General features: G+C 58.2%; 35 protein-coding genes. 12 read left to right on the top strand and 23 right to left on the bottom strand.

Translation table 11 applies throughout. The features are described from left to right. Positions 1–272: HNH endonuclease signature motif containing protein (locus RDV48_23865; GenBank protein MDQ7825860.1), on the top strand; the 272-nt coding region annotated here is incomplete at its 5' end. A 154-nt stretch (positions 273–426) separates the two neighbouring features. Here the strand turns inward: RDV48_23865 and RDV48_23860 are convergent. The 5 genes from RDV48_23860 to RDV48_23840 form a co-directional block, all read right to left on the bottom strand. Then, positions 427–657 carry a hypothetical protein gene (locus tag RDV48_23860; protein MDQ7825859.1) on the bottom strand — a complete coding sequence of 77 codons (231 nt, stop codon included), beginning with the start codon at positions 655–657 and terminating at the stop codon, positions 427–429. A gap of 123 nt (positions 658–780) precedes the next feature. Then, positions 781–975, bottom strand: a complete 195-nt coding sequence (locus RDV48_23855; GenBank protein ID MDQ7825858.1) for a hypothetical protein — start codon at positions 973–975, stop codon at positions 781–783. Positions 976–1,179: 204 nt separating this feature from the next. Further along, entirely contained in the window at positions 1,180–3,048 is a 1,869-nt protein-coding gene (locus tag RDV48_23850; protein MDQ7825857.1) for an ankyrin repeat domain-containing protein, read from the bottom strand. Positions 3,049–3,138: 90 nt separating this feature from the next. Continuing rightward, entirely contained in the window at positions 3,139–4,671 is a 1,533-nt protein-coding gene (locus tag RDV48_23845) for a hypothetical protein (protein ID MDQ7825856.1), read from the bottom strand. Between the two features lie 272 nt (positions 4,672–4,943). Beyond that, the gene (locus tag RDV48_23840; GenBank protein MDQ7825855.1) at positions 4,944–5,894 is read right to left on the bottom strand and encodes a thermonuclease family protein; all 951 of its coding nucleotides are present in this window, start codon (positions 5,892–5,894) and stop codon (positions 4,944–4,946) included. A gap of 541 nt (positions 5,895–6,435) precedes the next feature. On the opposite strand from RDV48_23840, the gene RDV48_23835 reads away from it, so the two are divergent. Then, positions 6,436–7,659, top strand: coding sequence for a tetratricopeptide repeat protein (locus RDV48_23835; protein MDQ7825854.1), 1,224 nt, complete (start codon positions 6,436–6,438; stop codon positions 7,657–7,659). Between the two features lie 59 nt (positions 7,660–7,718). After that, positions 7,719–8,588, top strand: a complete 870-nt coding sequence (locus RDV48_23830; protein ID MDQ7825853.1) for a hypothetical protein — start codon at positions 7,719–7,721, stop codon at positions 8,586–8,588. On the opposite strand, the gene RDV48_23825 is transcribed toward RDV48_23830, so the two are convergent. The 4 genes from RDV48_23825 to RDV48_23810 all read right to left on the bottom strand — a co-directional run bounded on the left by RDV48_23825 (position 8,567) and on the right by RDV48_23810 (position 12,689). Continuing rightward, positions 8,567–9,622, bottom strand: coding sequence for a hypothetical protein (locus RDV48_23825; GenBank protein MDQ7825852.1), 1,056 nt, complete (start codon positions 9,620–9,622; stop codon positions 8,567–8,569). The genes RDV48_23830 and RDV48_23825 overlap by 22 nt on opposite strands. 306 nt (positions 9,623–9,928) lie before the next feature. Next, positions 9,929–10,627: a hypothetical protein gene (locus tag RDV48_23820; protein MDQ7825851.1), complete on the bottom strand. Its 699-nt coding sequence runs from the start codon at positions 10,625–10,627 to the stop codon at positions 9,929–9,931. A gap of 33 nt (positions 10,628–10,660) precedes the next feature. Further along, positions 10,661–11,614 carry a cyclic nucleotide-binding domain-containing protein gene (locus RDV48_23815; protein ID MDQ7825850.1) on the bottom strand — a complete coding sequence of 318 codons (954 nt, stop codon included), beginning with the start codon at positions 11,612–11,614 and terminating at the stop codon, positions 10,661–10,663. Between the two features lie 7 nt (positions 11,615–11,621). Continuing rightward, the gene (locus tag RDV48_23810) at positions 11,622–12,689 is read right to left on the bottom strand and encodes a type IV pilus twitching motility protein PilT (protein ID MDQ7825849.1); all 1,068 of its coding nucleotides are present in this window, start codon (positions 12,687–12,689) and stop codon (positions 11,622–11,624) included. Positions 12,690–12,973: 284 nt separating this feature from the next. Between RDV48_23810 and RDV48_23805 the strand changes: the two genes are divergently transcribed. Both RDV48_23805 and RDV48_23800 read left to right on the top strand, forming a co-directional pair. Further along, a complete protein-coding gene (locus RDV48_23805) occupies positions 12,974–13,831 on the top strand; it encodes an SPFH domain-containing protein (protein MDQ7825848.1) in 858 nt (285 codons plus the stop codon). 56 nt (positions 13,832–13,887) lie between these two features. Further along, positions 13,888–14,358, top strand: a complete 471-nt coding sequence (locus RDV48_23800; GenBank protein MDQ7825847.1) for a hypothetical protein — start codon at positions 13,888–13,890, stop codon at positions 14,356–14,358. A 9-nt stretch (positions 14,359–14,367) separates the two neighbouring features. On the opposite strand, the gene RDV48_23795 is transcribed toward RDV48_23800, so the two are convergent. Continuing rightward, positions 14,368–14,997 (bottom strand): hypothetical protein, encoded by a 630-nt coding sequence (locus RDV48_23795; protein MDQ7825846.1) that lies wholly within the window; start codon positions 14,995–14,997, stop codon positions 14,368–14,370. Between the two features lie 76 nt (positions 14,998–15,073). Beyond that, positions 15,074–16,744: a DUF2330 domain-containing protein gene (locus tag RDV48_23790; GenBank protein ID MDQ7825845.1), complete on the bottom strand. Its 1,671-nt coding sequence runs from the start codon at positions 16,742–16,744 to the stop codon at positions 15,074–15,076. Between the two features lie 187 nt (positions 16,745–16,931). On the opposite strand from RDV48_23790, the gene RDV48_23785 reads away from it, so the two are divergent. Beyond that, positions 16,932–17,591, top strand: coding sequence for a hypothetical protein (locus RDV48_23785; GenBank protein ID MDQ7825844.1), 660 nt, complete (start codon positions 16,932–16,934; stop codon positions 17,589–17,591). 21 nt (positions 17,592–17,612) lie between these two features. Here RDV48_23785 and RDV48_23780 read toward each other — a convergent pair whose 3' ends face one another. Together RDV48_23780 and RDV48_23775 are read right to left on the bottom strand one after the other, a co-directional pair. Beyond that, positions 17,613–18,377, bottom strand: coding sequence for a TatD family hydrolase (locus RDV48_23780; GenBank protein MDQ7825843.1), 765 nt, complete (start codon positions 18,375–18,377; stop codon positions 17,613–17,615). Positions 18,378–18,389: 12 nt separating this feature from the next. After that, positions 18,390–19,130: a hypothetical protein gene (locus tag RDV48_23775; protein MDQ7825842.1), complete on the bottom strand. Its 741-nt coding sequence runs from the start codon at positions 19,128–19,130 to the stop codon at positions 18,390–18,392. 147 nt (positions 19,131–19,277) lie between these two features. On the opposite strand from RDV48_23775, the gene RDV48_23770 reads away from it, so the two are divergent. Both RDV48_23770 and glgX read left to right on the top strand, forming a co-directional pair. Continuing rightward, positions 19,278–19,529, top strand: coding sequence for a hypothetical protein (locus tag RDV48_23770; protein MDQ7825841.1), 252 nt, complete (start codon positions 19,278–19,280; stop codon positions 19,527–19,529). 70 nt (positions 19,530–19,599) lie between these two features. After that, positions 19,600–21,750 carry a glycogen debranching protein GlgX gene (glgX, locus tag RDV48_23765; GenBank protein MDQ7825840.1) on the top strand — a complete coding sequence of 717 codons (2,151 nt, stop codon included), beginning with the start codon at positions 19,600–19,602 and terminating at the stop codon, positions 21,748–21,750. Here glgX and RDV48_23760 read toward each other — a convergent pair. The 8 genes from RDV48_23760 to RDV48_23725 form a co-directional block, all read right to left on the bottom strand. Next, positions 21,747–23,288, bottom strand: coding sequence for a GAF domain-containing protein (locus RDV48_23760; protein MDQ7825839.1), 1,542 nt, complete (start codon positions 23,286–23,288; stop codon positions 21,747–21,749). The two genes, glgX and RDV48_23760, sit on opposite strands and share 4 nt — an antisense overlap. A 202-nt stretch (positions 23,289–23,490) precedes the next feature. After that, the gene (locus RDV48_23755; protein ID MDQ7825838.1) at positions 23,491–23,712 is read right to left on the bottom strand and encodes a hypothetical protein; all 222 of its coding nucleotides are present in this window, start codon (positions 23,710–23,712) and stop codon (positions 23,491–23,493) included. 15 nt (positions 23,713–23,727) lie between these two features. Further along, a complete protein-coding gene (locus RDV48_23750; protein ID MDQ7825837.1) occupies positions 23,728–23,943 on the bottom strand; it encodes a hypothetical protein in 216 nt (71 codons plus the stop codon). Positions 23,944–24,055: 112 nt separating this feature from the next. Continuing rightward, the gene (locus RDV48_23745; protein ID MDQ7825836.1) at positions 24,056–25,186 is read right to left on the bottom strand and encodes a heavy metal-binding domain-containing protein; all 1,131 of its coding nucleotides are present in this window, start codon (positions 25,184–25,186) and stop codon (positions 24,056–24,058) included. Between the two features lie 38 nt (positions 25,187–25,224). Continuing rightward, positions 25,225–26,739 (bottom strand): ankyrin repeat domain-containing protein, encoded by a 1,515-nt coding sequence (locus tag RDV48_23740; GenBank protein ID MDQ7825835.1) that lies wholly within the window; start codon positions 26,737–26,739, stop codon positions 25,225–25,227. Further along, complete coding sequence (locus RDV48_23735; protein ID MDQ7825834.1) at positions 26,736–27,074, bottom strand: hypothetical protein; 339 nt, start codon at positions 27,072–27,074, stop codon at positions 26,736–26,738. Before RDV48_23735 ends, RDV48_23740 begins: the two co-directional genes overlap by 4 nt. 136 nt (positions 27,075–27,210) lie before the next feature. After that, entirely contained in the window at positions 27,211–28,680 is a 1,470-nt protein-coding gene (locus tag RDV48_23730) for a S8 family peptidase (protein MDQ7825833.1), read from the bottom strand. 99 nt (positions 28,681–28,779) lie between these two features. Then, positions 28,780–31,167 (bottom strand): HNH endonuclease, encoded by a 2,388-nt coding sequence (locus tag RDV48_23725; GenBank protein MDQ7825832.1) that lies wholly within the window; start codon positions 31,165–31,167, stop codon positions 28,780–28,782. Between the two features lie 485 nt (positions 31,168–31,652). Between RDV48_23725 and RDV48_23720 the strand changes: the two genes are divergently transcribed. Beyond that, on the top strand, positions 31,653–32,177 hold the full coding sequence (locus RDV48_23720) for a phospholipase D-like domain-containing protein (protein MDQ7825831.1): 525 nt from the start codon (positions 31,653–31,655) through the stop codon (positions 32,175–32,177). 77 nt (positions 32,178–32,254) lie between these two features. Further along, positions 32,255–32,893 carry a hypothetical protein gene (locus RDV48_23715; protein MDQ7825830.1) on the top strand — a complete coding sequence of 213 codons (639 nt, stop codon included), beginning with the start codon at positions 32,255–32,257 and terminating at the stop codon, positions 32,891–32,893. A 5-nt stretch (positions 32,894–32,898) separates the two neighbouring features. On the opposite strand, the gene RDV48_23710 is transcribed toward RDV48_23715, so the two are convergent. Both RDV48_23710 and RDV48_23705 read right to left on the bottom strand, forming a co-directional pair. Further along, on the bottom strand, positions 32,899–33,909 hold the full coding sequence (locus tag RDV48_23710; protein MDQ7825829.1) for an HAD family hydrolase: 1,011 nt from the start codon (positions 33,907–33,909) through the stop codon (positions 32,899–32,901). A gap of 202 nt (positions 33,910–34,111) precedes the next feature. After that, a complete protein-coding gene (locus RDV48_23705; protein ID MDQ7825828.1) occupies positions 34,112–34,606 on the bottom strand; it encodes a hypothetical protein in 495 nt (164 codons plus the stop codon). Between the two features lie 199 nt (positions 34,607–34,805). On the opposite strand from RDV48_23705, the gene RDV48_23700 reads away from it, so the two are divergent. Together RDV48_23700 and RDV48_23695 are read left to right on the top strand one after the other, a co-directional pair. Next, positions 34,806–36,494, top strand: coding sequence for a ShlB/FhaC/HecB family hemolysin secretion/activation protein (locus tag RDV48_23700; GenBank protein ID MDQ7825827.1), 1,689 nt, complete (start codon positions 34,806–34,808; stop codon positions 36,492–36,494). A 255-nt stretch (positions 36,495–36,749) separates the two neighbouring features. Further along, positions 36,750–56,919 (top strand): hypothetical protein (locus RDV48_23695; GenBank protein MDQ7825826.1); only part of this gene is annotated, 20,170 nt, incomplete at its 3' end.

The following is a 56,919-nucleotide window of genomic DNA, read 5'->3' as shown; positions in this document are numbered from 1 at the left end:
TGAAGCGCGACCGGTTCCGCTGCCAGACTCCGGGCTGCCGCTGCCGCAGAAACCTCCACGTCCACCACATCATCAGGCGCTCCCAGGGCGGCACCGACGACCCCTGGAACCTTATCGTGCTCTGCGAGGCCTGCCACCTCCACCTCCTCCACGGGCTCCGGACCCTCACCGTGAGCGGCAGGGCGCCTTACGATCTCACCTTCATCTTCGGCTCCTCTGAAGACGGGGAGCCTTTTCTGGTTGACGGGAACGGCTCAAAAAAGCGGCTCTGAGCAAAAAAGCATACCATTTGTCAGGTTAATATTGACATATAGCGTGCAAGGAGTGCGCAGAAATTGCTGCCGGGTGGATTTCTTTTTCTGAGGGAAGGCCGGGCTGCCTCAGCTGGATGATAGCGGCGCAGGAAACCTCTTCCGCGCCCCAGACTCAGCGGAGCAGGCCGCTCTCGGTGAGCCTGAGCCCTTCCTCCAGCAACTGCTCCATCAGTGACAAGGTATCTCTTTCCACAAGGGTACAGGGAGGCACGCCGTCCTCCACTTCCTCGCTCGTCGTCGGCTCGATCAATGCGGGAACTATCCGCGTGACCGCCACCGACAGCCAGGGAAACAGGGCGCAGACAGGAGCAGGCTCGGAAGGGGGAGGAACCAGACCAGCCATACTGGGGCCAGGCAGTTTCCCTTCAAACCGGTGAAGCCCGGCCCGGATAGTAAGAGAGGATGAGGTGAGGAAATATCCAGGGATCCTTCAGCGATATCCGGGTCCCCGTAAAAGCAACAGTATCTATCTCTGGGCGATGCTGCGTTCTTCGCGGCAGGCAGGCCTGCTGACGGATGCCGTTATCTCACTTTCACACTCTTTGCCGGCAGGGCATTCCTGGAAGGTATACAACTTCAGGTCTTTCCCCCCGATGATGAGCATGGGGAGCCTCTGTTTCTTTTTTTCCTTCAGAAAACGGTTTTTTTCTTCACTCTCCATTATCGTTTCCCCCTTATGAATCCACCTCTTCTTTTTTCATGGCACTCATGCGCAGGAAAATTTCATTTACAGGGATTAAGCGCCATAGGAAGCTGAAACGTGGCAGGAGCTGTGGCCTGGGAGTGTAGTGTTATTCTTTGGAAAAGTTCTCTTCCTTTCTCCTATTATACCCTATCCTGGAAATAATTGCACCAGGGTGGATTGTTACCCCGCGCCGTACTTGCGCAGGATCGCCACATTCTCCCTTCTCCCCGCCGCAATGGCCTTCTGGAGGGGAGTTGTGCCTCGCTGGTCCTTGGCATTCACCTCTGCGCCGTGGGAAAGGAGGAACGACACCATGGAAAAGTCTGTCTGGGAGGCCCAGTGGAGAGGCGTCTGCCCCTTGCCATCCTTGGCATTGACCTCAGCACCCTTGGCGATAAGGAGATCGGCCACGATGCCATAGCTCTGCTGGGCCAGTATATGGAGCGCCGCCTGCCCCAGGCTGTTCTTGATATTGACATCGGCCCCGCCCAGGATGAGAAGCTTCATGATCTCGTGATCGTCGTTGGCTGCCGCGAGATGAAGGGCATTGGAGCCGCTCTTGTCCAGGCAGTTCATATCGGCGCCATTGGCGACAAGGATCTTCACCATGTGTACCCGCTTTTTTATCACGGCATAGATAAGAGGCGTCACTCCATATTTATCGGCGCTGTTAAGGTCTGCCCTTTCCCCCACAAGATACCGGAGGAACTCCTCGTGGCCCCAGTGGACAGCCCTGTGGAGGGGCGTGACCCCCTCCTCATTCATTGCATTGATATTTGCTCCATTGGCGAGAAGTATCTTCGCAATAACCACGTCACCGGTAATGGCAGTCAGGTGGAGGGAGGTCCAGCCCACCTTGCCGGTGTGATTGATATCGCAGCCGCCTTTCAACAGCAGCTCCACGGCCTCGGGGATTCCTTTCTCCGTGGCGAAATGGAGAGGGGTGAGGCCCCGGTAGGAGAGGGCGTTCATATCGCCGCCCCCGTTGATATATTTTTTAATGGTGGCCATATCCCTGTACCTTATGGCATTGAGGACATCTGCAAGGGGAGGGGGAGGCTCCACGGGCTCCCGGGCCATAACCCTCGCCGGAGGCGCGGAAGGCGCTGCAGAAGCGGCAGGCGGGGCAGGAGCGGCAGGCGGGGCAAGGGTGTCATTAAGCCTCTTTATAATGGCCGCCGCAGAAGGCGGGCGCTTTTCACATTCATATTCCATCATCTCGCCTATGATCTCTTCGAGGTAGGCAGGAACGGCAGCGTTGAGGGCTCTCACCTTTTCACAGGCATGGGGGGCCTTGGTGGGGTCCCCCCCGGGATCCAGCCCGGTGAGGAGTGAATACAGGACAGTCCCCAGGGCGTAAAGGTCGCTCCTGGGCTCAGCGAATCCTTTGTACTGCTCGGGCGCCGCGAATCCTGGCGTGCCCGCCTGAGTCCCCCCTCCCTTTTCCGGGACAAAAAGGCGGGCTATTCCAAAGTCCACGAGGAATATCCTCTTCTCGGAGAGCATGATATTCGAGAGCTTCATATCCCGGTATACAATGGGAGGGCACTGGGTATGAAGGTAGTTGAGAATCGAGAGAATCTGCCTGAAGTAATCCAGCACCTCCTCGACAGGAAAGGGGGCCTGCCCTCTTTCGGCCCTCAGGGCCTCCAGGTCTTTCCCCTCGATGAAGGTCATCACAAGGTATCTCGCGGGCCTTGCCGTAGAGGGATCTTTCCCGCAGAAGAAATCAATGACTTTCGGCAGGCCGCCATGGTGAAGCGTCGAGAGGAGCCGTGCCTCCTCCCAGAAGCGCCCCTCCGCATAGGCGTCGTCATCCTCGGAAGTGAAGGCGCTCTTCATCTGCTTGACTGCCACCACGTTGTTAAGCCTTATATCGCGGGCCTTGTAGAGGCACCCCATCCCGCCTGACTTGACGGTGGCAAGAATCTCGTAGCGGTTGTCCAGAAGAAGGGAAGCAGACTCTGCCGCGAGCCTCTCGCCGCATTGCATGCAGAACCTCGCCTTATCTTCAACAGCACTGCCGCATTGGGGGCAAAACTTTGGCATATCGGAGAACTCTCCGTTTCTCTCTCGGTTACAACCAAAAAGGCAGCACCCACGGGGATACTGCCCTTGGTTTCAGCAGGTTACCACCCTCTAAGCCTCGGGCTGCCTGCCGAGGACATTGCTTATGCACCTGATGGCTCCGCGCCATGAGGTGAGCGCCGGGAGCACCAGGGGGATGACCTGGAATCCCTGGGATTCATAGACTTCCGTCGCCTTCCTGTCAAGTGCCGGGAGGCCGAAGGTGGGAAGGAACACGCGCCTCACCTCGGTGCCGTCCTCCCTTGTGAAAGTCTCCTGGATGCAGTTGTTGTAGGTGACCCATGGCAGTCCCGGAGGGCCCTGGAGATAGGGCAGGCGCTTCACGTCGTAGCCCTTTTTCTCGGCATGCTGCGCGTTGTAGTCAAACTGGTGCTGGAGGCCGGGATCGTCCTTGGTGTTGGCGTCAACAAGCTGCTGAAGGTAATCGGTTTTCTCCCCGAATACCTCGCTGAGCTTCTGGTTGTAAGCATCATACTCTTCCTTGGGCAGATTCTTTATGATATCGATGGCGACGCTGGGATCACCCACGAGGATAGTCTTGTCATCAATGGGAGTAAAGCCCATGTCGATATGGAACGTGGCAGGCACCTCCTGCTCGGTAGTGGCAGGATCATCGGCACCGATAATGGTGACGGGCTTGCCGTACTTGTCCTCGAAGACCTTCTTGGCCTTGTCCATCCAGAGGGCCTCGTCAAAATTTCCCCTCTTTGCCTTTGCATTCTTCTCGTAGTGAAAATCAGGGACATGATACTGCTCGGCGCCCTCGGGATACTCCATCACCAGGTTTTTCTTGAAAGGCGAGGTTTCCAGTCTTGCGATCCCCATGGGGGCATGCTCGCGCTCGAAAAGGTTCTTGGCGGTAAGGTAAAGGGAGTTGTACCCCAGGAAAGTCTCCCTGCTGTTTGAGACCTCGTCGCCGCCGTCGGTGACAAGCCTCTTGTCGGCATCCAGGATGATCCCCTCGTTGGCGGCAACAAGCCTGGGCGGGACCTTCGGATCATCGCCATGGGGCCGCATGGTGGTCTGGTTCAGGATCGCCGTGTCATCGGTGGGGGTGAAGAGGCCCAGCATCTGGTCGCGGGCCCACATGGTGATGTTGATGTCATCACACATTACGAAATTGAAGCGCTCGGGGTTGGGTATGTTATTATCCTTGATGAGGCCCTCGATCTCTTTTTTGTCTGCCTGGCTTTCCACGGCGATGGTGAACTTCACGTCAGGGTCCATGTTCTTGAATACAGTGGTCCAGGCATTGAGCACGTTCTCCCTGAGCGCCGGGAATTCCGTTGACTGCGCGTCAAGCTGGAGTGCCAGGTGGGATATCTTGCCGAAACAGTCGGAGAACACACCGTTCTGCTTGTTGGGCTGCGGATAGTCCACCTTTGAGGAGTGGGGTTTTTCCGCCCCCGCTGATTTTCGGGATTTCCCGCCCTTGACAGCCTTATGGGCTTTCAGGGCGTCAGCGGAGATGGAGGCAGTCTCCTGCTCTAGGATTTCGCTTCCGGATGGCTTTTCCGGCAGTGCCCCCGCCCTTACCGTCTTGTCCTCAGGCAGGGTAAAACGCGGACCAATGCTTTCAATCATGGCGCAGCTCCTTATAAACCAGGTTATGTTGGTTTTTCTCTCATTTTATTATAGCCCTCTCCCGGGGAGAAGACAAGAGCCTTGTTGTTAACTAAATTTTAACATTTTCCCGACAAGGCTGAAAACCACCAGCAGATAATCTGGCTCGGCCTCAAGGGGCTCATGGAACAATGATCGCCGGCTGCACTTCGCAGAGAGCGTCGGGGAAAAAATAATCGAGGCCTTTTTCAAGGCCTCGACGTTTCTCTTATTGTCCTTACAGTCTGCCGGTCCTATCTGTCCCAGCGGCTCCCGCCGGGTCCGCCTGCTGCGGGACTGCTGCTGAGGGGCGGGTCGCCGAATTTGAAGTTTCCGCAGCCCGGGCTGGTGGTAGCTGCGGGTCCGCCACAGCCGGGAGTTGTGGTGGAGACAACGCTCCTCCATCCTTTGGGGGGAGTGCTCACGGGAGGGAACCCGTAACCTTTTTCGTTATGATTGAAGCCGTAGCCCCTGCTGATGCCGTTATAACCTCTGCCGCCGTTATCGTAATAACCTCTTTTGACTCCGCTGTCGCCGAAGCTCTGTGCCCTTCCTGCGTAATAACCTGAGCCGTTTCCATAATAACCCTTGCTGCTGCCGAAATACCCGCCGGCGATAGGCTTGTCACCGAAGCTGGCTTTCGCGCAGGGAGCGTAGCCATAGCCGCCGGTCACACCGGAGAAGCCGAAGCCGCCTTTGCTTATCCCTACGGGCTTGCCTGTTCTGTCAGGAATGATACCCAGTTTCGCCTGGCGGAATGCCCAGGGAGACACGGGATTCTCAGAGGCCCAGAGGCCGGTTCTGCTGGCTCTTGACTCTTTCTCCGCAGCGGCGACAGCCGGTGAGAATGCCTTCTGATTGTACCAGGCCATACCATTCTTTGCCAGGGTGAGAGCCACATCCTCGTTCCCCGACTTCACATTTGCCACGTAGCGGCCGTAATGATCCTTGCTCTTCACGTCAACCCAGACTTCTTTTCCCCAGAGCTGCTCTTCCATGAAGAGCTTGGTTTCCTGGCCGTATTCCTGCTCAAGCTCCGGGCATACGACACCGTCAATTTTCACCTTGGAGATTCCTGATCCGTTTTTCACAAGGATGTTGTTGCCGTCCTCTATCGAGACGACAACGCCTGTGAAGGACTCAGCGAACACTGAGGCCGCCATCAGGACCAGGAGGGTTATTGTGAGGATTGTTACCTTTTTCATTTCATTTCCCGCCTTTCGGTTGTTTTGCTTGATTCAATCATATCATAGAGTCTCTTTAACAATCCACTCAAAGTTGTTACATAGATGTGAATATCTACACTGATTTCACTTTAAGCCTTTTGCGAAGGGGTTAAAAAGCATGCCCCCACACTGATTGCTTTTATATATTGGTTCTGTCAGCTATCTATGCAGTTAATCCCCATCAAGATAAGGAAATCACCGGTGCTTTTGATGGAAATTCCAGCACTCGAATACCCCTATAAGGAATCCGTTTATTCTCTTTATTTATAATGTTTCCTGCATCTTAAAAAATTATTTCCCATAACAGCAGATATTTCACCCTGTTTCACCTCATCGCATGGCTGATGGGAAAGGCCTGGGAGACATTGAAGTGAATATGGCAGGATAAGAGAGCGGCAGGGAGAAACTCATGGTTCATGCCCACCGCAATGATGAACCTGGCTCTCCCGGGCAGTTTCGCAGTGCCCGGCCCGGGCCTTAAAAACAGCTTTCATGACAGGTCACTTGACCGAGGCGCCTTATGAGTCTCTTTGAAAAATACTTCGGAAAACAGACGCTCCTGGAAGCCCTCCAGAAGAACGATTTGAAGACTGCCCGCAGGATTGTGGACAGCGGGAACTTCGACACCGCAGAGAGGGCTTCAGACGGAACCACAGTCCTTATTCTGGCATCAATGCATGGCGATCCCCATATCATAAAGGCCCTGCTTGACCATGGAGCCGACCCCAACGAAGCGGGGCAGAGGGGCGTTGCACCCCTTCATGCATGCGCCAATACGGGGAATATTGAATGCGCAAAGCTGCTCATTGAAAAAGGCGCCGACGTCAACTCCCGTACTACCGGCCAGAAAGAATCGGTCCTTTACTATGCCCTGAGAAAAAACCATGGCGCGATGGTGGAGCTCCTCCTCTCCTCAGGCGCAGATCCCAGGGAAATGCTGCGCTTCGAGATTATGAAGAAAGGCCAGGAGGCCTACAAAGTCCATATGAGCGGCGACCTTGCCCTCGCGGAGAGACTTTATCACGAAGCCATCGCCAGGGCAGGAGCCGAGCTCGGTCCCCATGATTTCAGCACCGCCGAGCTCCGGCACTATCATGCCGATATCCTCAGGGATTCTGGGCGCATCAGGGAGGCAGAGGCAGTGTATCTGCAGGTCCTCGAGGACTACCGGGCGGCACTGTCACCTGATGACCACCGGATAGGCACCTGCTATCATGACCTCTGCGGTGTCTGCCTGGAGCGCAGGGAGTACGAAAAAGCCCTTGAGTACTGCTCAAAAGGCCTTTCAATAAGGATGGCTCAGGCCGTGGGCGATGAGAGAGTTCTGCAGCTTGCACAGAGCCTCAATGTCTATGGGCAGATCTGCATCGAGCTCAACGCCATGGAAGAAGCCAATAAGCACCTCGTGCAGGCCCTGAACCTGAGGGCTGAAATCCTTGGGCGCCTTCATCCCGATTCGCAGCTCACTCTCAATAACGTCGCCCACATGTATGCGAGGCAGGGCCAGGCGGACAAGGCGCAGGGACTCCTTGAGGCAATAAGGACTGCCGCCCATCAGAGCAATGATCCCATCCATCCGAAGCTCCTTCTCAACCTGGGCGACCTTTACAGAGATGCCGCCCGTGTGCAGGAAGCACGCGACGTCTATAACGAGGCGCTTTTCCTGGCAGAGCAGCACTTCGGCCCCAACTGCGACGACGCCATGGACGCGAGAAAATCGCTGGCAGGCCTCAATGTGAACTGAATCAAGGAATCCGGGCAGGGCAGGAGCATGAAGGCTGCCTGAAGGGAGGAGGATCCTTCTTGAGTGATGGAAAGGTAAAAGCCAAGGAGCCTTCACCGGCAGCAGGAATTATCACATTCGTCATCTTCTTTCTCATCTTCACGCAGTGGGAAAGGCTTGCAGCTCTGTGGAACACCATGGCGGAGTGGCTGGCGTCCCGCGGCATCACCCCCGGCCTGGCGCTGGCGGGAAAGGCCGTTGTCTTTATCGCCCTTCCCGCGGCTCTCTTCCTCGCCTGGGTGAAATCGGCCATAATGAAGGCTTTCCCGGAAAAAGTCACCTTTACCGAGGCTTCACCGGACGAGTACCCTGCCTTTGACCATGAAGCTTTTGAGCGGTACACCGAAGCCTTTGAGTCCCTCGGATTCAAAAGGCTCATTGATTACCATTCTCCCGAGATGGAAATGCAGGGAATAAAAGGGATAGGCCGCCTCTTCTCCCATGACCGGCAGTTCATATTTGCCGAGTGCAACCAGAATTTTCCCCCTGGCCGCAATCCGACTGAGGTCAAATGCGTTCTTGTCTCCTTCATGACCGACGGATTCAGTTTTTCCACGACCGACAGGAAGCCCGACGGCGTCACCTATGCGATGCGCCGCCCCCGGTCACTGTGGGTGAGCCTCCCGCCGGCATCCCCCGGTGAGCTTTTCAATGCTCACCTGGAAAGGAGAAATGCGCTTGAGAAGGAACTCAAGGCGAGACTGCTCAGGGAATCGTCGGCCCAGGGGTTCTTTGAGCATGAAAAGAAAGAGCACCTGCTGAGGAAAGAAGCGCTGGGAAAAAGAAACATCGTGGCAATTCTCTATGATATCATTGTCACGGGCAGCAACCCGCCCTTTGAATGGATGGGAGAATACGGGGGGCGCCTTCAGGATCGCTCAAAATCGTGAGAGGCTCCGTTCCTTGAAAGGCTTCCCCTGCGTCCAAGCCAGTAGGAGAAAACCACTGACACCAGTAAGAAAAGGCCCAGCAGGAGCTTCCTCTCGATGGCAGGCCTGTCCTTTGACCACGTTTCGTAGCTGGTCTTCAAGAAGATGAGGCCGGTCTTCAGATCGGCCTTCCCGGCAATCTTGATATTGCGGTAATTGCCCGAAGAATTTTCACTGGAAGCCTCCTCGCCTGAAGGGGAAGCCACTCCGGGCAAAGCGCCCTGCGAGCTCTTCAATGAAGCCGCGCTGTCCTGATGAGGGATCTTAATCGCCGCCACGCATGAAGAGCCCGACACCGCCCTGCATCCCGAGGGGAACATCAGATCGCAGCCCTCTGCGTTTACGATTTTCACATTTTCGGGCTTCATATCCTCTACGGAATAGGCCACAAGATGGATGATTCCCCTCACTTTGTTGCTGCTCAGAGTACATCCTTCGCGGCAGATCAGCATGACAACCGCTGATGGCCCGCAGATGATCTGATCCCACGGTCTGGCGGGGAGATCAATCTTAACTGATACGCGCTCGATGCCTTCCACGCACTCAATGCTCTCCTCCAGGTCGCGTTCGAGGGTGAGAATGCGCTCCTCCCTGGGGGAGGCCGCCTGCTGCAGAACATAATACCCCTGCCTCACAATCCTCTTTTCAATGCCCTGGCTGGCAAGGAGACTCCTGGCCTGCTTCAGCTTCGCAGGTGGGACTCTCACCATGGTGCCTTCATCGTTCACAATAAAGTCTATACGACTCTCTTTCAGAACTTCCCTCGCCGCATTGAGAGAATAACAATCAAGGCAGGCATTGCGGTAAACAGGGATATAAGATTGACCTGGCAGATACTGCACTATGACCTGAATGATGAAGGCTACAATTAGAAGCCTCATCATAAAGCGGGAGACTTTCTCCGAATGCCTCAAGCTTTCCCGGCTCCATGGGCAGCGGTTCGAGCAGAGCACGGGACCGTCACTGTTCTCAAGAATCTTGGTCTCATTAGCCATAAAAGGTATCTCCTTTCAATGGTCAGTACTATGGAAAATCTGGCGATCCGGAGCTTTTACAGGGGCATCACCTCCTCATGAGCGCAGGAAGGGCTTTGAAAGTGCGCACGGCCTCCTTTTCCTCTGATGGCATGATAAAGAACGTAACCTTGCCGGGGAAAGGGAATCTGGAACCTGTACAGTGGGGGCCGTGGCTTGAAAGGACATGCGGCGTCCTTACTCCCATTATGCCTCATGGACATTGCCGAACTGTTGCTATCCTGTTAACAGAAGATGAACAGCATGGATAGTACAGGAGGAAGGGGCCTACGGGAGGAGATTCATCCTTGTCGAGAATATTGAGCTTGCCTCGGTATCTCCCTTTCTTATGAGGCTCCGGCTCTCGTTTGAAAAGCCCATGAGCCTCCCCTGCTGAAAGGCAAAATATACCTTGCCCTGGGCTTTCAGGTCCTGCTCAAGATCGGGGGGGACCGAGACATGGGTATCAGGCAGAAAGGTCCTTATGACAGCGCACTCGGTGCCGGCAAAAGTCTGAATGCTCTCAAGGGTGTAATGATACTCCAGCTCCAGGGTTCCTTGGGGAGTGGCCTGGGGAATCCGCTCCGTGATGGGGATTATGATCTCGCTTTTCCCCTTCCAGGCGGCATTTATGGCAAGAGGGCCCTCAGGGAACGTGGGGTTTGAAAAGGGAAATTCCCTTGAGGATTCCAGAATCTCGCCGTTGGGTTTCATGGTCACCACGACCTCCCGGCCCTGATGGGGGACCGGACTTGAGAGGCCTCCCATCTTCATGACCGCTGATTCTATCGTGTAGCGCGCCCTGAAGGTGCGATCACCGCGCACTTCCAGTATCTCCTGGGCTATTACCATCTCGACGGCATAGCTCTGATCCGTCGTGACATTGATATTTCCCACTCCCTGCTGGAGCTTCGTGGTGACCTGGAAACGGCATCTGGCTCCGGCCACGGGCCTGTATTCAAGCTTTATCTGCTGAGGCTCCTGCATGATGGTATCCTTTCACTGTGTATGATATTGGAATCATGGCTGAAATTGATGCCTGGAAAGGCGCTCCCTGTTACAGTCCTCGCGGCAGACAGCGGCATGCTCCAGCGCGGCGGCGAGCTGCCTTGCAAGGGAGAGGAGGAGGTTCTTCTGGGCGCCGGTAAAGGGCGGCTCCTCCAAGCGGGAGAGCATGGCCATGAAAGCGAGGTTTTCGGTCCCTGCGCCCATGAAGGTCATAAAAGCGCGGGAAATCCCTGTAAACCTTGCTCCCCACGTCTCCGTCTCTTTGCCGGGATTTCCTTCGAAATAGCCGCCATGGGCCCTGAGATGCTTTACGAGAGGGTCCTGGGCGGAAATTACGCGGTCTTCAAAGGTAACGCCATGGTGGCAGGCGACCTCGTAATCATCACTGTAAGGGTTGTAGAGGGCTACGAGCCACCCGTCAACGGAAGGTATGGATCTGCCGACGATTGAGCAGGCTCCTTCAAGGAGATCTGTCACATCCTTTCCGGACGCGATAAGAAGGCTCATCTCGGAGAGAGCTGACAGCTCCTGTGTGGTTTCCAGGAGCCGCCTGGAGATGGCCTCCACAAGGTGCGGGAAAAACAGGGAAGAGGTGCAGCTGTCATCCATGATAAGGGTCCTGAGCTCATCGCTTTTAAGGACAATCAGCTCACCGTCGGAAATGGCCTGAGCCCTGATAAAACTCCTGCGGTGAGGGTCTGTCTCTATTGCGCCGAATATATCTCCCCGCCCCATGATTCCTACAGAGCTGAACTCTCCGCCATCTCCCCCGAGCCTCTTCTGGAGGGAAACCTCGCCTGAAACCATGAAGTAAAGGGCATTCTCCTCGTTCCCCTCTTCAATTATCACCTCTCCGCAGCGGAAAGCCGCCTCCTTCGAGATAAGGGAGAGCCTGTAAAGCGTCTCTTCGGAAAAGCTTTTGAAAAACCCGAGGTTTTTGAGCTTATCTCTCATCTGATCATTCATGGGCACCTCACACGCGAAGATAGCTCTCAAACTGCTGCAGATTGTTGGACTTGGCCATGGCCTCCTCCATGCTCACCTCTCCCTTGCGCACCAGATTCGCAAGAGAGCGGTCCATGGGCATCATGCCGGCCCGGAGGCCCATTTCGATGGCATTGTAAATCTGGTGGGTCTTCCCCTCCCTGATAAGGGCTGATACGGGGTTGTTGACGATAAGGAGCTCCCTGGAAGCAATCCTTCCTTTCCCGTCGAGTTTCGGGATGAGGACCTGGCAGATAACCACGCGAAGCGTGGTGGCAAGCTGTATCCTTATCTGCTGCTGCTGGTATGGTGGGAATACGTCAACAATCCTGTCAATGGTCTTGGCGGCGTCATTCGTGTGGAGCGTGGCAAATACAAGGTGCCCTGTCTCTGCCGCCGTAAGGGCCATTGAGATGGTCTCGAGGTCCCTCATCTCTCCTATGAGGATTACGTCGGGGTCCTGGCGCATGCCGTATTTTATTGCGTTTGCAAATGTCTGGGTGTGGATGCCCACCTCACGCTGCGTGATGATGCATTTTTTAGGCTCAAAGATGAACTCTATGGGGTCCTCCACGGTGAGAATATGGCCCTTGAGCTGCTGGTTGATCAGCTCCAGGAGACAGGCGATCGTGGTCGTCTTTCCGCATCCCGTGGGCCCCGTGACAAGCACTAGGCCGTTATGGAGGGAGGCGAGGGCCGTCATGGATTCAGTGAGTCCCAGCTCCTCAGGGGTGGGAATGGTGGAGGAGATAATCCTGAAGGACATCCCTATCCCTTCGCGGGACTGGTGGAAGTTAGCCCTGAAACGGGAGATGCCGGGGATGTTATATGAGCAGTCCAGCTCATTGCTTTTCCTGAAACGGTTCACCTGCTCCTCTGAGAGCAGGCTCTCCATCATGGCATTTATCCTTTCTGGCGAAAGGGGCTGAATCTCATCAAGCTTCTGTATCTCGCCGTTTACCCTGATGCTGGGGCTGTGACCTGCCATGAAGTGGATATCACTGGCGTTTTTCTTGACTGCTACCTCAAGGACCTCGTCAATTGCCTCACGGACCATAGAGCACCGCCTCCCCTCGTATACTACAGGTGACTTCTTTCTAGGAACCCTCCCATGCTTCGACTTCAATGAACCTTAATCCTCCGGGCTTCCTCTGCCACCCGATCTGATAATTTCTTTCGCGCTTAAAGGAATGGCTACCGGTGCCGATGAAATATCCAATGAGAATATTTGTCACCCGCCCGCGCGGCTTTCAGGATAATCGTCAGTCCATAGAGCAATATCACATGATGGCGCGGCAAGGGTATTTCAGCATCAGGCTGAAGGAAAGGAGGGCCATGTCCATGGGAGGGAGTGTTTCACCTCTGCTCATATTAGCATTATTTGCGATTGTAATCGTCATATATGTAGAATTTTCAATGATGGCGAGGCTCTTTCACAAGGTGGGCCCCAATGAGGCCCTCATAGTCTCGGGCGGCGGCGGGATAAAGATAGTCACCGGCGGCGGCATCATGGTATGGCCTTTCATCCAGAAGCTTGACCGCCTGTCGCTGGAGGCCATGAAGGTTGACATTGCTGCTCCCGAGTCACTTACCCTTGACGGTGTGCCTGTCACACTCCATGCCGCCTCGCTTGTGAAGATACCCTCTGACGGAGCAATGATTAAGAAGGCCGCTGAGAGGTTTCTTCTGAAGAAGCCTGAAGAGATTATCGCCATGGTGAAAGAGCATCTGGAAGACCTGGTCATGAGCCTTGTCGCAAAAACCACCTTCCAGGACCTTCAGAAGGAGAGGGATAAGTTCTCAGCAGAAGTGACAAAAAGCTCATTGGAGAGCCTTTCCAGGATGGGCCTTGTCATTGAGTCCTTTTCAGTCAGGGAGGTGAAGGCGACCGGCAGGAGAGAGGCAGCCGATCATTCCCCTGCAGCAGCGATGGACAGGGCCGAAGCCGGCACCCTTGAAGAAATCAACGTGTCTGTCGCCATAGCAAGGAGAGAGGCCGAGACGGCCGCTCTCGAGGCAAAGACAGAGATAGCGAAGCTGAAGGCCGAGGTGGAGATGGAGGCGCAGATATTCGCCAGGGAACTCGAGAAGATGAAGGCCGAGGCGGCCTTTGCATCGGGCCAGTTCAATGACGCCCTTGAAAAAATGAAGGATCCCCTGAAGGCATCGTGGCCTTCTGAGAACCTCTTTGATAAGTAGCATGGCGGAAATCGCCGGTCCTGCCGGTATAAGACAATGAAAAGGGAGGGCATTTTATGAGAAAGGTACTCATCGCAGCGATATCTCTTGGGCTGATCCTCATGCTGGGAGCCGCCAGGGCCCAGGCCATCGAGAAAATCAAGCCTGACCCGGCAGCGGTGGCGCTCCTGAATGAATTTCTCACCGCCCTCTCAATTCCTGACGACGAAAAAAGGCTCAAGGCCGTGCTGCCCCTGGTGCACAAAAGCCTTATTGCAAAAAACGGCGACCTGGACAGAAACGTCAAGGACTTCTCTTACAGGAAGGCCTGCGAAAATGTGAGGTTCTACCAGCAGCCTGCAAGCATCTATGAGGTCCACAAGGGAAATGTCTTCACCATAGGATTCAAAGAGACCGCCGAACAGGGAAGAAATGACAAGTATTTCATCAACAAGAAGGCAGGAGTGGCGGGAAGGCCTGCGCCCCTCCATGTCTTCTTCCCCTCAAGCGGCGGCCCGCCGAAGATCACCAACATGGGGAGCCTCTAGCAGGCGCTCTCACTCTTTTCCTCTTTCTATGACCCACACGTATTTCCGGTGGAGAAGCTCATCGTAGTTCTTCACCATGGTGAAGAGGAGAAACTGCTTGCCGGCAGGGGGAGGAGCAAGCTCGAGGGTTCCGTCATCACGCTCCGTGACGGGCACCACCTGATCATATCCGCTCGCATGCATCTCTTCAGGGTCACCGATATAAAAGCGCGGCGGTGATTCTGTTCTTGCGGGGAAAACCGTGACGCTCACCTTGCTGGCCGTGCTGAGAGGCACGGGAATGACGAAGTCGGGAAACTCCGTGACGTGGATGGTGTCGTCGGGGGCAAGGAACTTGCATATGAAGCCTTTCTCAACATACTTGCCCCAGAATATTTTCGAAGCCTGGTAGGGCCTGCCGTCCACCATGAGATAGAGAAGCTTTCTGGCTTCCATCTCCATGGCTTCCAGGATGGAGGTGTATGAATCAGGCTCCACCTGGCTTCCGACCTTCACAATCTGGCGCTCCAGGGACTTCAGGGCTCGGTAGGTATCGGCTTCAGGGGGCCACTCCCCTCCATGGAGGGGCGAATAAAGAGCAAGCGCCAGCAGAACTGCCAGCAGAAAACACCTGGGAATCCGATAATAAACACCTCTCATAAAGTCTCTGCTCCCTGCCCCGGTTGCCAGCGGCACCAATCTTTTCCAGCGATAAGGCTTCGATATTTCAGTAAGGTCACTCACGACGGGAATTTGCTCCTTTCACCTCCCTGATCGGAATATCAAAGGGAATTGCTGAAGGAGAGTACAGCCTGAAGAACACTCCACGGTCACTGGTGAAAATCGTGAAGTTTCCAGGGGAATCCTCTTCACGGACATCGCCGCCGGTAATGATATTCACAAGGGGCTTCTTTTCACGGTTCATATCTTTATACGCCTCGCCGAGGCGCGGGAGAAACCATTTCCCTATCGCAGCTTCCGGCATTATCTCGAGATCCTTCTTGTTGCTGCCTGCCACGAATTCTACCGCATAGCTCAAATCCCTGTAATAGCCATAAAGACTGATACCACCTCCCAGGTCCCCCGTCTTGATAGTAGGAATTACAAGGGGCCCCAGGGGCGGGATGACAAGGCAAAGCGCGAGGAGCGGGGCAAGCACTTTTGCGAAGTGCAGGATGGGAATCCCCGCATTGCATATCTTCCCGTAGAAAATGAACAGTACCAGGGGGGCCGCGATACACCAGATCCAGAGAGTGAGCACCATGGCCGTATCTTTAGCCCCCCGGACGCTGTAATACTTTTTCTGAAAGGGTTTATAAGGCTCAAAGGAAATGGAGAGGTCCCGATTCATCTCTTTCGGGGCGAGCTTCCCGGCGCACCGCGTCAGCACCGCCCCATCCCACAGGTACGAGGAAGCCTGGGGATGACCGACCTCCTGGTAGGTCGCTTCCATACGGTATAATTTTCCCTCAGGCTTTTCCTGGAATATGCCCCACTTTGAATCGCGAGTCTCATTGGCCGGCCTCTCCTTCAGGACATCGCAGAGCTCCATGGTGAGGGGAGTTACCTGGGCCCTTCGATCAGCGATGACAAAAAGCTCGAGATATACGGGCGATCTCCCCAGGGCTGTCATCCTCATGGGATAGACAGGAGATGCGGCAGCAAAGCTGATTTCGAGCGGATGGGGGACAGAGAGGCCGTTCTGGTCCCTGGTGAGCACGGCGGCAACGAAACGCCACTGCTGCCTGATATAGTCTTCGGTCATGGCCGCTCCTTCCTGCGGCACTTCTGTGAAGCCATTGGTCTTCAGCCACCTGTTCAGCGCCTCAAGGCTCTGTGCATCAAGCACAGAGACCCGGTAGCCCCCCACGATGGCCTCCTGCTCGACGGCGACGCCTTCTATGGTCACTGAGGCAGGAGCCAGGCCGCCGCCGCGCCCCCTCAGGAAGTTCGGGCCGATAACGGCAAAGATTATCACGAAGCCAACCAGGCTCAGAATGGCCCCGGGGAGGGAGGGACGGAGGAGCCCCATCAAGACAAGCCAGAGAGTGATAAGGACGGCGAGGAGGAATGGGAAACTCTTCTGCCTGGTGAGATCATTGACTATTTCGGGCTGGGCGCATATCGAGAGGGTCTTCAGGAAGCCGGGAGACACTTCGCGCACTTCGAGAGGCTTCCCGGGTACCGGCACGATCCATCCAAAGCTTTTCCCTTCCCCGTTGAATGCTGATTCCACGACAAGCCGCTCAATGCCTTTCTGATATATCACCATGGCTCTCTGCGAGGGGATCGCGGGAAGAGATGCATAGGCCTTCTCGGGGTAATAGCACCCGTCAGCGAGGACCGATGGCGAGGAAGCCAAAAAGCACAGCACCATGATACAGGCAAGCACCGCGGTCCTTATCATGGGCTCCTGCGACCTCCTTTGAAGCTGAATTCCGAAGGGTGAACCTCTTTATCTATTATGCTCCGATATACCGTGTTCCTTCACCACGGAAGAAATGTGTGCTCCTTCCCTGCCAGAGAGGAGGAAGGGCAGAAAAAGGTGAAAAAGGGCATGAGAATAAATTTCCCGGCACGGAGGAAACATTCAGATGAAAAAGGCGGCAGTTACCCTGATATCGGCCCTGCTTTTAATAATGACAGGAGCTCCCCTCTTCGCGGCCCAGCAAAAAGGAGTGCTCTATTATGCCGAGGGCGGTACCGGCGGCGGCACCCTCCATATCTACGGGGGGAAAAAGCTCTACAAAATGAGGTACAACAACTCCGCGACAAAAATGTCGGGCCTCACCGGACAGTTCCGCTACGGGGAGCGCTGCATTTTCCAGTTCCACGGCGAATCAGGCGATCTCTTGCTTGACTCAATCACTTTTACCGGTGAATTTGAGAGGCTCATACAGATTGCCGACGATCTTGTGAGGGGGCACTACCGCCGCCTGCAGGAAGGGAACTTCAAGCAGGCCTATCAGAATCTGAGCCCCGCCTGGCGGAAAAAACAGCCATACGAGTCCTTCAGGAAAGGCTTTCAAGGCATCTCTTTCACGGAGAACATGGACAGCATTCCCGTCTATGCCACCAAGATCATAGGCCATGACTCCACAGGGGTGCTCGTGCTCGTCAATGAGTACTACTTTGTGAAAGGAAGCGGGAATTACCTGAAATACGAGGTGATCACTGTCCAGGGGAAATGGGAGCCCGACTGGTATATCGACAGGGTGGAGAAGATAACCTCAAAGGACTGGCAGGATTCATAGCATGGGACCCTGCGGGCCGCCTCAGAGTTTGAGAGAGAAGAGGCTCATGGCATTCCTCCGGAGGATGGAGGCCATTTCATCGGGAGCCTTCCCCCGCAGCTCGGCTATTTTCCCCACTATGAGAGGGATTGACGACGGCTCGTTCCTTTTTCCCCTCGAAGGGTCGAGGTAGGGACAGTCAGTTTCCGCGACAATCCGGTCCTCAGGGACTGCAGCGACCACTTTCCTGAGCTCCCCGGCATTCCCGTAGGCAATCATCCCTGTGAACCCGAGATAGAAGCCCATCTCGAGAAAGCGGCGGGCATACTCCATCGTGTCGGAGAAGCAGTGGATCACGCCTCCCCTCTCTTCAGCCTTTTCTTCTCTCAGGATCGCCAGGGTCTCTTCCGATGCCTCCCTGCTATGTATGACCAGGGGCTTTTTCACCCTGTGGGCAAGCCTCAGCTGCTCCCTGAAAACCTCCGCCTGCACTTCGGGAGGGCTGAAGTGGTAATGGTAGTCAAGTCCCAGCTCTCCGACGGCCACTACCTTCTCATTACGCGCCATCGCCTCAAGAGCCGCAAGGTCGCCTGGGGCCATCTCGCCCGCATTGTGGGGGTGAAAACCCAGAGCGCCATAGATGCCTCCGTGTTCCAGTGAAAGCTTCAGGGCCTGCTCCGAAGAGCCCATGTTTATGCCGACAGTGACTATTACAGAAACGCCCTGTGAGGCGGCGCGCTCTATCACCTGGACACGGTCCTTTTTGAAGGACTTGAACTGAAGATGGGCATGGGTGTCAATATGCATTGCTCTTAAAGGTTACTTCATCTGATAAAAGGTATAGCGTGGCGAAGAGAGCTTTTCCGACGTCCCCCACCAGAGCGTTGAGGCACCTTCCCCCCTGAAGGTATAGTACCTGGCGAGATCGACCTTCACCCTGAGGGGCTTTTTCCTTGAGATGACTGCTGGACGTCCTTTTCCCCTCACGACATTCCTCCCGGGGGCTGCCTTTGTGACGCCGCACTCAATGTGCAGTACCGCACTTCCGTGGAGCACGAGCTTTCCCCCGGATTCCTCGATATAATCCGCTATTTCCAGCTTTTCCTTCCATGTTGATACCACGAATGTCGCATAGAACGGCGTGCCTGGCCTGTGATCCCCTTCCTCCACCTCCAGGGTGAAAAGAGGCTGTGCGAGAAGGGACTCTACTTCCTTTTTCCTGTCCTGCCCAAGAAACCTGGAAGGGTGGCTCACGGTAAAAAGGCTCCCTCCCTTCTCCGAAGGCACTGCCTGGAGAAGCCATATTCCCTTCTGTCCTGCCAGAAAGGAAGGGTCAAGCGAGGAAGAGAGGCCCACGACATAATCCCAGCGAAGCCTGCAGGTGGATCCCGGAGCGGCATCGCCGGCCAGGACCCCGTCGATATGAAGATCCCCCTCGTACCGCCTTACAGGCGCATCTCCCTCCATGCTCACCGCCTTCAGTCCCTTCAGGGTCCCCGAGACCACGAGGTCTGAATCAGCGAGAAGCGAGGAGAGGGGGAGGGCCTGGAAACTTGCCATACATGCTCCTTGAGCACTTGATAGGAAGAGAAAAACCAGTAACAGGATCATTCTTGCCATAAGATAATAATTCAATCCCGGGAGGGGGGAACCTTCTTTGCGTCGTATGCCTTCAAGGGGGCTTTCCCCGGGAGGAGCGGCGGATCCATGAGTGACATAAAAAGCAGGAAACTCATAGTCATCAAGGGTTTTCTTTTCCTTCTCATCGGCCTCACGGCTTCTCTGTATATTATCTGGCTTACCCGCTCTCTGCTCATTGCCTTCCTCCTTGTCACGGGGATCTGGGCCTTCTGCCGCTTCTATTATTTTCTCTTTTACGTGCTGGAGCGCTATGCGGGTGTCGAGGGAAGGTACGCAGGCATAGGCGATCTTGTCTTGAGGCTCATGAGAAAGAGTTGACATTTTAATCCCGAAGGCTTATACTTTGTGGTAATTCTCTGCCCGATTCTGCAAGAAATGAGGTGATACCATGGCGGTAAAAACGAAAAAAAAGCTTACCGTCACCGAGGGCTGCTGGTACCCTCTGGGTGCGACGCTCACTGACGACGGCGTAAACTTCGCCCTCTATTCCCGTGATGCCGAAGAGGTGACTCTCGAGCTTTTTGACGAGCCCGGGGAAAAGCCCACGGCCTCCATCAAGCTCGAGCACAGGACAAAATACATATGGCACGCCCTTGTGCATGACATCGGCGCCGGCCAGCTCTACGGTTACAGGGTAAAGGGGCCGTACGAACCCGCCAGGGGCTTCAGGTGCAATGAACACAAGCTTCTCATAGATCCCTATGCAAAAGCCGTGAGCGGCAAGGCAGAGAACGTCGATAATCTTCTCTTCAGCTATGACAGCCGTTCTGACCTGAAGGACCTCTCAATGGACGAGCGTGACAACGCGAAAGTCATGCCAAAAAGCATTGTCATAGACGACCGCTTTGACTGGCAGGGAGACAGGCCCCTCCACATCCCTGTTGAAAAGCTCATCATCTACGAGACGCACCTGAAAGGCTTCACGGCCCACCGCTCTTCAAAAGTGAAGCACCGGGGCACTTACCTTGGCTTCATTGAAAAGATACCTTATCTCAGGGAGCTCGGCATCACTGCCGTGGAGCTCCTTCCCATCCAGGAGTTCCAGGTTGAGGATTTTCTCAGCGCAAAAGGCCTTACCAATTACTGGGGCTACAATACCATCGCCTTCTTCGCCCCTGAGTCCTCCTACTCCACGAAGTCCTCGCCGGGCTGCCAGGTGGGCGAGTTCAAGACGCTTGTGAGGGAGCTTCACAAAGCGGGTATTGAAGTGATCCTCGACGTGGTCTACAACCATACAGGCGAAGGAAACGAGCTGGGCCCCACACTCTCCCTGAAAGGCATCGATAACCATACTTATTACGCGCTTGCCGGCGACGAAGAGTACCCAGGGCGCTACTATATGAACTACAGCGGCTGCGGGAACTCCATCAATGCCCAGAACCACCAGGTGATAAGGCTTATCGCCGACTCCCTGCGCTACTGGGTGCAGGAGATGCACGTTGACGGCTTCCGCTTTGACCTCGCCACGGTCCTGGGTCGCACCGCTTCGGGCTTCTCATCGCACTCCGTGTTCTTTGACGTCATATCACAGGACCCTGTCCTCAGCGGGGTGAAGCTCATCGCCGAGCCCTGGGACGTGGCCACCTACCAGGTAGGAAACTTTCCCCTGGACTGGTGCGAGTGGAACGGAAAATTCAGGGACACGTTGCGCCGCTTCACCAAAGGAGACAACGGGCAGCTCGGCGAGCTTGCAAAGCGCATCACCGGCTCCGCTGACATCTATGCCGATGACGGCCGCACCCCTTACCAGAGCATTAATTTCATCACCTGCCACGACGGCTTCACCCTCCATGACCTCGTCTCCTACAATGAAAAGCATAACGAGGCCAACCTCGAGGAGAACAGGGACGGCTCGACGGACAACAACTCCTGGAACTGCGGCGAAGAGGGCCCCACGAAAAACGAGGAGATCCTGACCCTGAGGAAGCAGCAGGCCAAGAACTTCATGGTCACCCTCCTCGCTTCACTCGGGACTCCCATGATCCAGTGCGGCGACGAGGTCCTGAGAAGCCAGGGGGGAAACAACAACGCGTACTGCCAGGATAATGAAATCAGCTGGTTCGACTGGTCCCTCGTGTTAAAAAATGCCGACTTTCTCACCTTCACCAGGGAGATGATCGCCCTCACCAAGGCTTTCCAGGGGCTTCAGGTGAGAAAATTCTTCAAGGGGTATTACGACAGGGTTCTGGACGTCTTCGAAATTAACTGGTACAACAAGGAGCTGAGCTTTCCCGAGTGGGACGACCCTGAAAGCAAGACCGTGGCCCTCCAGATCCACGCAAGGGAAAAGAGCGGCTTCGAATACTACTTCATGTATATTCTCAACTCAGACTACCGCACACAGTACTTCGAGCTTCCCGAGCTCCCCTCGCCGTTCACCTGGCACAGGAAGGTTGACACGAGCTTCCCCGCCGGGGAGGATATCCTGCCCCGCGGCAGCGAGACCGAGGTAGTTCCTGCTGATTACTACTTCGTAAACGCCAGGAGCATCGTGCTCCTCGTGGCACTGAACCTTGAGAAGCGGGAAAAGAAGGACTAGTCTTCCATCGCCCTGGAGGCACCGTCGTACCAGAGGAACACATCCTCGACCATATGGTCATACTTCTTGGTGACGGCCTCGTAAAGCTTTGCGTTCTCGATGGCGACGGCGGCCTCGCTCGCAAGGGTGGAGCAGAATTCCAGCTCGTCGTGGGTGAACTTCCTCGTGGTGGTGAAATAGATCTGAAGGATGCCGGTGAGGTGCTCCTTGGCTTTCATTGGCGTGGTGACGACGGAGTTGATCCCCTCTCTTGCCATCGCCTGTGCGCACTTCTTTGGAAGATCGGCTTCAAGGTGCCGCCTGATGACCACATCCCCGCATGTGGCATCCTCTGAACGCTCAACATAGTCGTCCCTGATGATGGCCATGCATCCTTTTGTGACCCCCGAGACCTCCTCAAGCGTGAAATGGCTGGCTTCGGGATCCCATATGAAAAGCGAGGCCCCCTGGGCATTCAGGGCTTTTGCCGCCCCCTCCACGATAGCCTTGAAGGTCTGGTGCTTGTTAAGGCTCTTGCTGAGGGAGCTTGTCACAAGAAAGAGGGTGTGGAGCCTCTCGTAGAGAAGGGCATTGCTCACCGCAATGGCCACCTGGTTTGCAATGGTATGGACAAAGCTCTTTTCATCCTCACTGAATTCATACTCCGTGGCAGTGTAAAGACGCATGGTGCCCAGCACCCTCTCCTTGGCGGTAAGGGGCACGCAGAGCACCGATACCAGCCCCTCCTCACGGGCAAGCTCAGGAAGGACAAACCTCGAGTCGGCAGTGACATTGGGTATGTACACGACCTTTCCCTCAAGGAGCTCCTGGTCGATGGGGAGCTCTTCAATCTTCGAGGGACTTCTCTCTATAAAGGACTTTTTCACCCCGTAAATTGCCTTTGCCACCATCTCATGCCTGCGTTCATCATAGAGCTTGATGGTGCAGGCCTTCATCCTCATTGCCTCGGTGGCGAGCTTCGCCGCCGTCTCGAGGACCTCCGTGAGAGAGAGCGACGAGTTGACCATCATGGAGAAATCCTTGAGCCTCAGGTCCCTCTCCTTTATCAGGATGGCCTCTATTGCCTGTACCGAGAGCTCTGCGAGCTTTTCAACGTCTTCGATGACGCGGGCCGAGAAATCCCTGCCCGTCGTGGAATAAATGCGCAGAATGCCCACGACATGCTTATCGGTCTTCAGGGGGATGCTTGCGATGGAGCGGATTCCTTCCTGCTTGATCTGCCTGGGATAGAGGACCCTGGAGTCCTTTGAGATGTCTTCTATCACCACGGTGTTCCCCGCCAGGACCTCCCGGTCGATTGAGCTCTTGTCGATATTGATGGGCCCTTTCGCAAGGTACTCGTTACTGAGGCCATGGGATGCCGCCACCTCCATGGTCCTGCATTTCCTGTCCATCACCCTCACAAGGGCGCCCTTCAGGCCGAATATGGCAGTCACGCCCTTCACTATCACTTCAAGCAGGCTGTCAAGTGATGCCACGCGGTGCATCTGCGCCGTAAGGTCGCATAAGGTGCAGGTCTTTGCTGATTGTCTGGCCATGGTTCCTCCTTTTTGTGAGTGGCTTCCGCCCACCGCAGAAAAAAAACAGAAGAGGTGATATGAGGATTTCAGGATAGTGGGTTCGTTGCTGTCACTCTCTCATAATAGTATTCTTCCCGAGGGGCTTCTCTCCTTTTTTCCTCGAGGGGCGCCCTGGAATGAAAAAGGCCCCGGGTTCCCGGGGCCCATGATAAAATTCCCGCTATTTCGCTATCTTGTCCAGCTCCTGCTTTATACGGCTCTTGTCGAGCGACGCCATCTGGCATACAATCTCTGTCTGCTTGTTGATGAAGCGGAAAGAGGGAACCTCGTTGATCTTGAGGTATCTCATTGCCTTGGCATGGCTCGGATTGTCTCCGTACAGGGTCACGATGACAACCTTTTTCTCGTATTCCTTCTCGAGCTCCTTCACGATTGCCCCCAACCGCGCCGGTGCTCCTCAGCCCGATTTCCTCGGGCTGAAAACCATCATGATCGGCTGCCTGTGCGTATAGGCATCGTTATAAACATTGACGGCATGGGTGCTGTCCTTTGTGGGAGGGTCAGGGAGGCTCGTGGCATACATGGGCCCCCGCGAACCGCCGCACGACGCGATCATGAAAGGCAGACCCAGAAGACAGGCGATGATAAGAATAAGTGCAGCCCCTTTTCTCATAGTGCTCCTCCTTTCTCAAGCGGTGTAGCACTCTTAATTATATACGAAAGAGAGGATCCTCTTCAAGTAAATCGGGTACAATTCCCTCCTCACTGAAAGAGGCAATCCCCGGTCAGAGCCTGTTAAGGTTTGTGCCCAGGGTGAACTCCGCCACGTTGATGAAGGTGTCCTTATCCTTCATCACGGCCTGGGGCGGGAGCTGATCAGACTGGGTCTTGAGGCCCTCCATCCTTTTCACGGCCGTGCCTATTGCCATGAACTCTATGATCCCGTTCCCGAACTCATACACGTAGACCTTGACACCCAGCACGTCATCGGCTCCGCAGGCCTCGGCGTCCTTCTTGATCTTGCTGATGGCATTCTCGCGGGCGTCGTATACGAGCGTCGTGAGCTCGTTGATCTCACCGCGCATCAGGGCTTTGAAGGCCGAGGTGATGCTCCCCACGAATCCCAGCGAGTACACTGATACTCCCAGCACGAGCTGGATAGGCATGTAGCCTATGCGGATGATGTTCCACATTTCCTCGTTGGTGAGGTCGCTCGTGATGGGGCTCTTGGCATACTGGGGCGGAAGGCCTTCATGCATCGACGCCGTGCCGATCATCACCATCTCCTGCATGCCCTGGAAGGGAATGATTGATGTCTTGATACCCACGACGGTATTGGCGCCTGCTTCACGGGCCTCGCCGGCAATGCGCTGGAGGGCAAGGTGGCGGGTCTTGTTGAATATCTCTGAGAACTCTATGATCTCTCCGCGGGCGAGGCTCCGGAGCGATCCGAGAATGCCGCCTCCGATGCCTATGGAGTAGGCAACGTTGCCGAAGACAAACTTTATGGGCCGGAATCCTGCGTCCATCTGGCAGTAAAGCTCCTGCCCGTCGGCTGACGATGAGAAGCTGAGCTTCTCATCGCGCTGGCCCTCGCGGTGAAGGCAGGAGCCCACGGAGAGAAACTCCACGTTGCCGATATGCTGAATCAGCTCGTTGGTGACGCCCGATATCCCCGTTCCCCCATGCCTCTCGGCCTCGGCCACCATGCGCTCAAGTGCCTTCTGCCGGCCTTCACGGACTATACTGGTGACCTGCGTCACCTCTCCCCCCAAGAGGGTTTTGAAGCCTGATGCGATTCCACCGATGAAGCCCAGTGAGAACACGCTGTTCCCGATGACCAGATCCCCCACCGTGAGCCCCTTGCTTGCGAGACAGTACATCTCGTTTCCCGATAACCCCGTCACAATTGCCATAGTGTCCCTCCTCGATATATCTCTTCTTCACTGATTCTTCAGTCCCCGCCGTTACCCTGCTTTTTAGGTTTCCACCATCCGCCGCCCGAGAGGCGTTTTATCGCATCAGCCGTGGCCTTGTGGCCGTAGGACTTTGCAACCTGCAGGGGAGTCTGGCCTGACCTGTCCCTCATGGAGGCATCGGCGCCCTTTTCCAGGAGCAGAGCCGCCGCATCGGCGTGGTCATAATAGGCCGCAAGGTGAAGAGGCGTGGAGCCGTCGGCATTTTTAGCGTTCACCTGGGCCCCCCGTTTGACCAGGAGGGCTGCCACATCCCTGTGCCCTCCCTGGGAAGCCATGTGAAGGGCTGTCCCCCCGTCATCCTTCTCTGCATTCAGCTTTGCTTCCTTGTTGAGCAGCAGCTCTACGAGGTCAAGATGTCCATGGAGCGCCGCAAGGTGGAGGGCTGTCCAACCATCTCCCCTGCGCGCCTCAAGGTCGGCTCCATGGGCTGTGAGATATCCGGCAATATCCCTGTGGCCGTGAAACGCCGCCGTATGAAGAGGGCGCCAGCCGCTCCCATCCCTGGAGTTCACCTCTGCGCCCCCGTCAACAAAGGATTTCACCGCGTCAAAATCATTCTTTTCTATGGCTTCGAAGATCGATCCATACTGCTTCGCAGACCTGGCAAAGCCATGGGGTGAGGGAGAAAGGCCGCCACTCCCTTCATTGAGTGAATTGGTGACTGCCGCGGGGGTGACTGAGGCTTTCCCGTCAAGCATAAGAAGTATCTCCTTTGCAGAGGAGGGCCGTTTCGCGGGGATCAGGTCCAGCATCGCCATGATAAGGTCCGAAAGCTCCGGGGGGACTCCGGAATTAAGGGAGTGAGGGATTTCAAAGGTGAAGAGGGGTAATTCGCTCTCCTCAGGGTTTTTCCCGGTGAGCAGGAAGTGCATGAGCACGCCGAGAGAGTAGATATCGCTTCTTGGCTCCGCCATACCCCTGTATTGCTCGGGTGCCGCGTATCCCGGCGTGCCGATGACGGTAGCCTTCTCCTGGGGGGAAAAAAGGCGGGCAATGCCAAAATCCACTATGAAGACCTTGCCGGCCGAGAGCATGGTGTTCCGTGCATTGAGATCCCTGTAAATTATAGGGGGCGTCTGCATGTGAAGGTACTCAAGTATCAGGAGCATCTGCCGCATGATATCCAGGCCGTCAGCGGGCGGGAGGGCCCGCCATGACCGTTCCTTCATCACCGATTCAAGATCCATCCCCTCGACGAAAGTCATTACGAGAAAGTGAGCGGGCTTTCCCGAGTCTTCGTCATGGGCGGTGAAAAAGTCCGAAACCTTGGGGATCCCTCCATGGTGAAGGCGGGAGAGAATAAGGGCTTCCTCCTTGAACCGCGATTCCGCGTAGGCAAGCTCGGCATCATCCGTAAGGGGAGCGAGCATCTTCTTGAGGGCAACGACAGTGCCGAGACGCTGATCGCAGGCTCTGTAAATGCAGCCCATTCCTCCCTTTTTCACCGTTGAGAGCACCTGGTACCTGTTATCAAGGAGGGGGCCGCTCATTGCACTTCCACGACTTCCAGTCTGAGGCGCGCATTGTTATCACGGACGTATTTTTTCATGGCCCTCACGAACCTTGTCATCACCTCGTCGGGAGCCATGGCGCACTTTATCACGATATGGGTTCTTGCCGGCGAGGGGTTCTTGAAGTCGTTCCTGAATTTTTCAGAGTTGATGGCTTTGAGATAGCATTCCACTTTCTCCAGCAGAAGGGACTGGTGCTCCGCCTCAAGTTTCCCTGCCGCCAGGATAAAGAGATCGATGCCGCCTTCTTTTCTTTTCCCTATGCCGTCTATTATCTTCGGGTCCTTGAGGGGACCTGCCTTTCTCTCTTTCATGGCTCCTCCCTGATGGAGTCACAATTCTTCAAAACCGCGGGATATCCTTTGCGTCACGGCGTAAAGAGGCCGAAAAACTTGCGGGACCACCTTCCGGCGATCCCGCATATTCTCTTCAAACGGCCATGAAAGGCTTTCACTCCTCCTTCGGCGCTTCTCCGCCTGCGAGGAGCGCTTTGTGCACATTGAGCCTGCCGCCCGTCACCATTTTCTCATTGAACTCCGGCACTGCATCGGTTGTCTGCATGAGGCGCTCTTTTAACTGAGACGCGCTGATGTCGGGCTCATGGGAGGCAACAAGCCCCGCGGCGCCGGCAACGTGGGGCGTCGCCATCGAGGTGCCGCTCTTTGAGCCGTAACCGCCGCCAGGTACCGTGGAATATATGCTGGAGCCCGGGGCTGCCAGATCCACCGTGGTCTTCCCGTAATTGCTGAAGCTGGAGAGCCTGTCTCTGTGATCTGACGAGGCGACGGCCAGGATGTTGGGCGATTCGTAGCTCGAGGGATAATGGGCCTCCTTGTCGTTATCGGCTGACGAGTTGCCCGCGGCGGCCACAAAGAGCCCCGGAAACCCGTCAATGGCATCCTTGAGAGCCTGGGAGAATTCTCCCCCGCCCCACGAATTTGAGGTGATGCGGGCGCCCATCCTGGTCGCGTATATCACGGCCTCGATGGCGTCGGCCGTCGTGCCTCCGCCGCTCCCCTTGATGAACTTGAGGGGCATGATGCTGGCCTGCCAGTTTACCCCCACGACACCTGTCTTGTTGTCGCCCTCGGCGGCAATGGTGCCGGCGCAGTGGGTGCCGTGGCTGTGGTCATCCATGGGATCGCCATCCTTGTTGGCGAAGTCGTAGCCATGCACATCATCCACGTAGCCGTTTCCGTCATTATCTATCCCGTCACCCGCTATTTCGCCGGGATTGGTCCATATGTTGTTCTTCAGATCGGGATGAGTGTAGTCAACGCCGGTGTCAATGACGGCAATGAGAGGACCGCCGGCACCGGTGGCGATGTTCCATGCCTCGGGAGCATCGATGTCGGCATCGGCCTTCCCGCCGGTCTGCCCCGTGTTGTCGAGGCCCCAGAGCTTCCTGTCAAGATCATCGGGCTTCACCTGGGGCCCCTCGCCGGGAGTGGCGGGAGGAGTATCACCGTTGCCTTCTGCCTTTGCGGCAGGGCCGGCGTCATCTTCATTCTTCGGGAGCCTTATCACGAAATTCGGCTCCGCGTAAGCGATTCTCCTGTCCTTCTCAAGGCTCTTGACGGCATCCTTCACGGGCACGTCGGAGAGGATTTTCACATGGCAGATATCGCCGTTTCCCTGGCTCTTCATGGTCTCGGGGAGATCATACTTCTTTATCACCTCGAGGCGGATCCCCCTGAATTCAAGCGATGACGGCACGGCCCCCTTGAACCTGACGAGAAGCTCGCCCGGCACATGCTCGCCGTACTCCTTCACGCGGATTTCCTCTTTCGCGCCGGCCTTCCCCGTGAGTGCCACCTCGTCGCGGGCCTCCGCGGGGCCTGCGGCCTCCGGCGGCGGGGCCTTGACGCCTTTCACATGGGCGGTGTGCTGATTCAGCGGTGAAATTTTTGCTGCGTCCATTTCAGTGCTCCTTGCATAGTTTGTGTGCATGCATTTTGAGTAAGGTGACCCGATTTTTATTATACCCGATGAGGGCTCCCCCATGGAAGATCTTTCTTGTTAACTTTTTGAAAAGATCGTCCTGCGGCACCCGTTTTCATAGACCAGGAAAGGCGTCCCCTCCGAGGGGGAGCCGAAGGTGAAGGTAAGATCATGGGGTGCCCTGCCTTTTATGGTGAGGGTCCTGAGGCCGTGGAGGAGGTGGAGGTGGCAGGCCTCGCAGAGGGTGATGAGGTTCCATTCGTCATCGCTGCCGCCCTGGGAGCGCCTGATGATGTGGTGAACCTGCAAGTTCCTGCGGCAGCGGCAGCCGGGGGCCTGGCAGCGGAACCGGTCGCGCTTCAGGATCCTGTGGTGATGTGCCGCTTTTTTCAAGGTTCCCTCGGTGTCAAGGTAGTCAGCGAGGAGGGCAGCAAGGAATTTTTCTTCAGGAGGGATTAACGCATCGTCCGGCCGGGTGGGGTCTTGCTGAGAGGCGGAATGGAGAAAGACCAGGGCCGCCATGTTCCAGACCTCGTAAAGCTCCCGGGGGAGGAAGAACCTGATCGTCATGGAGCCCCTGCCTGCGAGCGGTGAGGAGCCTCCCGTTTCCTGTGAGGAGGCTTTGGATGAGAGGATATCCACGAGGAAGGTTTCCTCGGGGTTGGCGCCATGGGGGATGGTACAGATCTCCCGTGCCTTTTCGAGATGCCCCGCACACAGCACGGAATTTTTTTCAATTTTAATCTGGGCCTCGCAGGCGAGCAGTTCATCGACATCGCTGAAATATTTCCAGGGCGCATCAAAGCGCCTGTCCCGACTTTCCAGGGAGGCTTCGTCATCCTCTGGGAGAGGCCACGCTGACACAGGCGACGGGCCGCCATACCAGGACCCGGTCCTGATGATATCCCTTACCTCAAAGGAAAGCTCATGATACCGCTCATCGCTGATATAGCGGAAGCCGGGAAGGAGCGTATAATTTATCGGCACGAAGCTGTCGTATTCGATGATACGGGCGATACGCTCTGCCTCTTCCCTGAGATCTATGGTGGGCACGCCTGCGGCATAGGCTATCCAGGCTTCCTCGTTTTTGGAATTCACCAGGGGAAGAATGAGGCGGGCCTGTTCCCTGGTGATGGTGCCGCTCCTGAAAGCCTTCTCGGTGAGGGAGTGGCGGCGGAATCCATTGGCAAGCGTGATGAACTGGCGGGCCTGTGCCTTTGAGAAGCCGCACCGCTCCTGGGCGTACTCCTCGACTGATTCATAGCCGAAGCCGGTGAAGAGCGATCTCACCTGCATCGCCCTGAGAAGCATCCCTGCGGCCATGTCAAGCCTCTGGCGGATCGCCGCGGCTCTGATGAGCCTCCCGGCAAGGGCTCTCACCGGCTCCCCGTCTGCCTCCCCATCGAGCCAGGAAGGGAAAAAGATATCCCACGGCGATTCCCAGGGATCATCAGCACCCCCCTTTCCAGCGCTGCCATTCTCCGTTACTTCCTCTTCATCGCTGATGAGACGGGCTCTCTGCTCTCGGGTCATGAAAGGCGCCCGGTAAAAGATGGGAAGGCTTCCCCTGTCATCGAGAGGCGCCGGAGCCGGCTTCCGTGATGCCAGGAAGTTCGCGAGGAGCTCCTCGACGAAGCCCGCGAGAGGCCCGCCATAGTGCTCCTTGTCGCGGAAGAAGGAAAGGGCGAAGTCCCAGGTGAGGGCAAGCGTGGGCGTAACTTTGAAGCGCATCATCATCCCTTCCGCATCGGGCTGATGACTCTCTTCGGGCTCTTCCCCGCTCCAGGAAATCTTCCCGCCGCACTCGTGCGACTCCGGAGCGACAGGCTCCTTCCCCCCGGCAAGCGCCTTTTTTACTTCGCGCTCCAGGGCGCTTATCGAGAGCTTCTGCGCTATGCCAAGCCACTCTGCCTCGTTCTCAGGCGTTATCACTCTCAAAAGATGCCTGAGGGCGCTCCTGGCGATCCTCCCCTGGAGATATGCCTCCCGGGTGAGCGGCAGATGCCTGAGAAACTCGAAGTTGCGCATCAGCTCCGAAGCGGTGCGTCCCGACATCGAGAGATGCTCCACGGCGAAGGTGGCCATGGAGCGATAACCGAGATGATCAACTCCTTTCGTCTTGAGATTCACGAGAAGGCCGCCCAGGTGGAGGTCAAGGGCGAGGCGGCCGCGGATCGCCTCACAGAGGGTGAAATCTATGCGGGATGCCCTATCATCCCTGTCGATGAGAGAGGGGCCAAAGGTAAGGTCATTCGCAAGCCTTTCCGCTTCGGGGATGAGGCCCTCCCTGGTAATCTTCACGATATGCTCCGGTTTATACAGGGTTCCCTCGGGAAGCTCATAGGGCTCGGGGAGGAGGAGCATATCCTCGTAGTCCTCTGAAGAGAAAGAATCACCGAGGTGAAGAAGCTCTTCTTCATCGGGGAGGAACAAGGTATCAACGGCTTGGGTATCATATGTATCCATAGAGTAATTTTATCATATCAATGAGAAAATATCAAACAGGCCACCCCTCTGAAACCTCATCACGACAACGATATGATGCCATCACCAGGTGCCCTCCAAAGGACCTGAAAGGGGCGAAAAGGTCAAAAATGACCCTGAAGGCCATTGCGTGCGAACCAGCGAGGTGCCAGGCCGGTTTCCATGGGTTTCATATATGGTCTGCCGCCAGGCGAAAGAATTCTTCAACGAATTTTTCGCGGAGAAATACTTCATGAACACCTTTCGGGGCGGCCATCCAGGGTGACCACCGGGAAGAAAAATACCGGGGAAACTATGATCCGATGCCGCCAGATGACAGGTTGAACTGCCATAATAGTTTGTTATCAAAGGCTTTGCAGAGAATTGCCCGGTTCTCCCGCAGACCGGAACGGCAGGGCCGGGGGCCATTCTCCCGGCTGGCAGGATGAATGCTTTTCCACTCTCGAACTATACATGCCATGGAGAAGATGGAGTTTGTCACCGACAGGGAGATCTACGAGAAGGTAATCCAGAATGCCGTTCCTTCCGCCAGGAGCTTCCTCTGGATTGGCACGTCGGACATGAAGGACCTTTACGTGGAGAAAGGAAAAAAATTTGTCCCCTTCCTGGAGATCCTTTCAGACCTTGTAAAAGACGGCGTGGCCATAAGAATCATCCATGCCAAGGAGCCTGGCCCCGCATTCCGGTATGATTTCGACAAGTACCCCTCCCTTATTGAAGGGGTGGAGCAGCTTATCTGCCCGAGGGTCCACTTCAAGACCGTCGTTGTTGACGGGCGCTTTGCCTACTCGGGAAGCGCCAACCTCACCGGCGCGGGGATGGGGAGCAAGGGCGACAACAAGAGAAATTTTGAATCGGGGATCGTCACCACCGATCTCCCCCTGGTGAAGCGGATAATGGAGCAGTTTGACAGCGTCTGGATGGGCGCCCACTGCGAAAAATGCCAGCGTAAGGACTACTGCTTTGAATACAGCGACCTTGGCGCGAAATAGGCGCATTCGGGAAGGAACACGGCCAGGCGCCGCGGTATTTCTCTTTTATAAGATAAAACCGAGAGGAGTAACCCGATATGAAAAAAATTTCTGCGTTTCTTATTGCTCTTCTGTGTGCCCTGATCCTTGCCGCACCCTGCGCATATTCCCAGGACAGGGAGAAAGAGGGAACAGAAGGCACTGAGAAGACCAAGATTGAGAAAATGAAGCAGGGCAGGATGGGCGACATGATGAAGGCCCTGAAGCTCGACGATATGCAGCTCGAGCAGCTTATCCAGCTCCGCGAGAAGCACCTCCAGGACACAAAAGAGATAATGAGCGGCATGTCCACCAAGATAAGAAACTGCCTTACGCCCGACCAGCAGGCCATCTGGGACAAAAAGACTTCAGCGAAGGGGGGCGCAGAGAAGGGGGCCCTCAAGGGGCTGCTCAAGGAGCTCAATATCGACGAGAACCAGAAATCCACCATTGTCACCGTTCTGAAAGACGAGCGCGCCAAGCTCCAGGCATCCCGTGAAGCCTACATGGGCGGCCTGAAGGAGATACTGAAGCCCGAGCAGTTCGAGAAGTTCACCGAGCTCAAGGAGAAGGCCGAAAAGTTCAAGGAGCAAGGCGAAAAATTCAAGGAGAAGATGAAGGAGCGCCGGGAGCTGAAAGAGGGCGGGAAAGAGAAGCCCGTGGAGAAGACGGGGGAGGGGACCGAGCAGGAGAAGTAAGAGCCTTACTTTCTCTCTGACGGCTTCTCGAAGGGGAATATCTTTCTGAAGTCCTTCTTCATCGACACGGTGGTCCAGCCGCTTTTCCCGGCGAGCTCAAGGGCTTTTTCGGCTCCGCCGTCATAGCAGTATTCGCGATCCCCGTCATCATGATGGAGCAGTAATGCCATTGAAGGGCCTTTCCTTCCCTTGACATACTGGAACATCTCCACATCGCCGTTTGAGTTCCCGATGGCCATGACAGGAACCCTTCCAATGCGCTGCTGAATATACAGGGGCTTGTACTCCCTTTCCACAAAGGGCATGTGCTGTGAAGTCCTGGTGATGAGAGGCCGGCCATCATCCATGGTGAACCTGGTGACGACCTCGGAGCCGATAATCCGCTCAAAGGGAATACCATAGGCTGACGGCGCAAGGGCTCTTATGAACTCTGTGCTCCCCGCCGAGCAGATATAGACCTTGAACCCCCGCGATACAAGGTACTGCAGAAGCTCTCTCATGGGCTGATAGACAAGGGCCGGGTAAGGCCTGCTGAAGCGGGGGTGCCGGGCGGTGCCCAGCCACCTCGCCGCGGCGGCCCTGTAAGCTTCACCGGTAATCCCCTCATGGATTGTGTCATCAATGGCAACGGCATCTTTCCCCGAAAGGGAGTCGATAATCTCCCTGTTCCCGTCGATTATGGCCCGGTACGGCTCGCTGTTTCTCCAGGGAGGGCTGTTCCAGGAAAGCTCCCTCACCCTGTCCAGCACGAAGGAATACTGGACATAGCGGGGCTTCTCCACGATGAGGGTTCCGTCGTTGTCGGTGACGACAATTCTCTCCTCCGGGGGAAGGGCTCCCGGCCCCGAGGTGACGGAATCCACGAATGAGATTACCGCCGCCTTTGCAGCGCCGCCGTTCCATGAGGGAAGGGGTTCAGTGCGCTCCCTTGCTTCTCCCCACCGGGCAAAAACCAAGGCTGTCATCAGGACAAGAAGCACCGGGGCTATGGGTATGCTTTTTCTCTGGGCAGGCATCGGCAGGTCCTCCTTCACTTTTCCCTGGCCACCACGAGGCTGCGCTTTTCAGGAACAGCCTCCCGGGGAGTGGCGTCAAGATTCTTCTTCCCCTGCATCGGAAGATATAAAGGGAAAACCGATCCTTCCGGTGGAGAAAAAACACTCACCGGCCCCTGGAAAATCCCTTGAACACGCGCTGCAGCGGAGAGATTCGCGGGACCTATTTCACCTGGCGCTCCCTCTTCTGTATCTCCCGCCACTTGGCGAGCTGATCCTTCGTGAGGGTCTCGTTGACCACCTTGGAGGTCTTCACGTTGGCAAGACGGATATCGAGCTCTATGGCGCCTATCTGCTGGAGCTTCTCCTTGATCTTGTCAAGTGCCGCGTTGGCGTTGATGAGGTCGCCGAGCTCCTTGTTGGCGGCCTTGAGCTTGTCATTGTTGGAAGCAATCTCCTTGTTGAAGGAGTTCACCTGGTCCTTGAGCTTCTTTGTCTGGTCAGCCGAAAGGCCCAGTTCCTTTTCAAAGTCAAAAATGGTCTTCATCCTTGCCTGGGCGGCAGGCGTAGCAGCAGCGGGCGGGGTGAGCTTTACGACGGGGGCCATTGTTTCCGTCGGCGCAGGTGAAGGCTTTTTTGCCTGGGAAAATGCACTGCCGGCATTGCAGAGAAGGAAGGCGGCAATGAGGAAAATGACAAGAATACATGAGTTTTTCATAATGGATCTCCTTTGTGTTTTATGATCATAAGCATTTCTTGACAAAGGGAGGTTCTCCTTTTTCATGGGACTGGCGAAGCAGAAATCCCCGGCTTCTCTTGATTTCCTATCTGAAGAGGATTATTTCCTCTCATGCCGGCAGGAATCTTTCTGGCAATCGATAATAATAATTCCTTAATTTTGGAAGAATGGACTTTTGATGAAAAACGGCAGAGAATTCGTTGGTGCACGAAGATGCGGGGCGCTCCTTGCCATTGTGCTCCTGCTCTTTATGCTTGAAGGGATCGCATGGGCCGCGCCTTCAATGGATCTCGCCCCTCTCGATGAAAATGCCGTAAAACAGCATTTTTTTGAAGTCTGCGGGGCCGGTGCCGAAAAACCTGCTCCGGCAGCCATTCCTGAAAAAAAATTCCCCGTGAGGAAAGTGAGCCTCGAGGGAAACACCGTCTACGGAAGCAGTGTCCTCTCGCCCTTCGTGGCCCCCCTGGAAGGGAAAGAGGTCTCCCTCGAGGAGCTCAAGCGGGCGGCCCTCAAGATCCAGAAGTACTACAACGACAAAGGCTATATAGCGGTGAGAGCCTACGTGCCTATCCAGGACATCAATGAAGGCAATGTAAAGATATCAGTCATTGAAGGAAAGGTCGGGAACATCCGTGTCGAGGGGAACAAGCACTACAGCGAGCGTTTTGTAAAATGGTTCATGGAGCCAATCAGGAAAGACAAGCTTCTCAAGGGGAACACGCTCCAGCGCGCCGTGATGCTTCTCAATGAGTTTGACGGCCTCAAGGCGAAGGCATTCCTCCAGCCCGGCGAGCGCGAGGACCTTGCCGACGTCATCATCAAGGTAGAGGATGAGAAACCCCTTTACATGGGCCTTGAGTACAACAACTTCGGCAACATTTACTCAGGCGAGAACAGGGCCGGCTTCAATCTCACCGCAGGGGACCTCCTGGGGTGGGGAAACCAGTTCTCGGCGCGCTTTCTCGAGCTCTTCCCCTCCAACCAGACGACGCCCCTCGCACAGGCCATGTATAACCTGCCCCTTAACAACAGGGGCCTCAAGGGCACGGTATATTACGCCAACTCTGACGTGCGCATGGGCCAGGACCTCTCGGTGTACAATATCCTTGGAAGCGCAAGGATCTATGGGGCCATGGTGCGCCAGCCCATTCTGCGCTCTCCTGCCCGCAGCTCCAATATTACCTACGGCTATACCAGCAAGAGCATGCGGAATTTCTATTTCCAGAGCTATCCCACGAGCCATGACGAGATACGGGCACTCTCCCTCCTCTATGACACGAGCTGGATGTCGGGCCAGGGAAAGAACTACCTCTTCCTGTCGGGCACCCAGGGGCTCGGCGAAGCTTTCGGGGGTATGAAGAACGATTATGCCCTTTCAAGTCGTGCCGGATCAGGCGCCGACGACAATTACACGAGGCTCAACCTGGACTTCCTGAGGGTTCAGAAGGCGGGGTCGTGCTTCTTCCTCTTCCGCGGGTCAGGGCAGTATGCCTTCGAGCCCCTCGTGGTGGCGGAGCAGTATCCCCTGGGAGGCCCCGACTCCGTGAGAGGCTACCAGCAGACCGAGTACCTTGGCGACAGCGGCTACTCGGTGAGCGCCGAGTTTCGCGTTCCCCTTTCAAGGAAAAACAACAACCTCCAGGTCGCCTTTTTCTGCGATCAGGGCATGGTGTCCCTCAAGAACCCCGTGCCGGGAGAGGCCGGCACGAGAAGCCTCACGGGAGCAGGCGCGGGGCTCCGCTACAACTTCGGCGAGATGAGCTGGGTAAACCTCGACTGGGGCGTTCCCCTCAACCCCGTGAGGAACAATGTGAACAGGAGCCCCATGTTCTACGCCCAGTGCTCTTTCCGCTTCCACGTGAAATAATCCCCATGGGTCCCCGGTACCGGGAAAAGATTCTATAACCAGAGAAAAATTGAGCAAATTCTCCTCTATTTATTAATAAAACTAGTTCTCGCTACGTATTGAATAAAGCTCTAATATTTATTATAATATAATAAGTCGCACAAAAACCTGGCGAAGCTATAGAAACATTGTAACTCGGATTTTTTGTTTAATCGGGTGGTATTTTCTCGGTTTGATCTTTTTTTTTCAGTCATTGCTCATACTAAGGAGGGGTTTATGTCTTACAATCTGAGGAGAATTGTCGCACTCTATCTGCTCTTCAATTTCACCTTCTGCCTCATCGCGCCGCCCTTAATGGTCTTTGCAGAGCCCCAGGGCGGCAACGTCGTCTCAGGAAATGCCATCATCAACCAGGCGGGAGGGGTGACGAGCATCACGCAGCTCTCCAACCAGGCCATCATCGAGTGGCAGAAGTTCGGCATCAACATCAACGAGCTCGTGAAGTTCATGCAGCCCTCCGATATCGCCGTGGCCCTCAACCGCGTGACAGGGATAGACCCCTCCATCATCCTTGGATCGCTGCAGGCCAACGGCCAGATATTCCTGGTGAACCCCAACGGCATCTTCTTCGGGCCCCAGGCGCGCGTTGACGTGGCGGGCCTCGTGGCAACGACCCTCAACATCAGCAACGAAGACTTCCTCAAGGGCAACTACAAGTTTGTCCAGGACCCCTCGAAGCCCCTCTCGTACATAGTGAACCAGGGTACCATCAAGGCCAAGGACGGCGGCTACATCGTCCTCGTGGCTCCCCTCGTGAACAATGAAGGCGTCCTTATCGCCAACCTCGGCAAGGTGGCCCTCGGCGCCTCGACGGAAGCCTATCTCAACATCGACGGCCAGGGCCTCGTGAACTTCGTGATCCCCCAGAGCACCGACACCCCCCAGGGGAATGTCGTGATCGACAGCGAGTCGGTGACGGACCTGATGAGCCAGGTCCTGAAGCCCACCACGCCGCCGGCCACGTCGGTGTCCAGCAATAACGGCCAGGTCTCGCTGCAGAATACGCCCCAGGCGCCCTCACAGCCCTCAGCACAGAGCACCCCGTCAGCGCAGGTGCCGCAGACGGCGCCCTCGGGCGATACGGCGTCCACCACCCAGGCTCCCCCCGTGGAAAGCCCCACCCGCCCCGATAATCCATCGGCCCCGGAGGTCACCACGCAGGCTCCCGTGGCGACGACTACGGCGCCCGAGACGCAGGCGCCCGTGGTGACGACAACAGCGCCCGAGGCCCAGGCTCCCGTGACCCAGGCTCCTGTGGCGCAGGTCACCGAGCCGACGGCGCTCACGCCTCCCCCGCTCCCCGATCTCCCCTACCCCACGGCCGCGCCTCAGCAGAATTCCAGCCAGGGGACCCAGGTGATCGTGGCAAATGGGTCAGGAATCCTGATGAATTCCGGCACCATACAGACCAACGGCGCTGCGGGCCAGAACGCCGGGTCGGTTCTCCTCAATTCGCAGCAGACGACGGCGCTTCTCCCCGGAAGCTCCATCCAGGCCAACGGCGTGGGGCAGAACTCCTCGGGAGGCAACGTGCAGGTCCTCTCGCAGGGGAACACGATCTTCGCCCAGGGCGCCTCGATACAGGCCATGGGCGGCGCGTCGGGGAACGGAGGCTTCGTGGAGGTGAGCGGGCAGAACGCCTTCATCAGGGGCTCCGTCGATACGTCGGCTCCTCAGGGTGAGCAGGGGACTTTTCTCATTGATCCCGTGTACCTCACGATTATTGACGGAACGGGCGGTGGAAATATGACGCCCCCCATTTTAGCCGCCGATCTTCCCCCCGACGGGGGCCTCGTGGGCACCGTTGACACGGCGACGCTGGAAGCTTACAGCGGCGGCACGCTCACCCTCGAGGCGAGCGACTCCATCACCATAAACGATATCTCCGACAACACGATACAGCTCAACAACAACGTGAACCTCGAGATGTCGGCCGGCTCGGGAAACATTGTCTTCTCAGACGGGAGCGACGCCATCGCGACATCGGGAACAGGCACCATCTCCCTTGAGGCGGGGAACAATATCACCCTCGGGAAGCTCCAGGTGGATAATGCCGGGAGCGTAACGCTCCAGGCCGGCGGGAACATCAACCAGAACGCCGGCGCCACGGGCAACATCACTGCCGATACGGCCTCCATCACCACCACGGGGGCGAACAGCACCATCCAGACAGATTTCACGGCGGCACCGACAAACCTCACAGTCTCCACCAACAACACGACGGCGGGCATCACCTCGGGAGGGGGCGCCACAAGCCTCGTGACGCTGAGCGATCTGGATCCCACGGCCACGACGAGCCTCGGCCTCTCGACGAGCAACACTGCCGCCCAGAACATGAACCTGACCGTCACCAACACGGGGACCGCCGCGAACCTCACGATGGGCAACAGCACGAACAGCGTCACGGTAAGCTCTCTCAACGCCACGGCCAACGGCTCCATTCTTGATGACGCCGTGCCGGGAACCACCGTCACCGCAAACTCGGCGACCCTCACGGCCACCACGGGTACCATCGGCGCACCGGGAACGCCTCTCGCCACGGTGCTGGGGACGGCAGGCACGCCGGGGACCCTCACGGCCACCACGGGCGCCGCTGATCAGTCCATCAACGTGACCGACACGGGGACGCACCTCCAGAACGTGAACGTCTCCACCAACAGCGGCGCCGTGAACGTGGTGAACAATGCCGGCACCCTCTCCAACGACGCCACTGACGTGGTGAACTCAAATATGACCGATACCAATGTATCGCTCAACAACACCGGCGGGGCGATGACGATAAACCAGGTGAATGTGGGGGGCGGCGATGCGACGCTCCAGGCCTCGGGGGCCATCACTGGAAATACAGGCGTCACCAATGTCACGGCGAACGCTATAAGCCTCATCTCCTCGGGCGCCATCGGCTACGACGGCTTCACCGTCAACCCCATCGCGATAGATCTCCAGGGCGTGACCAACTCAATTTCAGTCTCTTCAGGCGGGCAGGCATACGTGGCTGACGGGCCAAATGACCTCAGCTACGACGCCTCCCAGATCCTGAACGCCGACTTCGGCACGGGCACCGACGTGAGCTTCACCACGACGGCCAATGATGTGAACCTCGGTGAAGTGTCCGGGAACAACGTGTCCATCACCGCTTCAGGTGCAAGTCATGATATTTATCATGATGCGAGCGGGGGAGCCTACGACATTAACGCCCAGGGGGCTATCTCCCTCACGTCGGGGGGTAACATCGGGGCAAGCGGCAGCGAGATCCAGACGGCGGGCACGGGCCTCACCACGACGAGCACCGGCCCCGGCAACACCTTCGTGAACCACGACGGCACCCTTGACACCTTCAGCGTCACCACCGCAGACGGCCAGGCGCAGATCACCTCGACACTCTCCGGAAACCTCTATTTTGGCATTGACGGCCACGGCGGCGCGGGAGTGCTTGAAGCCACCACAATAAATTCCAATGTTTATTTCCATAACACCGGCAATACCGGTCCCCCCTCAACTCCGGGGAACATTGCCCTCAACACGGTGAGCGTGGGGAATGCCAATGTGACCCTTCACGCTGCAGGCTCAATCACCGACAACAACGCGGGCGCCAACAACATAAATGCCGTGAACCTCACAATGACGGCCGACACCGGGGGGATAGGCACCGGCGCAGGCGGCGCCCTTGAGACAAGCGTGAACTCCCTCACGGCCACCACAAGCACGGCAGCCCAGGCCATCAACGTGGACAACGGGTCAAACGCCCTCACCTCGGTGAACCTCACCGCCAACAACGGCACCTCTTCAGTCACGTGGGACAACAACGGCGGCGCGGCGGGGACCAACAGCCTCGCCATAGGCACCGTCGCGGGAGGCATCACCCTTAACACCCCTTACGACGGAGGCGTGAGCCTGGGCGCTTCGGGCACCGACGTGACGGTGAATAATACAGGCGGCAATATCGCAGTGAGCCAGGTATATGCCGGAAACACTAACGATGTCAGCCTCACCGCCCAGGGGAATATCACCCACGCCGCAGGCTCCTCCAACAATGTGACGGCCGACTCGCTCACGATGACGGCCACGAACGGCTCCATCGGCGCAAGCGGCACCAATTTTGAGACGGCGGTGAACACCCTCACGGCCACGGCGGGCTACGGCGGCATCTATGTCAACGAGGCTGACGGCATCACCTACCAGAATGTGACGGCCTCGGCGAACAACGCCACCAACAACGTGAGTCTCACCTCAGCCGGTACGACGACGGCAGCCAATGTCTCTGCAGGAGACAATCTCACCATCACCGTAACAGGAGCAGGTCCAGATCCCTTTGACGGCAATGATCTCACCATAGGCACTGTATCGGCGGGCACGGCCACCTCCACCTCTCCGACGGCCACCATCACCGCCTCAGGGAATGTGCTTATGTCCAGCGACGCGGGCGCTACCGGGCTCTCAGCCTACTGGGCCGATATCGAGGCCCAGGGGGGGAGCATCGGCGCTGAAACGGGCGGCGCAAACCCCAACGCGCTTCTTACCACCGTCACCAACCTCACGGTGAGCACGCCCACGGCGGCCCAGGCCATCAATATCAACGAGACCAACGCCCTCTCGAACCTTTATATCACCACCAACGACGGCAACGCGAATATAATCTGGCACAACAGCGGCAACCAGTCCCTCACCTTCGCCGGCACCACCAGCAATGCCCTTGCCGCATCGGGGGGCAACACCAACGTGACCTTCGAGAACACCTCCGACGGCATCACGGTGAACGATGTAAACGTGGGCACCGGCACGCTGAATCTCACGGCGGCGGGCAGCATGGTGGACGGCAACGATAGCATCGAAACCACCGTGAATATCACTGCGGGGACGGCGACCCTCACGGTGGACAGCAGCAATCCCGCCGCTGCCTTCAATATCGGTACCATTGCCAACCCTCTCGAGATAGCCAACACGGTGAACAACCTCACGGTATCCACTAATAACGGCGAAGTGGGCCTCACCAACATCACCACCAACGGCACCCTCACCTTCACGGGCGGCGCGACGATGGATCTCAACTCGCCGGGGGCGTTACAGGTGACGCCCACCCTCACCTTCATCAACAGCGGCAATTCCACCGGCGGCGATATCTCCATCCAGGAAGTCACCGGCGGCACCCTCACCATCCAGGCCCAGGGCGACATCCTTGACGATGATGCGGGGAGCGGCAACGACGTGACAGCAACAGCCCTCACCCTCACCGCGGTGACGGGAAGCATCGGCGCATCAGGAACGGCGGGCGCCATCGAGACAAGCACCGGGAGCCTCACCACCAACGCCCAGACTGCCCACGAGGGCATCTATATCTCCGAGTCGAACGCCATCACCACCCTTACCGTGAACACCAACAACGGCCCCGCGGGAATTTACTGGGACAACAACGGCGGAGGCACTGCGGGAACAAACAGCCTCATCCTCACCGAGGTGACGGTGCCCTATGACGGCGTGTCGCTCAACACCCCCTATGACGGCGTCACTGATCTCGGCGCCGTGGGCACCAACGTCGTGGTGAACAACAACCCTTCCGGAGGGGGAGGCGGCGATATCCAGGTGAACCAGGTCATCACCGACGGGAGCAGCAACTACGTGACCCTCGAGGCCCACGGGAACATCACCGACGCCAATGCCGGCTCGAACAACATCGTTGCCCAGACCTTCACGGCGACCTCAGAGACAGGGAGCATCGGCTACGACCCCACCAACGGGCAGAACGCCCTCGAGACGACGGTCACCAACATGACGGTGGAGACCCAGGGCGATAACCAGGAGATCTTCGTCACCGAGGCCGACGACCTCGACAATCTCCACATCATCACCAACAACGGGCAGGCCACGGTGGACCTCAACCCCGGCGTTGCCTCAACGGTGAATATCAATACGTCAGATGTGCTCTCCACGACAGGGTCGGGGGCTCCCAATACCAACGTGACGGTGGACAACACGGGCGGCAACATCGCCATCGGGAACAGTACTTCGGGGAACCTCACGCTCAACGCTTACGGCGCCATCACCTCGGCAGGCGGCACCATCACCACGACGGGGAACCCCGCCGGTTCTCAGACCGACGGCACCCTCACGATGAACGCCGGTGTCGGCAACTCTTCGGGACTAAACAACGGCATCGGCACCGCCGGAGCCATAAGCACCGACACGGGCGTCATCAACGCCTCGGCAACAAACGGCGGCATCGCGATAAACGAGGCCGACGCCGTGACTTATAACAGCATCACGGCAGGCCACACGGCAGGCGCCGCCTCCAACGTGACGCTCAGCTCGGGAGGCACGGCCACCGTGAACAGCGTCACGGCAGGGACCTCGGCCGCCAATGACGGAGACATCGCCATCACGGCAACGACGGGCAATATCGTGCTCAACAGCACGGGGAGCGCGAACCTTCAGTCCGTCACCGACGACATCACCCTCACGGCCACGGCGGGGAATATCGTGGACCAGAACAACTCCTCGCCCACCGACATTGTCTCTTCGGGCCTCTCCCTCAATGCGAGCGGCAGCGTGGGAACCTCGGGGAACGCAATCGACACGAGCGTATCGACACTCACGGGCACGACAGGCGGTGACATGTATATCAACCAGATCGGCGCCATCACCTATGGCGTCGGCGGCGCCTCGCCCGCCCCGCTCCAGGCGGGCGGCGACATGGTCCTCACCTCCCAGGGCCCCGCCATCGCGACTAATGTCATATCGACAGCGGGCGACATCACCATCAACGCCGAGAACGGCAGCGACATCGTGGCGGGAGAGATCACCGCCTCAGCCGCGGGGCACCAGATAACCCTCAACGCCGGCGGCTCCATCGAAAACGACGGATCCTCCGCTACCGACGTTTCGGCATCGAACCTGCTCCTCATTGCGGGCAACAATATCGGCCAGCATCCCTCGACGACGGCGGGAGCCCTTGATATCAACACGGATACCGTGGCGGCCCAGACCACCAACGGGAGCGTGTTCCTTACCGAGAGCGAGAACAGCTACACAGTAGGAACCGTGGGGATATATAACGGCATCACGGCAGGGGGCGACAGCGCCAATATCCGCCTCGAGGCTGAGGACACCGTTACCCTTCTCCAGCCCGTCATCGCCTCCGACGACCAGATATGCATATTCGCCAACACCGGGGCGATCATCAACTCCTACGGCGGCGACGTGCTTCATTCTGAAAACCTGGGGCTCACGGCGGGCACGACCATCGGCGCCTCGGGGTCGGAGCTCGACACCGACGTGACCAACCTCGCGGCCACGGCCGGCAGCGACATCTGGATCAACGAGACCGACACCCAGACCCTTGACGGCCTCAACATCTCTTCAATCACCTGCGGCGCCGTCGCTACCAACGGCATCACCTCCACAGGAGGAGTGGTCCACCTCGAGCTCACGCCTCCCGGCTCGCCGCCGCCGGGATATGATCCCACCATCGATTTCGAGCAGCCCGTAACTTCGACGGGAATGTGCGTTGATGCGAACGGCGGTGACATCCTCTTTACCGCGACCTCTCCCATCAACACCACGAACCTCTACCTCACGGGCCACAACATCGGCGCCGACGCCGATCATCCCTATATCACCAACACCCAGAACCTCGCCATTGACGCCACGGGCACCGTGTGGCTCACCGAGCAGGACACGGCGGGGAACGGCCTTGTCATCGGCGGCCTCCCCTGCGGGCAGTCGGGCGTCTATGCCAACGAGAGCATCTTCATCACCACCACGACTGGCACGGGGGGAACGAGCGGGGTCCTCTCCATCCAGGCGCCTGTCGAGGCGGGTTTCGGCGGTGGCGCCAACGCCGGCAGCGTCACCCTGCTGACCAATAACGACGCGGGGCCGGGAAACATCACGAGCACCGCGGCTGGCTCAATTACCGCCAATAGCGGGAGCATCACCCTTACCACGTCGCCCAATGCCGCGGGGCAGAGCGGCTATATCGATCTCTCAGGGGCCGTCAATGCCACGGGCGGCGCCGTGTCACTCACCACCGGGTCAAATGCCGACGACGGCCATATCACCGTGTCGAACAGTGTGACGGGCACAGGGGTCACCATGACCACGTCGAGCACAAACAATGGAGGCACTGTTGACGTCAACGGCGCCGTGCACGCGACAGGCGCCGGCGGGAATGTTTCGATCACGACGGATCCCAATGCAGGCTCAGGCAACATCTCGTCAAACGCTTCAGGCACCATCACTTCAGACCTTGGAAACGTGGCGATCAGTACATCGCCTAACGGCGCGGGACAGAGCGGCACAATAAGCCTGGCAGGAACCATCAGCGCCCCCAACGGCCCCGTTACCATCAGCAGCGCCACCAACGCCGGTGACGGCACCATCAGCATGGCTGGTGCGACAGGCACCACGGTGACCGTTTCCACGTCGAACGCGAGCACGACGAGCAACGTGAACATCAACGGCGCCGTGACGGCCACCGGCGGAAGCGTGAATGTCACCGCCCAGTCGGCCTCAGGGTCGGGCAACACCGCTGACGTGACCTTCGGCGCGGGGGGAAGCCTCACCGCCACGGGAGACAACCAGGGCGTCATCATCACCGCTGAAGAGGACATCATTGACAACAACGGGGCCGCCGTAGACATAATCAACACCAGCACCTACGGCTATGCATACCTTACCGCGGGCGGGAACATCGGCGCTTCGGGGAATCCCGTGGAGACCAACGTGAACTGCCTCGCCCTCCAGAACACGGCAGCAGGATCGATGTACGTGGAAGACGTGGGAATCCTGCTGGGAATCACCATAATCACCGCGAACGGTGACGCCAACGTGGTGTGGCACAACGGTGGAGCAACCCCTGACAACCAGCTCACCTTCTCGGGCACCAGCGCCGACCTCAATACCCCCGTGGGAGGAAGCTATAACGGCGCCGTAGGAACCAACGTGTACCTCCAGAACACCAACGGCAACATTAACGTGGGAGCAGGGCACACCCTTAACGCCGGGACCAGCACGGTGTTCCTCGTCGCGACAGGATCCATCACCGACAATAACGGCTCGGGAACGGCCCTCACGGCGGGAAATGCTGCCCTCAATGCAGGTACCGGCATCTCGGGCGACGACGGGAGCTTTGATACGGCCGTCACGAACCTTGCCACGGCGACAACGGCAGGAAGTCTTAACATCAATGATGCTGACTCCATCACGATAGACAAGATCAACTTCAACCCGTGCTTCGGCGCGGCTTACAGCCTCACGGCAGTGAGTGCCGCAGGAGCGGGAGGTACGGCCACCATCTCCACCTCGTCGGGCGACATCAACCTGAACGGGGCGAGCCTCGGCACCACGCCCGCCGTCACCGCCGACATGACCGCCACGGTAAGCGCCGCCGGGTCAATCGTCGGAGACGCCGAGACAGCGAACCCCGACGTGAAGGTGAACAACGCAGGCGGCTCGGCGACTCTTAATGCAGGGACAGGGAACGCGGGCACCCAGGCCCTCCCCATAGAGACGCAGGTGCCCTCTCTCAGCAGCACCTCAGGCGGCACTGTCTTTGTGAATGACTCCGACGGCCTCACGGTAAGCAGTGTCAGCGCAGGCGGGAACGTGGGCATCACGGCGGGGAGCAACGGCACCATCACCGTAGGCACCGTCAGCTCTCCGGGCAATACGGTGAGCCTCTCCACGGGCGGAAACATAGTTGACGGCAACGCAGGCACGGTGAACATCACCGCCACCAACGCCACCCTCCAGGGCGCAAACGTCGGCTACAACGGCACCACCGTTGATGCAATAGAGACCGATGTGACCAGCATCGCCGCGGCAGCATCATCGGGCCAGGTGAACCTCACGGAACTTGACACCACGACAAACAACGGGATTACCGTCTCGCAGATACCGAGCGCCATAACAGGAACCAACGTGACAGGCATCTCGGCGACAGGCGCAATAAGCCTCACGTCCACCCCCACGGGCGCGGGTGCCATAGGCGCCATCACCATCGACAGCACTGTCAACTCGACGAACAACGGGAACGTGACCATCAATGCAGGCTCCTCGGCAGGAAATGACGATGTCACCTTCGGCGCCAGCGGGTCAATCACGGTGGACAACTCGGCGGCGGGGAACACCATCACGGTGACGTCGGCCGACAGCATCGTGGACAATCACGCAGGGACCGACATCACGACGACTGCCGGCACGGCAACGCTGACGGCTACGGGGGGAAATATAGGAACATCGGCAGCGCCTATTGACACCAGCATCGCCACACTCAATGCGACGGCGACCAATGGAACGGTCTTCATCTACGAGAGCGACCCCCTCTCGATAACAGGTATAACGGCCGGTGGCAATGTGGGAATACAATCAGGCAACATGACCCTCTCAGGTCTTATTCAGGCGGGAGGGGCTTCAACGGTAAGCCTTTACTCTACTGGCACCATCACCGACGCCTATGCCGCCGGGACCAATGACATCGTTGCCACAAATGTGACGCTCCAGGGCACCAATATTGGAGCAAGCGGAAACCGGATTGAGATAGACGCCACCAACCTCGCTACAAGTGCCACATCGCTCTATGTTACCGATACCGCAGGTGGCATTACATTTGACAGTATCAACACTGCATTCAATCCCTCCACATTAATTGAAGGCGTTAACACTACAGGTGCCGCCACTGTTTATACAAATGCCGGCGGGAATATCAACCTTAGCGGCAGCAATCTCGGAACCCACGCAGCAATCACTTCATCAGGAAATGCGGTGACACTCAACGCTTCGGGAAGTATTGTCGGCGATGATGGAAACACAAATCCTGACATCGTGGCGGGAACGACAGCGACCCTTACCGCCACAAGCGGGAGCGTGGGCACAAGCGGGACTCATATCGAGACCCAGGTGACCAACCTCCAGGTGACGGCCAACAACGCCGCCAACGGCACCGTCTATATCGACGAGTACAACAGCGTGAACATCACCGGCAGCGGCATCTCTGCGGGGAACACGGTGAACCTCACGACGGCCAACAGCGGGAATGTCAACTTCAACACCGTCAATGCAGGGATAAGCGCCGGCACCAACGCCGTGAACATCAACGCCGCAGGATCCGTTACCGACAGCACGGCGAGCAATGATATCACCGCAGGTACCCTCACCATCACGGCAGCTAACGCCATAGGCGCTGTGGGGTCGGGAGCCATTGACACCACGGTGAGCGCTCTTGATGCAACTGCCACGAGCGGAGGCGTGTTCATCAACGAGGCGAACGCTCTTACCATCAACAACGTGAGCTCTGGCGCAAACGTAGGGATCACGGCGGGCGGCACGGGCGACATGACCCTTTCGGGAGCCATCAACGCAGGCGGCACCTCGATAGTGAGCCTCAACGCGGGCGGAAATATCATTGACAATTATGACGGCGGAAACAACATTACCGCCAACAACGTGTCGCTCCAGGGCGGGAATGTCGGCTACAACGGCACCACGGTGAATGCGATAGAGATAGACGCCACGAACCTCGCGGGCTCCGCCACGGGAGGGAGCGGCTTCTACGTCGATGACGCCGCGGGCGACATCACCATCCAGAGCATCACGAGCGCCATCGACGGCACCACTGCGATCCAGGGCATCAACGCGGCGCAGAACGTCACCGTCAACAGCCCCGGCACCATCTACCTTGCGGGGACGGCCACCAACGCCGCGGTGACCGCCACCAGCGGTACGGCGACACTCACCGCCGCGAACTCCATTGCCGGCGTAGCTTTAAACAACAATGTGGATGTCGCAGGGAGCTCGGCGAACCTCACGGCCACCGGCGGGAGCGTGGGAACAAGCGGCAACCACCTCAGCACCAACCTGGCAAACCTCCAGGTAACGGCCACCGATGCCGCCAACGGCACCGTCTATGTTGACGAGACCAGCGGCCTGAATATCACCGGCATTACTGCAGGAAACACGGTGGGTGTCACCACCGCCTCAGGGGACATCAACTTCAACGGCGCTATCAGCGCCGCGGGGCAGACCGTCAATCTCAACGCTGCAGGGAGCATCACCGACAGCAACGCCGGCACCGATATCACCGCTGCGACAGCGAACCTCACGGCGGGGAATGCCATCGGCACCGCGCCTCCCGGCATGAACCAGATAGAAACCAGCGTGGACAACCTGAACGCCTCGACCTCGACGGGCGGCATCTATATTTACGAGTCCAACGGCTTGAACATAGGCGGGAGCGGTACCGGCATCTCGGCGGGCGGGGACGTATGCATCCAGGCGGAAGAGGGCGACATCACCATCTCCCAGCCAATAGATGCGACGCTGAACTTCTCAAACCACACGGTGAGCATCGGGGCTTTGAACCTGGACGGTCTTGGCGGTGACGGAAACATCTATGACGGAAACGCGGCGGCGGGCGCCGACATCACCGCCACCAACCTGACACTCTCGGCCTATGGCAACATCGGCACCGATCCTCACCCTGATCCTCCCGGTGGCGATGCTATTGATACCGAAGTGACCAATATCGCCGCTCAGTCATCCAATGGCGTCGTGAACATCCACGAGCTGGATGCGGGAGGAGACGGCATCACCATCGACTCCCTCACCCCTGCCTGCGGAGGCTCCGACGTGGTGGGCATCCAGGCCAACCAGGCGATTCACCTCATCGTTGATAATGGCAACGCCACATTCAACGAGGCTGCAATCTCCACTGGATCTCATATCCTCGTAGAGACAACCAACGGCTCCATCATAGACAACGTGACCTCGGGGACCGGCGAGGCCATCATCGCCCCCGATCTTTACCTTACGGGCATCAACATCGGGAGCGAGGCACAGCCTTACCAGACCGATGTGACGAAAATCTCAATTGAAGCCACGGGCAATGTGTACCTCAACGAGATTGACACTGCCGGAAACGGCATCACCATCGACAATGTGTGCTACGGCGAGGGCATCCAGGCGGGAGGGAACATCACCATCACCACGTCAGCGACCGGAGTTTCAGGCTCTATCATCGTAAATTCAGACATCACGGCAGGCGCCGCCTCCCAGGGGGGCACCACCGGGAGCGTCTCCCTCACCTCGGGCGCCTCTGCAGGAAATGACGATATCACCATCGGCGCCGCCATCACGGCAAACGGCTCAGGCCAGGGCGTCACCATCACCTCGGCGGAAGACATCAATGACACCCACGGCGGGACCGACGTGTCGGGAGGCTGGGCGAGCCTCACGGCCAATAACATCGGCACCGGCGCCAACCCCGTCGAGACACAGGTGACCTGCCTCTCCGTCCAGGGAACCTCCTCATCGGGCTCGCTCTATGTCGACGAGGCTGACGGCCTCTCGAACCTTTCGGTGATTTCGCCCAACGGCGCCGCCACGGTGAACTGGGATAACAACGGCGCCGCGGCGGGCACCAACCAGCTCACGCTGAATGCCGGGGCCCTTGTGGCCAATGGCACCAATGACTCCGGAACAGGCACCAACCTCTACGTGAACAACACGGGAGCGACGAGTGACATCACCATCGCCACCCCCATTACGACCAACACGGGCGTCGGCGGCAACACGGTGTTCCTCGTGGCCGGCGATCCCTTATCCCCCGCTGCGGGGAACAGCATCAGCGAGAGCGTCGCAGGCGCGGCCATAGTCGCCGGCTCGGCGGCCCTCCAGGCAGGAACCATATCGGGGAACGGGACCGGCGGCGCCTTCGATACCACCATAGGCACCCTGGCCGCCTCCACGGGCACTTTGGGAACAACTCTTGCCGTCACTGATACGGACGATCTCATCATCGGCTCCGTGGCCTTCGACACGTGCGTGCCCGGCGGCGACCACACCCTCACCGCCGTGGCGGCCGCAACTGACGCCACCGTCACCGCAGGCGGCTCCCTCACGGTGAATGAAGCGGTTTCGGGCGGCAACGCGGCGGCAGGTGCCGGACACGTGGTCCTCACCGCAGGCACCTCCATGGATATCAACAACTCCGTCACGGCCGGGGTGAACAACGGGGCAGGCGATGTGTCCATGACAGCAAACGGTGGAAACATAGACCTCGGCGGAAACGTGACAGCCAATGGCGACACGGTAAACATAACGGCATCAAACTCTATCGTGGACACTGACGATGCAACCCACCAGGTCACGGCGGCCACGGCGAATCTCTCTGCCACCGGCGGGAGCATCGGCGCCTCGGGGGCAGACAATGCAGTGGACACCAGCGTGACCACCCTTAATGCCACGGCGAACAGCGGCAACATTTACATCAATGAGGCTGACAGCATCACTTATAATTCGGTGACCGCCGGCGGCAACGCAGTCCTCAACTCGGGAGGAGCGGCAACGGCCACTTCCGTCACGGCAGGCGGCGCAGGAGACGTCACCATCACCACCACGAGCGGCGACATCAGCCTTGGATCGGTCACCGCCGCAGGCGACACGGTAACCCTCACCGCAGCAGGCGCCATCACCTCGCCCGGCGCAGGCACCAACATCACCGCCCAGGACGCCGTCCTCAGCGGAACAAGCATTGGCGCCTCGGGAGGCACCAATGCAGTAGGCACCGACGTGGACACCCTCACCGCCACGGCATCCACCGGCGGCGTCTACATCAGCGAAAACAACGGCATCACCATCAGCGCCATCACCGCCAACAACGGCACCAACGGCGCGGTGAATGTCACCACCAGCAACGACGGCGACATCACCACAAGCGGCGCCATCTCGGCAGGCACCTCGGCATCGCTCACCGCCGGAGGCACGGGCAGCATCGACGTCAACGCCTCGCTTACTGCAGGAACCTCAGCTTCGCTCAGCGGAGGCGGGAACATCACCATTGACGCGCCCGTGAGCGCGGGCACCACGGCTTCAGTCGTGGCAGGCGGGAATGTGGCCCTCAACGGCAACGACACCGATCCCACCGTCTCCGCGGGCACCACGGCCACCATCACGGCGACGACAGGCTCAATCGAGGGTGACAGCGATGACGTGAAGCCTGACATTTCAGCCGCGACGGCGAACCTCACGGCAGGCACCACCATCGGTGCCACCGATACCTTGGAGACTTCCGTCACCACCCTTAACGCCTCTACCACCGCCGGAGGCATCAAGATCAACGAGGCAAATGACGTAACCCTCAACAGCGTCATCGCAGGCGGAAACGGCGACATCACCATCGCCACCACGACTTTAAGCGACGGCACCATCACCGTCGGCACCATCACCGCCGACGGCAACACCGTGAGCATCACCGCCGGAGGCACAGGCTCTATCAATGACGACAGCGCTGCGACAGCCATCACCGCATCGGATCTTCACCTCACTGCCAACGGCGGCCACATCGGCGCCACCGGCATAGGGAACGAGCTTGAGACCAGCGTGGCGAACATGACGGCAACGGCAGGGAACGGCGGCGTCTATGCAGCCAATGCCACCAATATAACCCTGGACAACGTGAGCGCCGCGGGAGGAAATATCGCCATCACGGCAACAGGCACCATGACCGCCACCGATGTCTCCACCACCGGCGACAACAGCGACATCAGCCTCGAGTCCTCTGGGAACATGACGGCCACCCACGTCTACACCACTGCAGGCACCGGGAGCGATATCTCCCTCACCTCGACAGGCGGCGCATTGACCGCCACGACGGTGACTACCGGGAATGGAAATATTACCCTCCAGTCCTCGGGCGATGCTGATGTCACGACCCTCACGGCAGGAGGCGACGGCGACATCTCGGTCACCTCGTCCAATGGCGACATCAACATCAGCGCCACGGGCCTCATCTCAGCCCTCGGTGACGGCGTGTGCCTTACCGCCTCGAACGGAGGCCTCACCAATGCCAACGGCGGCGCCGCCGTCACGGCATCCACGATGGGTGTCACCACCCAGGACAGCATCGGAGCGAGCGGATCACACCTCATCGTTGACGTGGCCAACATCGGCGCCCAGAGCACGGCGGGAGGAGTCTTCATCACCGACATCGACAGCCTCCATGACGGCTTCGTCGTCGTCAACACGCCCTGCGGAGTGAACGGCGTTTCCGCCGCAGGCGACGTGAACCTTCAGCTCAACGGCACCTCGCCGAGCGACTTCGTCTTCAACGCCCCCGTCACGGCGGGAGCCGCGGGAAGCCTCACCCTCGACAACCAGAATGATGGCGACATCACGGTGAATGACGACCTCTCGGCGGGGAACAACGTGACGCTCACCACGAGCGGCGGCGACATCTCCGTCACCGCAGGTAATACGGTCACCGCGGGGGGCACCGGCGACATCACCGTCACTTCGGGCGCAGATGTGACCCTCGGCGGCGGGCTCACCGCAGCAGGCGATACCGTCACCGTCACCGCCGCGGGAGCCATCGCCTCAACCGGCACCGACACCAACATCACGGCAGCCACGGCAGACCTCACGGCAGCGACGGGCATCGGAAGCGGCAACGCCCTCAATACCACTGTGAGCTCCATAGAGGCGCAGACCGCCACGGGAGGCATCACCATCGACCAGGGCGCCACCGACGTGACCCTCACCGATGTCCACACCACTGGCGCCGACAGTGACATCACCATCACCGGCGGCGGAAAAATCACCGCCACCGATGTCCACACCACCAATAACAACAGCGACATCAGCCTCCAGTCGGCGGGCGACATGACGGCCACCCACGTCTATACCCAGGGCAGCACCGCAAATATCGGAATCACCTCCACCGGCGGCACGATGACGGCAACAGATGTCACCACCGCGAGCGGCAACATCACTCTCCAGTCAGCCGGGCAGGCCGACATCACCACCGTCTCGGCGGGCACGGCAGCCGCAGGCGACGGCAACGTCTCCATCACCACCACGAGCGGCAATGTGAACCTCGACACCGTCTCGGCGGGTGCAGACAGTGTCACCATCACTGCGGGAGGCGCAGGGAACATCAATGACACCAACGCGGGAGCCGTCAACGTCACCGCAGGGACCGCCGCACTCAACGCGGGCGGCAGCGTCGGCGCAACGGGAGCGGGAGCCATCGACACCACCATCACCACCCTCACCGGAAGCGCAGGCACAGGGTTCTACGTCAACGAGTCCAACACCCTCGCCATAGGGAGCCCCGCCACGGCAGGCAATGCCATCACCTCGGGCGGTGCAGTTGAGATCACGGCCGACGCAGGCTCCATCACCCTCAACCAGGCTATCAATGCCGGCACCACCAACACGGTGAGCATTACGGCAACGGCAGGCTCCATCTCTGACGAGAGCGGCGACACCAACACCGACATCTACGGCAGCACCGTAACCCTCACGGCACTCAACGCCATCGGCGCCGCAGGCCAGTCCATCGAGACGGCCGCCACCACCCTCACTGCAGGAGCCACCAACGGCGGAGTCTTCCTCACCGATGCCGACACCGTGAGCATCGGGGGAGCGGGCATCACCGCCGGAGGCAATGTCTGCGTGCAGTCCACAAGCGGCAATATCACTCTTGACCAGGTCATCGATGCCGGAGCGAATACCGTGAGCCTCGGCGCCGCGAACGGCACCATCACCGACGGGAACGGCGACACCAACAACATCACCGCCACGAGCGTCACCTTCAATGCGCAGTCTGTCGGCGCTTCCGGCAACACCATAGAAATCACCGCCGCTAACCTGGCGGCAACGGCCACCGCAGGCGGCATCTATGTCACCGACCTCACGGGAGACCTCACCATCGACTCCATCCCCGCCGCATGCGGCGCAGGGAACGTGGTCGGCGTCAACGCCACCGGCGACGTCACCATCGTGACGCCGGGAAGCCTCAACCTCAACGGCGCGAGCCTCGGCACCACTGAAGCCATCCACTCGGGAGGCACCGCCACACTCACCGCCACCACGGGCGCCATCGTGGGAGATGACGATGCACCGGACAATAAACCCGACATCGTCGCCACGACGGCCACTCTCACGGCGGGCACCACCATCGGTGAGACCAACGCCCTCGAGACCAGCGTGGGCACCCTCAACGCCGCCACCACCGATGGAAGCATCTGGATCAACGAGGCAAACAACGTAACCCTTAACAACGTCGTGGCAGGCGGGAACGGCGACATCACCATCTCAACCGTCGCCGCAGGAAATGGCACCATCACCGTCGGCACCGTCACCGCCAGCGGCAACACCGTGAGCCTCACCGCCGGAGGCACAGGCTCCATCGTGGACGACGGCACTGCAGCGGCCATCACCGCCAACGATGTCCAGCTCTCCGCAGGCGGGGCCATCGGCGCATCAGGCAACGAGATCGACACCAATGTGACCTCACTCACCGCGACGGCAGGCACCGGCGGCGTCTATATCAACGAGAACGACGGCATCACCATCAACGGCATCACCGCCAACGACGGCACCAACGGCGCGATAGTGCTCACCACGGGCAACAACGGGAACATCACCGCCGACGGCGCCATCTCGGCAGGAACCTCGGCATCACTTACCGCGGGAGGCACGGGCAATATTGACATCAACGCCGCCCTCACCGCGGGCACCTCGGCCTCACTCAATGCGGGCGGAAACGCCACCATCGACAATACCGTCACCGCGGGCACCAGCGTCGCAATCGATGTGGACGGCGACGCGACCCTCAACGATGCCGTCACCGCAGGCACCACCGCTACCATCGACGCCGGCGGCAATATCGCCCTCAATGGCCCGAACGGCACACCCGCCGTCACCGCAGGCACTACGGCAACCCTCAACGCCGGAGGATCCATCGAGGGAGACAATGACGAGACGGACACCGACATCTCGGCCGTGACACTCAACCTCACGGCAGGCACCACCATCGGCGCGGTGAATCCGCTCGAGACCAGCGTGGGCACCCTCAACGCCGCCACCACCAACGGCGGCATCTGGATCAACGAGGAAAATGACGTAACCCTTAACAACGTCGTGGCAGGCGGGAACGGCGACATCACCATCTCAACCGTCGCCGCAGGAAATGGCACCATCACCGTCGGCACCGTCACCGCCAGCGGCAACACCGTGAGCCTCACCGCCGGAGGCACAGGCTCCATCGTGGACGACGGCACTGCAGCGGCCATCACCGCCAACGATGTCCAGCTCTCCGCAGGCGGGGCCATCGGCGCATCAGGCAACGAGATCGACACCAATGTGACCTCACTCACCGCGACGGCAGGCACCGGCGGCGTCTATATCAACGAGAACGACGGCATCACCATCAACGGCATCACCGCCAACGACGGCACCAACGGCGCGATAGTGCTCACCACGGGCAACAACGGGAACATCACCGCCGACGGCGCCATCTCGGCAGGAACCTCGGCATCACTTACCGCGGGAGGCACGGGCAATATTGACATCAACGCCGCCCTCACCGCGGGCACCTCGGCCTCACTCAATGCGGGCGGAAACGCCACCATCGACAATACCGTCACCGCGGGCACCAGCGTCGCAATCGATGTGGACGGCGACGCGACCCTCAACGATGCCGTCACCGCAGGCACCACCGCTACCATCGACGCCGGCGGCAATATCGCCCTCAATGGCCCGAACGGCACACCCGCCGTCACCGCAGGCACTACGGCAACCCTCAACGCCGGAGGATCCATCGAGGGAGACAATGACGAGACGGACACCGACATCTCGGCCGTGACACTCAACCTCACGGCAGGCACCACCATCGGCGCGGTGAATCCGCTCGAGACCAGCGTGGGCACCCTCAACGCCGCCACCACCAACGGCGGCATCTGGATCAACGAGGAAAATGACGTAACCCTTAACAACGTCGTGGCAGGCGGGAACGGCGACATCACCATCTCAACCGTCGCCGCAGGAAATGGCACCATCACCGTCGGCACCGTCACCGCCAGCGGCAACACCGTGAGCCTCACCGCCGGAGGCACAGGCTCCATCGTGGACGACGGCACTGCAGCGGCCATCACCGCCAACGATGTCCAGCTCTCCGCAGGCGGGGCCATCGGCGCATCAGGCAACGAGATCGACACCAATGTGACCTCACTCACCGCGACGGCAGGCACCGGCGGCGTCTATATCAACGAGAACGACGGCATCACCATCAACGGCATCACCGCCAACGACGGCACCAACGGCGCGATAGTGCTCACCACGGGCAACAACGGGAACATCACCGCCGACGGCGCCATCTCGGCAGGAACCTCGGCATCACTTACCGCGGGAGGCACGGGCAATATTGACATCAACGCCGCCCTCACCGCGGGCACCTCGGCCTCACTCAATGCGGGCGGAAACGCCACCATCGACAATACCGTCACCGCGGGCACCAGCGTCGCAATCGATGTGGACGGCGACGCGACCCTCAACGATGCCGTCACCGCAGGCACTACGGCAACCCTCAACGCCGGAGGATCCATCGAGGGAG

The sequence above is a fragment of the Candidatus Eremiobacterota bacterium genome, from assembly GCA_031082125.1.
In the GTDB taxonomy this organism is placed as follows: Bacteria; Vulcanimicrobiota; CADAWZ01; order CADAWZ01; family Ess09-12; genus Ess09-12.
The sequence above is the reverse complement of the archived record's forward strand: the minus strand, read 5'-3'. Positions and strand labels throughout refer to the sequence as shown.

What these genes read in the sequence shown, in the direction of transcription:
- RDV48_23705 (MDQ7825828.1), bottom strand. Translation starts at nt 34,606, where the DNA reads ATGAAAAACTCATGTATTCTTGTCATTTTCCTCATTGCCGCCTTCCTT.
- RDV48_23745 (MDQ7825836.1), bottom strand. Translation starts at nt 25,186, where the DNA reads ATGGCAATTGTGACGGGGTTATCGGGAAACGAGATGTACTGTCTCGCA.
- RDV48_23725 (MDQ7825832.1), bottom strand. Translation starts at nt 31,167, where the DNA reads ATGGATACATATGATACCCAAGCCGTTGATACCTTGTTCCTCCCCGAT.
- RDV48_23740 (MDQ7825835.1), bottom strand. Translation starts at nt 26,739, where the DNA reads ATGAGCGGCCCCCTCCTTGATAACAGGTACCAGGTGCTCTCAACGGTG.
- RDV48_23860 (MDQ7825859.1), bottom strand. Translation starts at nt 657, where the DNA reads ATGGCTGGTCTGGTTCCTCCCCCTTCCGAGCCTGCTCCTGTCTGCGCC.
- RDV48_23825 (MDQ7825852.1), bottom strand. Translation starts at nt 9,622, where the DNA reads ATGGCTAATGAGACCAAGATTCTTGAGAACAGTGACGGTCCCGTGCTC.
- RDV48_23750 (MDQ7825837.1), bottom strand. Translation starts at nt 23,943, where the DNA reads ATGAGAAAAGGGGCTGCACTTATTCTTATCATCGCCTGTCTTCTGGGT.
- RDV48_23710 (MDQ7825829.1), bottom strand. Translation starts at nt 33,909, where the DNA reads ATGCCTGCCCAGAGAAAAAGCATACCCATAGCCCCGGTGCTTCTTGTC.
- RDV48_23820 (MDQ7825851.1), bottom strand. Translation starts at nt 10,627, where the DNA reads ATGCAGGAGCCTCAGCAGATAAAGCTTGAATACAGGCCCGTGGCCGGA.
- RDV48_23785 (MDQ7825844.1), top strand. Translation starts at nt 16,932, where the DNA reads ATGAAAAAGGCGGCAGTTACCCTGATATCGGCCCTGCTTTTAATAATG.
- RDV48_23720 (MDQ7825831.1), top strand. Translation starts at nt 31,653, where the DNA reads ATGGAGTTTGTCACCGACAGGGAGATCTACGAGAAGGTAATCCAGAAT.
- RDV48_23735 (MDQ7825834.1), bottom strand. Translation starts at nt 27,074, where the DNA reads ATGAAAGAGAGAAAGGCAGGTCCCCTCAAGGACCCGAAGATAATAGAC.
- RDV48_23855 (MDQ7825858.1), bottom strand. Translation starts at nt 975, where the DNA reads ATGGAGAGTGAAGAAAAAAACCGTTTTCTGAAGGAAAAAAAGAAACAG.
- glgX (MDQ7825840.1), top strand. Translation starts at nt 19,600, where the DNA reads ATGGCGGTAAAAACGAAAAAAAAGCTTACCGTCACCGAGGGCTGCTGG.
- RDV48_23780 (MDQ7825843.1), bottom strand. Translation starts at nt 18,377, where the DNA reads ATGCATATTGACACCCATGCCCATCTTCAGTTCAAGTCCTTCAAAAAG.
- RDV48_23835 (MDQ7825854.1), top strand. Translation starts at nt 6,436, where the DNA reads ATGAGTCTCTTTGAAAAATACTTCGGAAAACAGACGCTCCTGGAAGCC.
- RDV48_23715 (MDQ7825830.1), top strand. Translation starts at nt 32,255, where the DNA reads ATGAAAAAAATTTCTGCGTTTCTTATTGCTCTTCTGTGTGCCCTGATC.
- RDV48_23815 (MDQ7825850.1), bottom strand. Translation starts at nt 11,614, where the DNA reads ATGAATGATCAGATGAGAGATAAGCTCAAAAACCTCGGGTTTTTCAAA.
- RDV48_23795 (MDQ7825846.1), bottom strand. Translation starts at nt 14,997, where the DNA reads ATGAGAGGTGTTTATTATCGGATTCCCAGGTGTTTTCTGCTGGCAGTT.
- RDV48_23775 (MDQ7825842.1), bottom strand. Translation starts at nt 19,130, where the DNA reads ATGGCAAGTTTCCAGGCCCTCCCCCTCTCCTCGCTTCTCGCTGATTCA.
- RDV48_23800 (MDQ7825847.1), top strand. Translation starts at nt 13,888, where the DNA reads ATGAGAAAGGTACTCATCGCAGCGATATCTCTTGGGCTGATCCTCATG.
- RDV48_23760 (MDQ7825839.1), bottom strand. Translation starts at nt 23,288, where the DNA reads ATGGCCAGACAATCAGCAAAGACCTGCACCTTATGCGACCTTACGGCG.
- RDV48_23730 (MDQ7825833.1), bottom strand. Translation starts at nt 28,680, where the DNA reads ATGGACGCAGCAAAAATTTCACCGCTGAATCAGCACACCGCCCATGTG.
- RDV48_23845 (MDQ7825856.1), bottom strand. Translation starts at nt 4,671, where the DNA reads ATGATTGAAAGCATTGGTCCGCGTTTTACCCTGCCTGAGGACAAGACG.
- RDV48_23700 (MDQ7825827.1), top strand. Translation starts at nt 34,806, where the DNA reads ATGAAAAACGGCAGAGAATTCGTTGGTGCACGAAGATGCGGGGCGCTC.
- RDV48_23810 (MDQ7825849.1), bottom strand. Translation starts at nt 12,689, where the DNA reads ATGGTCCGTGAGGCAATTGACGAGGTCCTTGAGGTAGCAGTCAAGAAA.
- RDV48_23850 (MDQ7825857.1), bottom strand. Translation starts at nt 3,048, where the DNA reads ATGCCAAAGTTTTGCCCCCAATGCGGCAGTGCTGTTGAAGATAAGGCG.
- RDV48_23790 (MDQ7825845.1), bottom strand. Translation starts at nt 16,744, where the DNA reads ATGATAAGGACCGCGGTGCTTGCCTGTATCATGGTGCTGTGCTTTTTG.
- RDV48_23840 (MDQ7825855.1), bottom strand. Translation starts at nt 5,894, where the DNA reads ATGAAAAAGGTAACAATCCTCACAATAACCCTCCTGGTCCTGATGGCG.
- RDV48_23805 (MDQ7825848.1), top strand. Translation starts at nt 12,974, where the DNA reads ATGGGAGGGAGTGTTTCACCTCTGCTCATATTAGCATTATTTGCGATT.
- RDV48_23770 (MDQ7825841.1), top strand. Translation starts at nt 19,278, where the DNA reads ATGAGTGACATAAAAAGCAGGAAACTCATAGTCATCAAGGGTTTTCTT.